A 55719-nucleotide genomic window follows, 5' to 3' on the forward strand; every position below is an offset into this window, starting at 1 on the left:
GTCCTCGTACACGGCCCGGATGACCGCGCCGATCCGGCGGTCGCCGCGCGACAGCAGGCCCTCGACGATGCCGGGCTTGCCGTCGTGGTACCGGAGGCACGCGTGTGGCGCGTGCCCGGCGACCGGCGTCCGCCTCAGCGGGCGCGGTGACCCGGGACCGTGCAGTCGAAGGCGTGCAGGTACGGGTTGACCGGGCGTACGTCGTCGATGACCAGGCCCGCGCCGGTGAGCCGGCCGACCATGCTCTCCGTGGTGTGCTTGGCACCGCCGACGTTGAGGAGGAGCAGCAGGTCCATCGCGGTGCTGAACCGCATCGAGGGCGTGTCGTCGACGAGGTTCTCGATGACCACCACCCGCGTTCCCGGACCGCCCGCCTCGATGACGTTGCGCAGCGTCCGGGCGGTGCTGTCGTCGTCCCACTCCAGGATGTTCTTGATGATGTAGACATCGGCCCGGACCGGGACGGCCACCCGGCAGTCGCCGGGCACGATGCGCACGCGGTCCGCGAGCGCGCCTCCCGCCCGCAGCCGTGGATCGGCGTTCTCCACCACGCGCGGCAGGTCGAGCAGGGTCCCCTGGAGCGAGGGGTGCTTCTCCAGCAGGCTCGCCACCACGTGGCCCTGGCCGCCCCCGATGTCGGCGACCGAGGAGCTCCCCGACAGGTCGAGGAAGTGCGCGACGTCCCGCGCGGACTGCACGCTGGAGGTGGTCATGGCCCGGTTGAAGACGTCGGCCGACTCCGGGGCGTCCTCGTTGAGGTAGGTGAAGAACTCCTTGCCGTACAGGTCCTCCACCACGTTGCGGCCGGTGCGCACCGCCTCGTCCAGCCTCGGCCACGCGTCCCACGTCCACGGCTCGGTGCACCACAGCGTGATGGCGCGCAGACTGTGCGGGTCGTCCTCGCGCAGCAGCCGGGACATCTCGGTGTGGGTGAACGTCCCGTCCGGCTGCTCGGCGAAGACGCCGTGGCAGGACAAGGCCCGCAGCAGCCGGCGCAGCGGCCGCGGTTCGGTCTTCACCGCCGCCGCCAGGTCCTCCACCGCCCGCGGACCGTCGTCGAGCGCGTCGGCGACCCCGAGCCGGGCGGCCGCGCGGAGGGCGGCGGCACACGCCGCCCCGAACACGAGCTCCCGCAGCCGCATGGACGGCGCCGGAGCGGTCTGTACGGTCGTCATGTGCCGCCTGTCCTCCCAGGTTTGCGCGGACGGCTCGGGCCGGCCGGTCAGCACAGGCCCGCGGGCTTGGAGGCCCCGCAGGAGTTGCCGTCGAAGGTGTTGCCCTTGCCGGTGTCCGCGTTGACGAGGTCGGCCGGGGAGTTGTTCTCCAGGGTGTTGCCGGTGATCCGGTTCCGCTCGCTGGTGGCGCCCACCATGCTCTTGGACAGGACGATGCCGCCCGACATGGAGAAGGCGCCGGCGTTGTCCTCGACCACGTTCTGCGTCAGGACGGAGTCCTCGACGCCGGTCATGACGATGCCCGAGCCCTGGAGGGCGTCCAGGCGGGCGGTCTTCGGGCACGACTTGTTGTTCCGCACGACGCGGTTGCCGTGCACGGTGAGGGCGCCGGCCCGCGGCTTGTTCTCGTCGCCGACGAGGAAGATCCCCGCGCAGTTGCCGGTCACGAGGTTGTCCGCGACGGTGAGGTTGCGCAGGCGCCGGACGGTGAGCCCGATCCGGTTGCCCTCCAGCCGGTTGTCCGCGACGACCGCACCCCGGCTGTCCGCGGCGCCCTGCTCGGCGCTGACCGTGTTGGCGACGAACAGGCCCGCGTCGCCGTTGTCCCGGGCCGTGTTCTTGCGGAACACGCCGCGGACCGACTGCTCCTGGGCGATGCCCCACACCCCGTTCTTCACCGCCGTCACGTTCCGCACGGTCAGCCGGTCGGTCGCGACGGCGTACACGCCGTGCTTGGTGAAACCGGTGACGGTCAGGGAGGTGACGGTGACGTCCGCGACGGGGCGGTCCTTCGTGCCCACCACACAGATGCCGTTGCCGTCCTCGGCGCAGGTGCCCGCGGCCTTGTCGGTGCCCGGCTTGATCACGGTGCTGCGGCCCGCGCCGCGCAGCGTCAGCCCGGGCGTGCTGACCTTGACGCTCTCGTGGTATGTGCCGGCGGTCACGAGGACGGTGTCCCCGGGCGCGGCCGCGTCGACGGCCTTCTGGATCGACTCGCCCGGGGTGACCACGTGCGTCCGGTGGTCGGCCTGCGGGGCGGCGCCGATCCCGACCCCGATCAGCGTGGCAGTGCACGCCAGGTACGTGATATGGCATTTGTTCATATTGCGCACGGTATGATCGGGGCATTCCGAACCCGGTGAATGGTCCATCCGGTGGCGTGTCCCGCCGGACGGCCCGTCAGGCCCGTCCCCCCGGGGCCGTCCGCCCGCGCGGCCGGTGCCGGAGGTCCTCCGGGTACGCCCGTACGGCCGTGCTCGCTGCCCGCGGCGGTACCCCGGACGAGCCGGGGTCCGGGCAGGGCGGTCAGGGCCGGGCGTCCGCCGGATGGGCCAGGTCGTACGGCCGCGGGTAGGGCGCCGGCCGATAAGCGGCATACCGGGCGCCGCCCGCCGGATCCGCCGCGCGGGCGCGGGCGTTGAGGGTGGCCGGTGCGGTGTCCCAGCGGCCGGAGTCCAGCCGGTGCTCCAGGGTGTGCAGGGCGGCGACCATCTCGCCGGTGGTGAACGTGCAGTGGCCGGGGGCGCGGACGTACGCCTGGCCGAGGAGCGGGCCGGCGCCGGCGGCGGTGGCGGCCCGCCGGTAGGCGCTCTCGGCGGCCACCGGGATCAGGGCGTCCCCGGTGGTGTGGATGGCCAGTTGGGGGTCGGTGAGCCTGCCGGACAGGACGCTGGTCTGCCGCATCCACCGTACGGCGGCGGGGTCGGCCGAGACGCGGGGTGCGCGGTTCAGCGCCGTGAGGTCCGCCCGCAGCGAGGCTCCCGCCTCCTTGTAGAGCTCGGTCACCTCCTTGTACAGCGGTGACGCGCGGAGCATGGCGGCGTAGTCGACGCCCGTGTTCCACGAGGGGTTGCCGCCCGCCCGGCTCTCCGCCTCGTGCCGCCAGCCGAAGGCGGGCAGCTGCACCAGGCCGCGCACGGCCGCGTACTGGTTGGCCTGCCGGCTCGCCCGGTCGTCGGGGGCCGGCTCGCTCTGGTCGGGACTGTTGTGGCCGGGGATGTGGTGCAGGGCGGCGGCGAGCGCGATGCGGGCACGGCCCCGCGGGCTCCGCTGAGCGGCGTCCACCTCGGCGGTCAGCGCGCCCGCGGCGGTCCGCGCCGCCGCCTGGTCGGCGAAGCCGGTGAGCGGGATGGCGGAGTCCGGGGCCAGCAGGGTCTTGAGCGCGAAGACGGGGTCGAGGGTGCTGTTCCAGTTGGCGATGCCGCCCTGCACCAGTCCGCACATGGCCAGCGAGCCGTCGAAGCGATCGGCGTGCCGCTCGGCGAGCACGGTCGTGACCAGCCCGCCGTAGGAGGTGCCCCAGGCCAGGGTCCGCCGGGCCCGGCCGAATCTGTCGGTGAACGTCTCCAGCGTCGCCAGCTGGTCGGGGACGGCCTCGGCGACGGCCCAGCCGGTCGTCGCGTAGGAGGAGCCGATCAGCGCGTACCCCTCCCGCAGCAGCTTGTCCCGGGTGTTCGGGTCCGGTGCGTTCTGGGCCGGGTTGGGCTGCCCGGCGGCGGTGTAGCCGTGGCTGTACAGCAGCACGGTCCCGTTCCACGCGGCGGGAACGTCCATCATGTAGGCCGCGCCGGAGGGGAGCCGGCCTTCGAGACGGGTGTCCTGGGCGGCGGCGTGCGCGGGAAGCGCGGTCGCGGCGCACAGGGAGACGGTCAGCAGGGCGAGGCGGCTCTTCAACGGGGGGTTCCTTCCGGGGCGGGGGCGGTGGCCCGGGACATGGGGGAGTCGAGTGTGTCGGTGTGCGTCTCGCGCATGCGCCACACGGTGAGGGCCGTGACGGCGGCACCGGCGCACAGCAGCAGGGCGACGGGTGTGCTGCCGCCGCCGTACGAGGCGAGGAGGCCGCCGGCGATCATCGGCGAGAAGCCGGCGCCGACGAGTGTGGCCGCCTGGTAGCCGAGGGAGGCGCCGGTGTAGCGGACCGCGGTGCCGAACAGTTCGGTGAGCAGGGCGCCGAGCGGGCCGTACATCGTGGACTGGGCGACGCCGTGGCCGAGGGCGAGGGCGAGGATCAGCAGGCCGGGGGAGCCGGAGTCGACCAGGGCGAGGACGGGGAAGGCCAGAGCGGCGGAGGCGACGGCGCCGGCCAGCACGACGGGGCGGCGGCCCACCCGGTCGGACAGCGCCGAGGCGGCGGGCAGCACCGCGAGCGCCACGCAGGAGGCGACGGTCACGGCGGTGAGGACCTGCGGGCGGCTGTAGCCCTCGTCGACGGCGTACGAGATCATGAAACCGGTCAGCAGCGACTGCGCGGTGAACGCGCCGATGCCGGCGCACGCGGCCAGCAGGACGGGCTTGGGCCGGCGCAGCACCTCCACCACCGGCGGCGTGCGCGCCGGCTCCTGCCGTGCCTCGGCGAACAGCGGGCTCTCGGCGACCTTGAGGCGTACGAACAGGCCGACGGCCAGCAGGACGATGCTGAGCAGGAACGGGACACGCCAGCCCCAGGCGCGGAAGTCGTCGTCGGGGAGGGCGGAGACCAGGGTGACCACACCGGCCGAGAGCACCGAGCCGAGCGGGGCGCCGAGCTGGGTGAAACTGGACCACAGGCCACGCCGGTCGCCCTGGGTGCGTTCGGCGTGTTCGACGACCATCAGGGTGGCCCCGCCCCACTCGCCGCCGATGGCCACGCCCTGGACGACGCGCAGGGCGATGAGCAGGACCGGCGCCCACACGCCGATGGCCTCATAGGTCGGCAGCAGACCGATCAGGAAGCTGCCGCAGCCCATCAGGACCATGGTCAGCAGCATCATCGACTTGCGGCCGACGCGGTCGCCGAAGTGGCCGAAGACGATGCCGCCGAGCGGGCGGGCCACATAGCCCGCGGCGAAGGTGCCGAAGGCGGCGATGGTGCCGACCGCGGGATCGGCCTCCGGGAAGAACAGGTCGCCGAAGACCAGGGCGGCGACGGTGCCGTAGACCAGGAAGTCGTAGAACTCGACGGCGGTGCCGAGCAGTCCGGACAGGGCGACGCGGCGCAGTTGCCGGGTGTCCGGGGAGGGGTGACGGGGGGACGTGCGGGATGGCTGCACGGTGAGCTCCCTGATGCCGTGGGGCGCCACCGGTGGGGGACCGCACCGGTGCCCCGGTGAAGTTAGGCACTGATCGTGCGGCCGTCAATCATGTGCGCAACATCGGTCGCTCCGGCCAATCTTCCGGTGCAACACAACTATTGACGTCAGCAATCATTGCTCTTAGCTTCGAGTTCGTGGCGCCCCTTCACCGCCGACGCTCCGGTACGGGGCGTGCCATCGCCCGAGCGCATCCGCGCACCTCCGCACCCGACGCACGCAACGCACCCCCGTGTCACCGCCCGAGAGGACTCGCACGTGTCCAGCATCGATCTCACCGGCAAGGCCGCCGTCGTCACCGGCGGCGGCCGGGGCCTCGGCCTCGCCTACGCCCACGCGCTCGCCGCCCACGGCGCGTCCGTCGTCGTCAACGACGTCGACGAGGCGGTGGCCGGGGCCGCCGTGAAGTCCCTCACCGAGGCCGGCGGCACCGCCGTCGCCGAGGTCGTCGCGGTCGGCACGAGCGAGGCCGCCGACCGGCTGGTGAACCGTGCCGTCACCGAGTTCGGCCGGCTCGACATCATGGTCACCAACGCAGGGATCCTGCGTGACAAGGTCTTGTGGAAGATGACCGACGACGACTTCGACGCGGTCGTCACCACCCATCTCAAGGGCACGTTCACCTGCGCCCGCGCCGCCGCCGTCCGCATGCGCGAGCAGGGCGAGGGCGGCACGCTGGTCCTGGTCGGCTCCCCGGCCGGGCAGCGCGGGAACTTCGGGCAGACCAACTACGCCGCCGCCAAGGCCGGCATCGCCGCCATGGCCCGTACCTGGTCCATGGAACTGGCCCGCGCCGGCGTCACCGTCAACGCGATCGTCCCCGTCGCGGCGACCGCGATGACCGAGACCATCCCCGCCTTCGCCCCGTACGTCCAGGCCATGAAGAACGGCGAGCCGCTCCCGGACCTCCTGCGCAAGGGCGAAGGCTTCGGCACCCCCGAGGACTGCGCGGCCCTCGTCCCCTTCCTCGCCTCCGACGCCGCCCGGGACGTCACCGGCCAGTGCATCGGCATCGGCGGCGACAAGGTGGCCCTGTGGTCGCACCCGCAGGAGATCCGCGCCGCCTACGCCGACGGCGGCTGGACCCCCGAGGCGCTGGCCGCCGCCTGGCCCGCCTCGGTCGGCGCCGAACTCCAGACGGTGGGCATCCCCGCCCCGAAGCTGCCGGAGGCACGGTGAACACCGGGGACCTGACCGCCATCGACGTCCACACCCACGCCGAGGTGTCGTCCAAGAACCACTCCTCCCTGGACGACGACCTGCACGACGCCTCCTCCGCCTACTTCAAGGTCGAGGGCAAGCGGAAGCCGACCCTGGAGGAGACCGCCGCCTACTACCGCGAGCGGAAGATGGCCGCCGTCATCTTCACCGTCGACGCCGAGTCCGCCACCGGCACCGCGCCCGTCCCCAACGAAGAGGTCGCCGAGGCCGCCGCCGCCAACGCCGACGTCCTCATCCCCTTCGCCTCCATCGACCCGTTCCGGGGCCGGGCGGGGGTGCGGCGGGCCCGCCGCCTGGTCGAGGAGTACGGCGTCAAGGGCTTCAAGTTCCACCCCAGCATCCAGGGCTTCTTCCCCAACGACCGCGCCGCGGCGTACGGCCTGTACGAGGTGATCGAGGAGACCGGCACCATCGCCCTGTTCCACACCGGGCAGACCGGCATCGGCGCCGGCCTGCCCGGCGGGGGCGGCATCCGCCTGAAGTACTCCAACCCCCTCCACGTCGACGACGTCGCCGCCGACTTCCCGCACCTGAAGATCATCCTGGCGCACCCGTCGTTCCCCTGGCAGGACGAGGCCCTCGCCGTCGCCACCCACAAGCCGGGCGTGCACATCGACCTGTCCGGCTGGTCCCCGAAGTACTTCCCGCCGCAGCTCGTGCAGTACGCCAACACCCTGCTGAAGGACAAGGTCCTCTTCGGCTCCGACTTCCCCGTCCTCACCCCGGACCGCTGGCTCGCCGACTTCGCGAAGCTGCCGATCAAGGACGAGGTGAGGCCGAAGATCCTCAAGGAGAACGCCGCCCGCCTGCTCGGGCTGACGACACCGTAAAGGGGCGCGACGATGCGCAACGAGGGACTGGGGTCGTGGCCCGCACGCCGGGCCCGCAAGACCCCGCACCGCACCGCCCTGATCCACCACGACACGACGGTCACCTACGCGCGGCTGCACGAACGCACCACCCGCCTCGCCCACGCCCTGCGCGCCCGGGGCGTCCGGCGGGGCGACCGCGTCGCCTACCTCGGCCCCAACCACCCCTCCTACCTGGAGACGCTGTTCGCGGCCGGCACGCTCGGCGCCGTCTTCGTCCCGCTCAACACCCGGCTGGCCGGCCCCGAGATCGCCTACCAGCTCGCCGACTCAGGAGCCCGGGCGCTGCTCTACGGCCCCGCGCACACCGGGCTGGTCGCCGGACTGCCGGGCGGCACGGACGTGCGGACCTACGTCCATCTCGGCGACGAGTACGAGGAGATGCTGGCCGGCGCCGCCGGCGAACCGATCGACGAACCCGTCGCCGCCGACGACACCTGCATCATCATGTACACCTCGGGGACGACCGGCCGCCCCAAGGGCGCGATGCTCAGCCACGCCAACCTGACCTGGAACGCGGTCAACGTCCTCGTCGACACCGACCTGATCGCCGACGAGCGGGCCCTGGTCTCCGCCCCGCTGTTCCACACCGCCGGGCTGAACATGCTCACGCTGCCGGTGCTGCTCAAGGGCGGCGCGTGCGTGCTGGTGAAGGCGTTCGATCCGGCCGGCACCCTGGAGCTGATCGAACGGCACCGGATCACCTTCATGTTCGGGGTCCCGGCCATGTTCGACCAGATGGCCCGCCATCCCCGCTTCCCCGAAGCGGACCTGTCCTCGCTGCGCATCCTCACCTGCGGCGGCTCACCGGTACCGACCCCGCTCATCGCCGTATACCAGGAGCGCGGCCTCACCTTCCTCCAGGGCTACGGCATGACCGAGGCGGCTCCCGGCACCCTCTTCCTCGACGCCGAGCACGCCGTCACCAAGGCCGGTTCGGCGGGCGTGCCGCACTTCTTCAGCGACGTACGGGTGGTGCGGCCGGACCTGACGCCCGCCGGCGCCGGCGAGACCGGCGAGGTCGTCGTGCGCGGCCCGCACGTCATGTCCGGGTACTGGGGGCTGCCCGAGGAGACGGCCGCCTCCTTCACGGACGGCTGGTTCCGCAGCGGGGACGCCGCCCGCACCGACGAGGACGGATACGTCTACATCGTCGACCGCATCAAGGACATGATCATCTCGGGTGGTGAGAACGTCTACCCCGCCGAGATCGAGGATCTCCTCCTCGCCCATCCCGACGTGGCCGAGTGCGCGGTCATCGGCGTGCCCGACGACAAGTGGGGGGAGGTGCCGCGCGCGGTCGTCGTACCCCGCCGGGGCGCCCGGCCCGACCCGGGCGGGATTCTCGCCTCGCTCGCCGGGCGCCTCGCCAAGTACAAGATCCCCAAGACACTGGTGATCGCGGACGAACTACCGCGTACCGCCTCCGGAAAGCTCCTCAAATCCCAGGTGCGCCGACGCTACGGCGACCAACCCTCACCCTAAACGAAAGGTTTACACATGAGTATCACCGTCAACGGCCTCGACGAACTGAGGAAGCTGGCCGGCAGCGATCTGGGCACCAGCGAGTGGATCGAGGTCACTCAGGAGCGCATCGACACCTTCGCCGACGCCACCGGCGACCACCAGTGGATCCACGTCGACCCCGAGCGCGCCAAGGACGGCCCCTTCGGCGCCCCCATCGCCCACGGCTACCTCACCCTCTCCCTCTTCATCCCCCTGTTCACCGAACTGCTGGACGTCCGGGGCGTCACCACGAAAGTCAACTACGGCCTGAACAAGGTGCGTTTCCCCGCACCGGTGAAGGCGGGTTCCCGGATCCGGCTGGCCGGGCGGCTCGCCGCCGTCGAGGAGGTGTCCGGAGGGGTGCAGATCACCGTGGACGGCACCCTTGAGATCGAGGGCGGCGCCAAGCCAGCGGCCGTTCTTCAGAGCCTGTCCCGGTTCTACGCCTGAGCGCCGCGGACCGTCCCGGGGCCGCGCGAGCGGCCGCCTTGCGGCCCGGCCCCCTCGTACGCGGCTGGTGTGCCGGGTGGTCCAGCGCCTCCGTCCGCCTCAGCCAGAACCCGGACGGCCCTGGCCCGCCCTGCCCAGAACCCCGGCGGCCCGGGAACGGTATGTGGGGCTCAGTGACGGGTCGGCGGCGAGGCGGGCGAAGGTCCGTACGCCTTCCCACCGGTCGATCCGGCAGAGCTCTTCGGCGGCTTCGATCCGGGGGAGCTGGTCCCAGAGGGTGGGGTCCTCGGCGATCGCGGCCAGCAGACGCACACCGTCCTCCTGGTACCGCGTCATGCGGGCCAGCGCGGTGGCGGCCCGGACACGTGCGACGACATCATCTCCTGGGGCTCCGCGGCGATGGCGGAGGCGGGCGGCGCAGCAGGGCCGACTTGCCGCCGCCCGCCTCCGCGAGGAGTATCCGCAGGCGGCTCCGGTCCACGAAGAGGGCTTCGGCGGGCACCGGGCCGGCGGCCCCGGCCGGATCGCCGGACGCGGGCTCCCGGTGCCGGGTTCCGTCGCCTCGCGGAGGCCGGACGTCGATCTGCTGGGGGATGTGGACCTCGGTCAGCGAGGGCAGGGCCGCGCCGTCGCCGAGGCCGGGGTAGGGATGGTGGCCGGCGACGCGCCGGGCTGCCCTGAGGTAGTCGTTCAGCCCCGCGCCGGGGTCGGTGGGGTGACCGTGGCCGGGAGCGGCGTAGTACGTGGTCTGGTGGGCCCGGCCGACCGCCAGCCCGCCCCACGAGGCGCTTGCGGTACGGCCCCTGGGCAGGCGGACACGCCGACGCCGCGTCGGGGCGAGCGGCCCGGCCCTCGGTGCGCGGGGCCGCCGGAGCGGGGTGCGGGGCTTGCGGGGTGCCGGGCGCGCTCAGCCCTGGTGCGGGCCCGGCCGCGGAGGGGACCCGATGGTCACATCCCCCATGCGCAAGGCGGCCGCCGAGCCATGGTCGGCCCGGACGGTCACGTCACCACCGATGGTCTGCCCGCCGTCTCCCGTCGCTCCGGTGGCGTACGTGCCAAGGAGCGCGCGCAGCCCTTCGGCGGCCGACTCCCGCTCCTCGTCGTCCAGTTCCTCGAGGACCGTCTCGAAACGTGCCTGCCACGCGGCCTGCCGGCCCACCCTCACCCGGGTGTCGCCGTCACCGTCGGCCAGGGCTCTGGCGTCGTGGTCCAGGCGCTCCAGCACGACACGCTAGCGGCCTTCGTCCCCTCGGGCGAACCACCGGGCGACGGCCCGCTGGAACCCTTGCCAGCCACTCGTTCCCGCGGCCTGCACCACCACGGTGCCTCCGGCCGCGGCCAGAGCCGTCAACGCCTCTCCGAGCATGTGCCGTCCCTTCGGTCCCCGCGTGTCCGTGCCTGAGAAGGCCAAGCCCCATCGGCCCCCTCCGCGGGGCCGTCATGGGCCACACGGTCCCGCGGTGACCCGGGGTTCCCGGAAGACGTGAGCCCCGTGGCCGCGCGCGCGTGGGGGAGCGGCCCCGGGTTCAGGGCGAGGGGGTGCCGTTCGCGGGGGTGTCCGCGGTCTCCAGCGCGGCGACGAGCCGGTCCAGCGCCGGCAGTGCCTGGGCGAGCGCCCGCCGGTCGGCGGCGGGCAGCTCGTCGACGACCCGGGTGAGGGCCGCGGTGCTGGCCCGGTCGTAGCGCCCCAGCAGCTCCAGGGCCTCCCGCGACGCGGTGAGGACCACGGTGCGCTGGTCGTGGGCCGGGCGGACGCGTTCCACCAGCCGGTCGGCGGCCATGGTCCGGACGAGGTTGCTCACGGTGGACGGCGCCATCCGCAGGCGGGCGGCGACCGTGCCGGGGGAGAGGCCCTCGGGTGACGTGGACAGCGTCCGCAGGAGCTCGATCTGCGCTTCGGGCAGGTCGGGCAGGCCCTCGGCGTTCCGCGTGGCGCGCAGCACGGCGCGCCGCAGCGGTCCGAGCAGCCCGCCCAGTCCGGCCGCGATCCCGGCCGCCCCCGCCCGGTGCGGGCGTTCGCCGCCGTCCCTGTCCGCCGCTGTGTGAGTCTCGCGCATGCCTGGCATGCCTCCATTGTGGACCGAGGCCATAGAGTTTTGTAGCAAACATATTTTGTGGCACAGTCGATGGGGGAGGCGGAAGCGACGGGCCGGCCGAACCCCAGGCCGGCGGAGTCCGCCGCCCGCAGCACAGCAAGGAGCACCATGAACACCGGAAACGAGACCGCCACCACCGTCGAGAACCCCGTCCCGCCGCAGGACCTGTCCAAGATCACCGGGCACCGGTTCATCTACACCTACGCCAACGGGTGGCAGTACGAGATGTACGTGAAGAACGCCACGACCATCGACTACCGCATCCACAGCGGCATGGTCGGCGGCCGCTGGGTCAAGGACCAGGAAGTCGACCTGGTACGGCTCTCCGACGACCTCTACAAGGTCTCCTGGACCGAGCCGACCGGCACCTGCGTCGTCGTCAACGTGCTGCCCGGCCGGCGCGTCCTGCACGGCACCATCTTCTTCCCGCAGTGGATCGAGCGGGACGGGAGCAAGACGGTGCTCTATCAGAACGAGCACCTGGACGAGATGCGCGCCTACCGGGACGCCGGCCCGACCTACCCGATCTACGTCGTCCCCGAGTTCGCGCGCATCACCCTGTTCGAGTACGTCGGCGAGGACGACGAGACCATCGTCGCGGTCGGGCCGAACGACCTGCCCGAGGGCTTCGCCGACCGCGTCAACTGAGGCGCTGGGCGGGTTCGGAAGCGGCCGGCCGGGGCCCTCCGGGCCCGGGAGGAAACCGTCGGCGAGCGCGGCGGCCCACCGGCGCCGCCGCCGATAAGCGCTGGACATCACAGAGCGCCGCGGGGAGTGTTGACCGCGTGCAGCCGGAGGAGACATGGGGCGCCGACACGGCCCGGAACTACGACACGCCCGGGTCCGGCATGTTCGCCCCCGAGGTCCTGGAACCGACCGTCGACCGCCTCGCCCGACTGGCCGGGCAGGGGGCGGCGCTCGAGTTCGCCGTCGGCACCGGCCGGGTCGCCGTCCCGCTCGCCGGGCGCGGGATACCGGTCACCGGCATCGAGCTGTCACCGGCGATGGTGGAGCAACTGCGCACGAAGGCGGACGAGGCGACGATCCCCGTGGTCATGGGGGACATGGCGACCACGGTCGCCCCCGGGAAGTACTCCCTGGTCTACCTCGTCTACAACACCATCTCCAACCTGCTCACCCAGGCCGAGCAGGTCGACTGCTTCCGCAACGCCGCCCGGCACCTCACGCCCGGCGGCCGGTTCGTGGTCGAGCTCTGGGTGCCCGAACTGCGCACGCTGCCGCCGGGCCGAACGGCCACCGTCTGGCGGAGCGACCCCGGCTACATCGGTCTGGACACCTACGACGTCCTGCGTCAGCACGTCGTTTCGCACCACTTCCACTTCGACGGGACCGGACAGGCCCGGCTGTTCCGCAGCCCGCACCGCTACATCTGGCCGGCCGAACTCGACCTCATGGCCCGGCTGGCCGGGTTCGAACGGGAGAGCAGGCACGCGGACTGGGCCGGCGCCCCCTTCACCGCCGAATCCCGGTCCCACGTCTCCGTCTACCGGCTCCCGCCGGCCCGGTAGCCACGCGGCCGGCCCCGGGCGTCCCGGCCCGAGCCCGGTCCAGGGCTCGCCCGGCCGCCCTGAGCCCTTCCGGCACGCGTCGCGTCAGCCGAGCCGCGCCTCCAGGTCGAGGAGGAGGGTGCGCAGATCGTCGGCGATCCGGCGGCGCTCGTCCGTGCCGAGCGACCTGAGGAGGTCGGACTCGAAGGCGAAGTGGTTCTCCAGGTCGCGGTCGAGGTCGGACACCGCCTCGGGGGTGAGCCGGACGATGGAGGAGCGGCCGTCCTCGGGGGAGGCGGTCCGGGTGATCCACCCCTCCTGCTCCAGACGCTTGAGCCGCCCGCTCAGGCCGGCACCGGAGACGAGCATCGCCTGCCGCAGCTGGCCCGGGGTGAGGGCATAGGGCGGGCCGACACGGCGGAGCGCGCGCAGTACGTCGAAGTCACCGAGGTTGCTCACCAGCATCCCGGGGCGCCGGCGCAGACGCCGGTTCTGGGCTTCGTCGATCAGCTGGCCCAGGCGCTGGATGCGGGCGAGTACCTCGCTGGGGGAGACGTCGAGCCGGGGGCAGGAGGCGGCCCACTGCCGTGAGGCGGTGTCGACGGCGTCCGACGCGGACATATCTTTCGCTCTTTCTCTAAGCGGTCTCTGCGGTCTCTGCGGTCTTCTGGTGGTCTCTGCGGTCTCTGGTGGTCTCTGGTGGTCTCCAAGCGTTCACCGAGTGCCCCCTGGCGGAGACTGAGTGAACGCGGGTGGCTCCGAGGGCTTTCCGAGCGGTACGCGGGCAGTCTCCGGGCGGTCCGGGCGGGGGGCGGGCGCCACCAGGCTAACCGTGGCGGCCGGACGCCGGGCGGACGGTCGGCGCCTCCGGACACAATTGATTCGTTCGCGAACTACCTATAGCGTGAGTGGCATGCATAGCGAGCACGTCTCCCCCGTCCTCACGGATCCTGAGGCCCGGGCCTCGGTGGCCCCTCGCCGGCGCTCACCCGGTCTGGTCCTGGCGAGTGCGAGCCTGGGCACCCTGCTGGTCATCCTGCTGACCTCGGGCCTGAACATCGCCTCCCCGGCCATCCGGTCGTCCTTCCACGCGGGCGGAACCGCGATCGGCTGGGTGCTGTCCGGCTACACCCTCGCCTTCGCGATGCTGTCGCTCACCGGCGGTGCGCTGACCGACCGGTTCGGCGCCCGTCGCGTCTTCCTGGGCGGACTGGGTGTCTTCACCGTGTTCAGCCTGGTCGCGGCAGCCGCCCCCTCGGTGGCCGTGGTGGTCGTGGGCACGTTCGGCCAGGGCGTCGGCGCCGCGCTGGTCCTGCCCTCGGCGCTCACCCTCATCCAGTTCGTCTACCAGGACGTTCCCGGCCGGCTCTCCTGGGCGATCGGCATGTGGGCGGGGGCGAACGCGCTCGGGGCCGCGCTGGGGCCCGTACTGTGCGGGGCGCTGGTGTCGGTGTCGTCCTGGCGGGCCATGTTCCTGGCCGTCGCCGTGCTCGCGGTCGTCTTCGCGCTGGTCGGACGCCCGGTTCTGCCGCTGCTGCGCGGTGGGGGAGCCCGGCTCGACCTGCCGGGCCTGGTCGTGATGGTGGTACTGCTGGGACTGGTGGCCTTCCTGGCCCATGACTGGCGCGCGCTCCCGGCGTGGGCTCTCGGGGCCGGTGTGGTGGCCGCCGCCGCGGCGGTGTGGCTCTTCGGCAGGGTCGAGCGGCGTGCCGCCGCGCCGATGCTCCCGCTCGGCCAGCTGCGGGACGTCCCGTTCAGCGCGAACGCGGTGGTGACCGTGGTCGGCACGGCCGCGTTCTTCGGCACCCTGTACATCGTCAGCATGGGACTCCAGGACGAACTGGGCATGTCCGCCTTCCAGGCGGGGGTGGCCCTGCTTCCCCTGGCCGGCGGCAACATCGTGGCCGCCCTGGCGGCCGGGCGGGTGATCGGCCGGCTCGGCGTACGCGGGGCGATGGTCCTCGGCTCCGCGCTCGTCGTCGCCGTCCTGATCCCCATGCCGCTGGTCTTCGAACGGTACGGCCCGCTGCTGGTGCTGCTGGTCTTCCTCGGCATGGGCTGGGGCCTGCTGGTGCCGACCACGTCGGCGGCCGGGCTGGCCCGGGCCGTGGCGGGCAAGGAGGGGGTGGCCTCCGGCGTGACGGCGGGCGGCCGAGAGCTGGGCGCGGCGCTCGCCGCGGCGACGCTGCTGCCCTTGGGGATCAGGGCGGGGATCTGGGGAGCGGCCGCTGTCGGACTCGTCTCGCTGCTGGTGGTACTGGTCTCGGTACGGGCCGTGGACGGGGCTCCCGCGTCCCGCTCCTGACGCGCTCACCCCCGCCGCCGCACCCGCCGCCCGGGTGCGGCGGCGAGGTGTTGCCGCACGAGGCCGGGGCGGACCATCGCGTTCCGCGGCCGGGGACGGGCCGCCCCGAGGGCGGTTCGGTTCCGGGAGCCGCCGCTCTCGGCGGGGGCCCCGGGCCGGTGTACTACTCGCTGCGCAGGCGTCGCGCACCGGACCGCCCCGCGCGCCGCCCTCCAGGAACGGCTGCGTACCCGCACCGCCGGCCGCTGGGCCGAGGTGCTGCCGGCCGCCGGAGGTCCGGCCGGGCCGGTCAACGCCTCGACGAGTCGTTCGCCTACGCCGAACGCCTCCTCGGGGAGGCCGCGGTGGAGGCCGGCGGCGCCCACCTGGTCCGCCTCAGCGCCACTCCGGCGCGTTACCGGCTCGCGCCGCCCGCGCTGGGCGAGCACGCGGACGCCGTCTTCCCCGCCCGCCGCGGCCACGGCGCCCGGCATACGCGCGTCCGCCCGGCTGCGCCACGGCAGCCGGGCGGACGCCTCCGGCGGCGGGGCGGACGCCTCCGGCGGCGGGGCGCCGTGGCGTACGACTGCCCCGGGGCCCGCGTCCCCGGCCCGCCGGAACAAGGGCGGGACACGACAGCGGGGCGGCCGCCGCGCCGGTGTCCGGTGCGGCGGCCGCCCCTGCGTGGGTTCACCGGCCTGCGGGCCGGGGGAACCACGCGCGCTACGTGCGGTTCCCCTTCGGCTTGCCCCGCTGGTCGGGAGTACCGTGCGGCGGCGGGCTCATGGGCTGCGGAGAGGTCGCGGGCGACACGGGCGACCCCGTGTGGCCCTGGGCCTGCTCGGGGCGCAGCGCGCCGGGGTCACCCGACGACGGCTCGGCGCCGGACTTCAACTGCTCCAGACGGGCCGCCAGCAGCTCCGTCACCGGCAGGCGGTCGGCGTGCGACCGCTCGTACGCCAGCAGCTCCTCCACCTCCTCGACACCCAGCGACCGGATGCGGCTCTCCAGCCCGCCGATCGGCAGATGGTCGTAGTCGGGCAGGGGAAGGGTGTTGCGGGCGGGGTCGGCCATGGTTCTCACTTCCTCTGTACGGCGGCCTTGCGGCGCGGCCGGGGGCACGGCGGTCGAAGCGGCGCCGGATCAGCGCCCGCCCGGACCACCGCTGCCGAACGAGCCGCTGCTGCCCTCGTCCCAGCGGGGCCGTTCCCCCGTCGCGGCGGAACGGTCGCCCATGGTGCCGTGCCCCTTCAGCTGGTGCGGCGTCAGGCGCTCCTCGCTGCGGGGCATCTCGTCGGGTTCGCGGTTCTCCCTCACCTCGCGGACCGGGCCCCCCTCGGGCATCCGGGGCTGCTCCTCCGGGCGGGGCGGGGGCGACTCCCGGCGCTTGCTGCGGATACCGATAGCGAAGGCACCGATCAGCAGGGCCACCACCACGACGGCGGCCACGCCCAGCCCGACACCGAGGGCGCCACGGCCCGCGGCCAGATCCATCCATGCGGTCGTCATGGCACGCGAGTACCCCGCGCGGCCCCGGCCAACCGGATCACCTCGACCGGGCCGCTCGCGTCTGCGAACGGTTCGCCTTGCGGATCGCGTCGAGCAGCTCCGGCTTGCTCATCCGCGACCGGCCCGCGACCCCCAGCCGCTTGGCGACGCCGTACAGGTGCTCCTTGGACGCCTGCTCGTCGACGCCCTCACCGCTGCGGCCGCCCTGCTGCCGCGGCCGGGCCGAACGCGGGTCCGAGGGCCCCTTGCGGCCGCCCTCCTTGCGCTCCCAGTGGTCGCCGACCTTCTCGTACGTGTGCTTCAGCGCGCCGTAGGCCACCCGGTGCGCCCGCTCGCCCTCGCCGTACTCCTCCACGGCCGAGTCGTGCGCCTTGATCCAGGTGCGCTGGGCGTCCTGCGGGGACCGCTCCAGGGTCGACGGCAGTTCCTCACGTCCCGGCACGGGACCCACCTCCGTCCTCTCGGGTTCGCCGAAGGAGCACGAGTGCCCGGCGGGAGGGTCCGAAAACGGCCGAGAACCCTTGGGAACACTGGGCGGAAGGCGGGTTTGACGCCCCCCGGCCGGGGCTACCCGCGCCCTGTGACATCGACGACATCGCAGCAGGAGCTCTTCCGGTTCCTGGAGGACCGCTTCGCCTGCGCCCAGGCGTGTACCGAATGCGCCCGCGCCTGCGCGGTGCGCGCGAGCCTCGTGGATCCGGACGGGGTCGAGAACCAGGAACTCGTACGACGCAAGGGCATCATGTGCGCGGAGGTGTGCGACGCGACCTGCCGTGTGCTGTCCGAGCAGAACCAGGTGGACGAGGAGGCGATCCGCGTCCAGGTCGAATGGTGCCGGCAGGTGTGCCTGGAGAGCGCGCACGTCTTCGACGAGCACCCCGGCGCCGCGGAGACCGCGAAGGTGTGCCGGGCCTGCGCCAAGGCGTGCACGGACTTCCTCACCACCCTCGGCTGACCGCGCCGCCGGGCCACCGCGGGGGCCCGGTGCCGCGCGGGCCCCGGCTCACTCACGCGGATCCGGGAGGCGCCGGTCCCTCTGGCGGCTCCCGGCGACCGCGTGCTAGCAAGAACCATGACCGCACACGGGGTACGGGGCGCCTACGACGCCGTCATCGTCGGCGCGGGCCACAACGGGCTGGTCGCCGCCGCCTACCTCGCCCGGGCCGGGCGCTCCGTCCTGGTGCTGGAGCGTCTGGGGCACACCGGCGGCGGGGCCGTCTCCGCGCGGCCGTTCACCGGCGTCGACGCGCGGCTGTCCCGGTACTCCTACCTGGTCAGCCTGCTGCCCCCGAAGATCGTGCGCGACCTCGGCCTGGACGTCCGACTCCGCCCGCGCACCGTCTCCTCGTACACGCCCGTGGAGCGCGACGGACGGCCCACCGGGCTCCTCGTCGGCGGCGGCGAGCAGCGGACCCGTGCCTCGTTCGCGCGGCTCACCGGCTCGGACCGCGCGTACGAGGCATGGCGCCGCTTCTACGGCATGACCGGACGCGTCGCCCAGCGGGTGTTCCCCACCCTCACCGAGCCGCTGCCCACCCGCGAGGAGCTGCGCCGCCGCATCGACGACGAGGACGCCTGGCGGGCCCTGTTCGAGGAGCCGGTCGGCGTGGCGATCGAGGAGCGCTTCACCGACGACACGGTGCGCGGCGTGGTCCTCACCGACGCCCTGATCGGCACCTTCGCCGACGCCCACGACGCCTCCCTGAAACAGAACCGCTGCTTCCTGTACCACGTGATCGGCGGCGGCACCGGCGCCTGGAAGGTGCCCGTCGGCGGGATGGGAGCCCTCACCGGCGCGCTGGCCCGGGCGGCCCGCGCGGCGGGCGCCGTCATCGCCACCGGGCACGAGGCCGTGGGGATCGCCACCGACGGCCGCTCGGCGGAGGTCGCCTACCGGACCGCCGAGGGCGAGGGCGTCGCCGCGGCGCGGCACGTCCTGGTGAACGCCTCCCCGCACGAACTGGCCGCGCTGACGTCGGCCCCGGCCCCGGCCCGCGCCGAAGGCTCCCAGCTCAAGGTGAACATGCTGCTCACGCGGCTCCCGGCGCTGCGGGACCGCGCGGTCGACCCACACGAGGCGTTCGCCGGGACCCTCCACGTCGCCGAGGGCTACGCGCAGCTGGCCGCGGCCCACGCCGAGGCGGCGGCCGGCCGGGTGCCCGCCGTGCCGCCCTCGGAGATCTACTGCCACACGCTCACCGACTCCACGATCCTCGGCCCCGGCCTGGCCGGGCGGGGCCTGCACACCCTCACCCTCTTCGGCCTGCACGCTCCGGCCCGGCTGTTCGCCCGGGACAACGGCGCCGTGCGCGAGGAGCTGCTGCGGGCGACGCTCGCGCAGCTCGACGCCCACCTGGCCGAGCCGCTCGCCGGCTGCCTGGCCACGGACGCGCAGGGGCGGCCGTGCATCGAGGCCAAGAGCCCGCTCGACCTGGAGCGGGAGCTGCGGCTGCCCGGCGGCCACATCTTCCACCGCGACCTGTCCTGGCCCCACGCCGGGGCGGGCACCGGCCGCTGGGGTGTGGAGACCCCGCAACCCCGGGTGCTGCTGTGCGGGGCGGGCGCGGTGCGCGGCGGCGGGGTGAGCGGAGTGCCCGGGCACAACGCGGCCATGGCGGTGCTGGAGGCATCACGGGGCTGACGGGCGCATGCGTCGCCGAGGGAGGGGTACCGCGACATAACGGAAATTCCGTGACGTACTACCAGAGGGAGGCTGTCATGGCGGACCTCAGCCCCATCGACCTGCAGAAGGCCCTCAGCGGCATGGACTACCCGACGGACAAGAAGCACCTGGTGGAGCGTGCCCGCAAGAACAAGGCGGACGAGAAGGTCGTCAGCCGCCTCGACGGCCTGAAGCAGGACCGCTTCGACGGACCCAACGAGGTGCAGAAGGCCGTCTTCAACGAGTAGCGGGCGGCCCACGGGCCGCCCGGCCCCGGCCGGCGGGGGCGCCCGTCCGGGCCGGCTCAGTCGGCCGACGCCGTCCAGCCGGCCGCCTCGATCCGCGCCGCGTCCGCCGGGCGCGCCTCGTCGAAGAGGACCCCTGCGGCCGCCTGGACGCGCAGGCCGTCGACATACGCCCCGCGGCCCACGTACAGCCGGTCGGTCGCGTACCGCCAGCGCGTCGCGAGCCGGCGGGCGGCCGGAAGATCCGCGGCGACCCGGTGCCAGACCCGTCCGGACCAGCCGGTGACCGAGCCTGGACGGCGCCGCGGCTCCCCGCCCGCGCGGGCGGTCGTGAAGGGGACCGGACGCCAGGTGGCGCCGCCGTCGTCCGTGGCCTCCAGGGTCAGGGTGTCCGGTCCCGGCTCCGTGTCCCACCACAGGGCACAGGTCAGCCGGGCCCCGCCGGAGGAGGTGTCCAGCGCGGGCAGGGCGAGCGTCGCCGTCGCGGCGTTCCGCATCCCCGAGAACCAGGCGGTGCGTCCCCGCGCGGGACGGACCGGCACGGCCCGCGCCAGGTTGTTCGCGGCGGCCACGCGCGGCGCGGAACCGGACCGCCAACTACGCGCCGGGTGGACCGAGTTGCCCAGTACGACGAGAAAGGAGTCGGTCGTCGGATCCAGGACCAGCGAGGTGCCGGTGAAGCCGGTGTGCCCGGCGGTGCGCGGCGTGGCCATCGCGCCCATGTACCAGTGCTGGTGCAGCTCGAAGCCGAGCCCGTGCTCGTCGCCGGGAAAGGCCGTGTTGAAGTCGGTGAACATCAGCTCCACCGATTCCGGGCGCAGGATGCGCGCCCGGCCGTAGGAACCGCCGTTGAGCAGCGTCCGGGCGAGGACGGCCAGATCCCAGGCGCGGGAGAAGACTCCCGCGTGCCCCGCGACGCCCCCGAGACTGTAGGCGTTCTCGTCGTGCACCTCGCCCCACACCAGCCCCCGGTCCAGGCCGGACCAGGGCCTGCGGGCGTCCTCGGTGGCGGCGATCCGGGGTCTCCAGGAGGCGGGCGGGTTGTAGCGGGTGCGGCGCAGCCCCAGCGGGCCGGTGATCTCCTCGCGCAGCAGGGTGTCCAGGGCGCGGCCGGTGATCCGCTCCAGCACCAGCTGGAGCGCGATGAGGTTCAGGTCGGAGTACAGGTAGGCGGTGCCGGGCGGAGTGAGGGGTGCCTCGTCGTGGACGAGCCGGATCCTCTCCTCGTACGTCGGCGCGTTGTACAGGGGTATCCAGGCCCGGAACCCGGAGGTGTGGGTGAGCAGGTGACGGATCGTCATGTCCTGCTTGCCGGCCCGGCCGAACTCCGGCAGATACGAGGCGACCGTCGCCTCCAGCCGCAGGGCGTCCCGCTCCATCTGCTGCACGGCCAGGAGCGAGGTGAACAGCTTCGACACCGACGCCAGGTCGAACACGGTCTCCCGGGTCATGGGGATCTGTGCGTCGGGCGGGAACTCGACGCCGGTGCCGGTCTTCTCGTCGTATGCCCGGTAGCGCACCGCCATGCCGATCGGCTCGTGCAGTGCCACGGTGCCGCCGCGCCCGGCGAGCAGCACGGCGCCCGAGTACCAGGGATGCTTGGGGGAGGGGCCGAGGAACGCCTCGGCGTCGGTGACGAGCTGCCGCAGATGGGCCGGGAGCAGACCGGCGCGCTCGGCGGTGCCGTGGCGCAGGGTCGGCCGCCGCCGCGCCCGGTCCGGGACGGCCGACGCGGGCCCGGCGGCGAAGGGCGCGATCGCCAGCGCCCCGCCCAGGGCCAGGGCGCCCAGGTGCCGCCGTGTGTAGCCGTTCGCCGCCTCCGCCATCGAAAGCCTCCCGCCGCCCAGGCTGAAAGTATCTTTCCGGGAATTCCGTGCGGGGTGAAACTTTCCTGTCAGCGGGGGAGTGTGTCAATGGGGCGGGCGAGATGTGGCCGGGTTCCGCGGACCTCCGGGCAGGGGCCGGGGAAAGCCGGTCGCGACCGGTGTGCGCTCAGGCCGCGGCCCCGCGCGGCGGTGAACCGGCCGCTTCCGTGCTGCCGGACAGGACGGCGCGCGGGTCAGGCGGGCGCGGGCAGCCAGGCGCGGGCCGCGCAGACCAGGGCGCCGACGCCGGTGGCGAGGGTCGGCTCGACGACGGGGGCGAAGTGGGGGGAGTGGTTGGAGGGCAGGCCGCGGACGACGTGCTGGACGGCTTCCAGGTCGGTGGCGTCGGCGAAGGCTTGCGGGTCCGCGCCGCCGAGGAGCCAGTAGACGCAGGGCGCGTCAGCGGCGGTGGCGAGGATGCCGACGTCCTCGCTGCCCGTGACGGGCCCGGGGTCGACGACCCGGCCGGGACCGAGGTCGGCGGTGAAGGCGCGCTCGACGAGGGAGCAGGCACCGGGGTCGTTGAACACGGAGGGGAAGGACTCGGTGAGGGTGATGTCCGGATCGCGGGGTGCCGCGGAGGCCGCGGCCTCGGCCCGGACGACACGCTCGACGGCGGCCAGCACCGTGTCCCGCACGGACGGCTCGAACGTGCGGACGCTCAGCAGGAGTTCGGCCCGGTCGGCGATGACGTTGCCGCGGGTGCCGGCGTGCAGGGCCCCGACGGTCAGGACCGCGGTGGAGGACCCGGAGACCTCGCGGGAGACGACGCCTTGCAGGCGCATCACGGTGGCCGCCGCCATCACCACGGGATCGACGGTCGTCTCCGGCCGGGAACCGTGGCCGCCCTGCCCGTGGAGGACGACGGACAGCGAGTCGGAGGCGGCGAAGGCCGGTCCGGGATGGAGCCCGAGGACCCCGGCCGGCAGGGGAGCGACGTGCTGGCCCAGGACGACGGCGGGCCGGCCGAAACGGTCGTAGAGGCCGTCGTCGACCATCGCCCGGGCACCCTGGCCGGTCTCCTCGGCCGGCTGGAAGACCAGCAGGGCGGTGCCTCGCCAGGTGTGGCGGTTCGCGGCGAGCTCGGCGGCGGCGCCCAGCAGGCAGGTGACGTGCACGTCGTGGCCGCAGGCGTGCATGACGGGGACGGTGCCGCCGCCGCTGTCGGTGCCCTGGGCGGTACTGGCGTAGGGCAGGCCGGTCCGCTCCCGGACGGGGAGGCCGTCCATGTCGGCGCGCAGCAGGACGGTGGGGCCGTCACCGTTGCGCAGTACTCCCACGACCCCCGTCCCGCCGACCTCGGTGGCGGTCTCGTACCCCAGGGACCGCAGCCGGTCGGCGACGATCCCGGCGGTGCGTGTCTCCTGGAAGGCGAGCTCGGGGTGTGCGTGGAGGTCGCGGTAGAGCGATGCCAGGTCCGTCGCCGTGCCGGCTGCCGCCATCGTGGGTCCTCCGTCTTCGCGGTCGTACCGATTGTCCTGGGCGGGCGCGGGAGCCCGCCCTATGATGCTTCACCACCGCGGCCGGGGCGTACCCGGGCCGGTGCGCCTCGTGGGCGGCGGCGGTCGCGCCGGTTTCAGTGGTCGACCGGGTCGCGGACGAGGGGGCAGGTCATGCAGTGCCCGCCCCCGCGGCCCCGTCCCAGTTCGGCGCCGACGATGGGCACGACCTCGACGCCCGCGTCGCGCAGCAGGGCGTTGGTCTGGGTGTTGCGGTCGTAGGTGAAGACGACGCCGGGCTCCACGGCGACGGCGTTGTTGCCGCTGTCCCACTGCTGGCGCTCGGAGGCGTACGCGTCGCCGCCGGTCTCCACCACGCGCAGGGCCTTCAGCCCCAGCGCCCGGGCCACCACGTCGACCAGGGGCCGGGAGCCCTCGTCGATGACGTCCAGGCCGTACATCTTGTCGGTCGGGTACAGCGAGAAGGTGTGGATCGACTCCACGATGCGCGGATACACCGTCACCAGGTCGCGGTCCGCGAAGGTGAAGACGGTGTCCAGGTGCATGGCCGACCGCAGCTTGGGCATGGCGGCGACGATGACGTGCTCGGCGGCGCCGTTGCGGAACAGGGCGGCGGCGACCTGGGTGATGGCCTGCCGGGAGGTGCGTTCGCTCATGCCGATCAGGACGGCCCCCCTGCCGATGGGCATGACGTCGCCGCCCTCGATCGTCGCCTGGCCCCAGTCCTCCTCCGGATCGCCCCACCACACGGTGGAGCCGCGGAAGTCCGGGTGGAAGGTGTAGACGGCCTTCATCAGCAGCGTCTCGTCGTGCCGGGCGGGCCAGTACAGCGGGTTGAGGGTGAGCCCGCCGTAGAGCCAGCAGGTGGTGTCGCGGGTGTACAGCGTGTTGGGCAGGGGCGGCATCAGGTACTCGCGGGCACCGGTCGACTCTCGCGCGAGGGCGAGGTAGCCGGAGCGGAACTCGTCCGGCAGATCCGTGGTGGCCAGGCCGCCGATCAGGTGCTCGGCCAGCCGGCGCGGAGGCAGACCGTCGAGGTAGGCGCGTGTGTCGTCGACCAGCCCGATGCCCACCTGATTGCTGACGATCTTGCGGTCCAGCAGCCAGGCGCGCGCCTCGGGCAGGGTGACCGTCTCGGCGAGCAGATCGTGCAGTTCCACGACCTCCACACCACGGTCGTTCAGCTGCCGGACGAAGTCGGCGTGGTCGCGCTGGGCGCTCTCCACCCACATCACGTCGTCGAAGAGGAGCTCGGCGGCGTTGGTGGGGGTCAGCCTCTTGTGCGCCCGGCCGGGCGCGCACACCAGGACCTTGCGGAGCCTGCCGACCTCGGAGTGGACACCGTGGGCGGACGCGGCCGGGGCGTGGGAGCTCATACGTTCCTTTCCCGATGGGTGCCGTGGGCACGGCGCTCACGGTCACAGCTCGATCCGGCCGAGAGCCAGCGCGAGGACGCCGAGCACCGCTCCGGCCACGGAGACGAGGAAGATGACGAGTTCGGCCGGGGTGAACACGCGCCGGTCCCGCTCGCGCCGGGCCATCGCGAACAGGATGGTCGCGGGCGCGTAGACGACGAAGGACACCAGCAGGTACTTCAGCCCGGCCGCGTAGACGAGGAAGGCGGTGTAAAGGGTCGCGAGGGCCGCGACGGGCAGGGCGCGGCCCCGCCCGGCCGCCGGGTCCCCGCCCGGCCGCCAGGCGATCTTGACCGCGAAGGCCGCGGCCAGCAGGTAGGGGATGAGCGACAGCGAGCTGGTGAGGTTGAGCGCGAAGTCGAAGGCGTCGTCGGACGCCAGTGTCACGATCAGCACGACCTGCGACAGCAGCGTCGTCAGCAGCAGCGCGGCCACGGGCGCGTCGGCCGGGGTCACCCGGCGCAGGAAACGCGGCATGTCGTCGTCGAGGGCGGCGACGAAGAGCACTTCCGCGGCCATCAGGGTCCAGGCCAGATACGCGCCCAGCACGGAGACGACCAGTCCGGCGCTGACGAAGACCGCTCCCCAGGTGCCGACCGCCTCCTCCAGCACGCCCGCCATGGAGGGCTGGCGCAGCCCGGCGATCCGGTCCATGGGGACGATGCCGTAGGAGACGAGGGTGACCGAGGCGAAGACGGCGAAGACGCTGAGGAACCCCAGCAGCGTGGCCCGGCCGACGTCCTCACGGCGCCGGGCGTGACGGGAGTAGACGCTGGCGCCCTCGATGCCCAGGAACACGAAGACGGTGGCGAGCATCGTGCCGCGCACCTGGTGGAAGAGCGATCCGGTGTGGTCGGCACCGCGGACGTTGTCGGCGAGGACGTCCGCGTCCAGGTAGAAGAGGGCCAGCACGACGAAGACGACGATCGGGATGATCTTGGCCACGGTCACGACGCGGTTGATGGCGGTGGCTTCCCGAACGCCCCGGCGCACCAGGAAGAAGAACCCCCACAGCCCGGCCGAGGACAGCACCACCGCCAGGACGGTGTCGCCTTCCCCGAGGGCGGGGATCACGGCCCCGGCCGTGGACATGATCAGCACCCAGTAGGTCACGTTGCCGACGCAGGCGCTGGCCCAGTACCCGAACGCCGAGAAGAAGCCGAGGTACTCGCCGAAGCCGGCCTTGGCGTACGCGTAGACGCCGGCGTCCAGGTCCGGGCGGCGCACCGCGAGGCTCTGGAAGACCAGGGCGAGCATGAGCATGCCCGTCCCGGCGATCGCCCAGGCGATGAGCGCGCCCGCGACGCCCGTCTCCTGGGCGAACCGCCCGGGCAGGGAGAACACGCCGGCGCCGACCATGGAGCCGACGACCATGGCGACCAGGCTGGGCAGTGCCAGCTTGGCCGGTGCGGACCCGGGACGCCCGCTCTCCGTTCCCGCGGAACTCATGGCCTGTCTCCCAAGGGTCGTCCGACGCCGGCAAGGCGATGCCCGAGACGCACCCGCCGGCGGCCCGAACGGGGGAGCCCGGGTCCCGGCACACGACCGCGGCCGGCCCGGCCCCCGGCGGACGCGGCCGCGGGCGACGGCCGGGCCACCGGACGCCCCGCGGCTCGCACGCACCGGTACCGCGGGGGCGTCGCCCAGGTCCGAGGCCCGCGGAATCCCCGGAACCCGGTGTCCGGGCGGCCCCACCGCCCTTCCCCACGCGTGCACGGTCAGCAGCACGGTAGTGCGCTCTGTGCTGTTTAGCACGTATTGGGGGCATTGGTGCCCCCTGTCGGGCGCGGCCCGCACGGAAAGGGCGGGCCGACCCGCGGAGGGCCGGGACCCGTCGTACCGCGTGGCCGAGGGCGGCGAGGTACGCACCGCCGTGCCCGGCCCAGCGGCCCGTCCACGGGGCGACGGCCCGGCGGCATCGCCGTGTCGGTGAGCGGACTGACGGACCCGAGGAGGCCGCCGCGCGGGCCGGGCGCGTCCGACCGGGCCGCGCAGGCGTCTTGACCCGGCCCCGCGGCCGGTCGAGGATCGGCTGTCATGACGCCCGGACACGGCAGCACGGTCGACGGGATGCTCCGGCGCAGCGCCCGGCGCACCCCCACGCGCCTCGCGGTGGAGTACGGCGAGCGCCGCTGGACGTACGAGGAACTGGACACCGCCGTCTCCCGCGCGGCGAGCGTCCTGCGCGGCCAGGGACTCTCCCCGGGCGACCGGGTCGCCGCCTACGGTCACAACTCGGACGCCTACGTGATCGCCTTCCTCGCCTGCGCCCGCGCGGGCCTGGTCCACGTGCCGGTCAACCACCACCTCACCGGCGACGACCTCGCCTACGTCGTCGGCCAGTCCGGCAGCACGCTGGTCCTCGCCGACCCCGGCCTGGCCGGCCGCCTCCCCGGCGGTGTACGGACCCTGCCGCTGCGGGACTCCGGCGACGCGCTGCTGGCGCGGCTGGCCACGGCCCCCGCCCACGAGGGCCCGGAACCGGACGCCGAAGACCTGGTCCAGCTGCTGTACACCTCCGGCACCACCGCCCTGCCCAAGGGCGCGATGATGACCCACCGGGCACTGGTCCACGAGTACCTCAGCGCCCTCACCGCCCTCGACCTGCGCGAGGGCGACCGGCCCGCGCACGCGCTGCCGCTGTACCACTCGGCGCAGATGCACGTCTTCCTGCTGCCCTACCTCGCCGTCGGAGCGACGAACGTCATCCTCGACGCACCCGACGGCGACACGGTCTTCGACCTGATCGAGTCCGGCCGCATCGACACTCTCTTCGCGCCGCCCACCGTCTGGATCGGCCTGGCGAACCGGCCCGACTTCGCCACCCGGGACCTCGGCGGGCTGCGCAAGGCGTACTACGGCGCGTCGATCATGCCGGTGCCCGTCCTGGAGCGGCTGCGCGCACGCCTGCCCGGACTCGCCTTCTACAACTGCTTCGGCCAGAGTGAGATCGGCCCCCTCGCCACCGTCCTCGGACCCGGCGAGCACGAGGGCCGGATGGACTCCTGCGGCCGTCCCGTGCTCTTCGTCGAAGCCCGGGTCGTCGGCGAGGACGGCAAGGAGGTCCCCCCGGGCACGCCCGGCGAGATCGTCTACCGCTCTCCGCAACTGTGCGAGGGGTACTGGGACAAGCCCGAGGAGACGGCGGAGGCGTTCCGCGACGGCTGGTTCCACTCCGGCGACCTCGCCGTGCGGGACACCGACGGCTACTACACGATCGTCGACCGCGTGAAGGACGTCATCAACTCCGGCGGCGTCCTGGTCGCCTCGCGGCAGGTCGAGGATGCCCTGTACACACACGAGGCGGTCGCCGAGGCCGCCGTGATCGGCCTGCCCGACGAGCGCTGGATCGAGGCCGTCACGGCGGTCGTCGTCCCGCGCCACGAGGTCACCGAGGCCGAGCTCATCGCCCATGCCCGGGGGCGGCTCGCCGCCTTCAAGGCGCCCAAACGCGTCCTGTTCGTGGACGAGCTGCCGCGCAACGCCAGCGGCAAGATCCTCAAGCGGGAGCTGCGGCGGCGCTTCACGGACGGCTAACGAGACCGCAGGTCCACGATCCGGCGGATCTTGCCCACCGACCGCTCCAGTGTCTCCGGATCGACGATCTCCACCTCGACCGACACCCCGATGCCCTCCTTCACGGCCGCCGCGACGGACCGCGCCGCCGCCTCCCGGACGCGCGGACCGGCATCGGGACGCGCCTCGGCCCGCACGGTGAGGGCGTCCAGCCGGCCCTCCCGGGTCAGGCGCAGCTGGAAGTGGGGCGCGACCCCCGGCGTGCGCAGCACGATCTCCTCGATCTGGGTGGGGAAGAGGTTCACCCCGCGCAGGATCACCATGTCGTCGCTGCGGCCGGTGACCTTCTCCATCCGCCGGAACACCCGCGCCGTGCCCGGCAGCAGACGCGTCAGGTCCCGCGTCCGGTACCGGATCACCGGCATCGCCTCCTTGGTGAGCGAGGTGAACACCAGCTCGCCCTCCTCGCCCTCCGGCAGCACCTCACCGGTGACCGGGTCCACGACCTCGGGGTAGAAGTGGTCCTCCCAGATGTGCGGCCCGTCCTTGGTCTCCACGCACTCCTGCGCCACGCCCGGGCCGATCACCTCGGACAGCCCGTATATGTCCACCGCGTCGATCGCGCACCGCTCCTCGATCTCCCGCCGCATCTCCTCGGTCCACGGCTCCGCCCCGAAGACGCCCACCCGCAGCGAGGTGCCGCGCGGGTCCACGCCCTGCCGCTCGAACTCGTCGAGGAGCGTGAGCATGTAGGAGGGGGTGACCATGATGATGCGCGGGCCGAGGTCCTGGATCAGCCGGATCTGACGGGCCGTCATGCCCCCGGACGCGGGGACGACCGTGCAGCCCAGCCGCTCCGCGCCGTAGTGGGCGCCCAGGCCACCGGTGAACAGCCCGTAGCCGTAGGCCACGTGCACCACGTCCCCGGGGCGCCCGCCGGCCGCCCGGATCGAGCGGGCCACCATGTCCGCCCACACCGACAGATCGCCCTCCGTGTAGCCCACGACCGTGGGCTGCCCGGTGGTGCCGCTGGAGGCGTGGATCCGGCGCACTCGCTCCCGGGGCACCGCAAACATCCCGTACGGGTACTGCTCCCGCAGGTCCGTCTTGACGGTGAACGGGAACCGCGCCAGGTCGGCGAGCGAACGGCAGTCCTCCGGGCGCACCCCGGCCGCGTCGAACGACTCCCGGTAGAACGGCACGTTGTCATAGGCGTGCCGCAGCGACGACCGCAGCCGGGCCAGCTGCAGCTCCCGCAGCGCGCCGGCCTCGAGCCGTTCCCCGGCATCCAGCAGATCCGCCGTCGCATCCGCCATCGGACGCCTCCCTCACCCACCGCTTCATCACGGACGACCGATCATTCGGTCGAGGTGCCGGAGATCAGTAATCCAGCCCGGCGGGCGCGAAGCAAGAGCCCGGAGCGCGTTTTCTCGGCGCGGCGCGGCCCGTCGCGTACCGCCGCGGGCCGCCACCCGCCACCGGGATGCGGCCGCCCGCCTTTACGGGAGGCTCCCCGCCCAGACAGCCGGGCGAGGCGGCGTACGAACCCCTCCGGGCCGTCGGGACGGGGCCGCCCGCCGGACCGAAAGCTCCCCCTCACGTGGCCTGTCGGCGCCCCGGGACGATCGCTAGGCTGGCCGCGGACGACGACTCGGGAGGAGCACCGACGTGGCCGAGAGCATCACCCACCAGCGCCCGCTCACGGGCTGGGACAAGCCGGAACTGGACCTCACCAACGCGCAGTGGCAGTCCGGCAGCCGCGGCCTGGGGGATGTCCAGATCGCCTTCGTCGAGGGCTTCATCGCCATGCGCAACAGCGCCCGCCCGGAGAGCCCCTCCCTGATCTTCACCCCCGCCGAGTGGGGCGCGTTCGTCTCCGGCGCGCGGGAGGGAGAGTTCGACCTCACCTGACGCACCCGGGCCGCGGCCGGCCGGTACGGCCGACCGCCGATCCGGGGGTGTTCTCGCCGATTTTCCGGACACGCGACCGGGAGCACCCTCCACGGGCCGGGGCCTGAGCGACGCTGGGCCGGGAGGGGGAAGGCGTACCCCCGGAGGTGAGGAACCCATGAGCACCCTGCCGGTCATCGCGGCGGTCGACGGGTCGGACGACAGCCTGCGCGCCCTCGACTGGGCTCTCGACGCCGCCCGCAGGCGCCGGGCGCCGCTGCGGGTGGTGCACGTGCGGCAGTACGCCGCCTGGGCCCAGCCCGATGTCCTGGTCGCGGGGCCGCCGGACCCCGGCGACGACCCGGTGCTGGAACGGGCCCGCACCCACCTGCGGGAACGGGCCGGCGACAGCGCCGCGGAGTACGCCGGCACCGACGGCGTGCCCGGTGCCGTACTGCCGGACCTCGGCGCCGAGGCGGAACTGCTGGTGCTCGGCTCCCGGGGCCGCGGCGGCTTCGCCAGTCTGCTGCTCGGCTCCAACAGCCTCGCCGCCGCCCGCGACGCCGAGTGCCCCGTCGTCGTGGTGCCCCGCCCCGGACGGGAGGTGCACGAGGAGGCGCCGCGGGAACCCGGCCCGCGCGTGGTGGCCGGCCTGCACGCGGACAGCCCCGACGACGCCGCCCTCGCCTTCGCCTTCACCGAGGCCGGCCTGCGCGACGCCCGGCTGGAGGTGGTCGCCGCCTACCCGTGGCCCGTGCAGCCCTGGGGAGCCCCCGCCCAGATCGTGCCGCCGGTGATCGACCAGGTCGCCGTGGAGAGCGAGACCCGCAGCCTCGCCGAGGGCTTCCTCGCCCCGCACCGCGAACGCCACCCCGGCGTCCGGACCGAGCTGCACGTGACACCGGGGGACGCCGCCGGCCGGCTCGTCGCCGCCTCCAAGGACGCCGAACTGGTCGTCGTGGGCCGCCACCGGCGGCGCCTGCTGGCACCCGCCCGCATGATGGGCTCCGTCGCCCAGGCCGTCCTGCTGCACGCGGCGAGCCCGGTCGCCGTGGTGCCGCCGGCACCGCCGGAGGACTGAGACGGCAGAGGACACCGTCACCGGTGGCCGCCGCCCGGCGCCGCGAGGGGCCGGGCGCGCGCCGCGATCGGGCGCCGCCCGCACGCCACGGGGCGGGTCCGGGCACGTACCATGGCGGCATGTCGTTCCTCCGCCGCCGCAGCGCCACACCCGCCGGGCCCGACTTCGACGTACTGGCCATGGACCCGGGCGACTGGCCCGGCAATCTGGGCGCCGGGCTGCTGCCCGCCCCCGACGGCAGCTGCCAGGGTGTCTTCCTGCGGTACGACCTGTTCGGCGGCCGCGGTCCCGCCATGATCATCGGCAATCTGCCGGAGGGCTCCCCGGCCCGCGACCTCCCCGAGGGGCAGGTCCCCTTCGAGGTGGCCCAGCTGCTGCTGGCCCTGGAGAACGACGAGGAGGTGACCGTCGTCGGCACCGAGGACGTGCCGGTGATGCAGGGCGACAACCTGCTGATCGTGCGTCGCCTGAAGCTCTCCGAGGGCCGGATCTCCTGCGTGCAGTTCGACCGCAGCGACAACGTCCTGGTGACCATCGCCGCCTGGGACCGCCCCATCACCGACGACTTGTACGCCCTGCTGAAGCCGCTCCCGGCGGAGCTTTTCCAGCAGGGCTGAGACCGGCCCCCCCTACGCGCCCGAGGGAACGACTCGTACGTCGGCGGCCCGCACGAACGCGACCCGGTGGCCGAACTGGATCTGGTAGTACAGGTCCTCGCCGATCACCGTCCGGTGGGCGTCGGGGGTGAAGGTGACCGCGTAGTAGTACTCGCCGGGCACCTCGTCCCCGACGACGTACCTCTGCCCCTCGGGCAGCCTGTACGGCAGTGGCGTCACCGCCTGGGCGGGCACGTCCGCCGGGTAGGCCGCCTTCTCCGGGTAGGCCCGCCCGTAGACCGGGACGCTCTCCAGGCCCGCCCGAGGCGTCACCGTCCGGCCCGCCGCGGGCACCGCCACCGGGTGCTTCGCCGGGTTGCGGAACCATGCCTTCTGGCCCAGGTACCAGATCGCCGTCCAGTCCCCCCACCGGTCGGCGACCGCGTACTGCTGGCCGGTCGACACCCGCGAGGACAGATCGTTCACCCCGGTCGTCGGGGCCGTGCCCAGGCCGGCGTCCCTGATGAGCGGGGCCTTGACGTCATGGTCCGCGTACAGCCGTACCGCGCTGGAGCCGTGCGACGCGCACGGCTCGCCCCGGACCGCGCAGCCGGTGTACTCGGGGCGGTTGCGGGCGTAGTCGGGGCGGATCGTCACCAGGTCCGCGTGCCTGCCCGCGCCGGGCTCGAACGGACGGCCCAGCAGCCGGAAGTAGTGCCGCCAGTCCCAGTACGGGCCCGGGTCGGTGTGCATGCCCGGTATCGTCCCGGCGGTCGGGCCGGGCACGTTGTCATGGCCCAGGATGTGCTGCCGGTCCAGCGGGATGCCGTACTTCCTGGCCAGGTACTTCACCAGCCGGGCCGAGGAGCGGTACATCGCCTCGGTGTACCAGGCGTCCGGCTCCGCCAGGAAACCCTCGTGTTCCAGGCCGATGGAGTGGGCGTTGACGTACCAGTTGCCCGCGTGCCAGGCCACGTCCTCGGCCTTCACATGCTGGGCTATGTGCCCGTCGGTGGACCGCAGCGTGTAGTGCCACGACACGTAGGTGGGGTCCCGCACCATGTTCAGCACGCCGTCCCAGGCGCCCTCGGTGTCGTGGACGACGATGTACCGGATGGACGGGGAGACGGGCCGCTCGGCCAGGTCGTGGTTGCCGTAGTCGCCATCCCCGAACTCCTCGTACGGTGCCGGTATCCACTCGCAGGACACCGTCCTCGGGCACTCGGTGCCGGCGGCGGAGGGGGCGCGCAGGCCCGCGCCCGCGAGCTGGGCGGTGTCCGGTGCCAGGTCCGGCCGGGCCGGCAGCTCGACCCGCTGACCGGCGTCCGTGGTGCGCCGCTCGCCCGCGCGGATCACCTCGTACACGTCGTCGGCGTACGCCGCCGCCGTCGCCGAGTCGTCGGCGCCCGAGAACCGGGCCACCGCCCCGTACCAGTGCGCCGGGTCCGCGCTCGGCGGCTCGCCCAGCTCCCGCTGGGCGGCGGCGAGCAGCGCGGCCCCGCCCGCCACGTTGGCGGCCGGGTCGGTCCGCAGCGCCTCGGCGCTGAGCCCGGTCAGCTCCGCCGCTTTCAGCAGGGTCCCCAGCCGGGCCGGCAGGGCGTCGGCGTCCGGCGCGGAGGGCCGCGGGTGCAGCGGGGCGCGGGCGTCGTCGCCGCGCGGATCCTCGGTGCCGTCGTTGTGATGTGACGTTTCTGCAAGCGCGGTGCGGGCGTCGGTGAGGTGCATCGGGCCGTAGCCGCCGGTCACGCTCGGGGCACCGCCGTGCGCGTCCCAGCGGGACTGGAGGTAGGAGACGCCCAGCAGCACGCTCTGCGGTACGCGGTACTCGGCGGCCGCCGCGGCGAAGGCCCGCTGGAGGCGGCCGTCCTCGGCGGGACGGGCGCCGGACGGGGCCGCGGCCAGCAACGGCGGCAGCAGCAGGGCCGCGGCGGCCACGGCGCGGGCCGCGCGGCGCGGATGTCTGAGGGCGGGGGCGGAGCCGGCGTCGGCGACGGGACCTCGCAATGCGGCCTCCTGGGACGGTCGGGCGTGGCGGGGTGTGCGGGCCGGGCTGGGTCAGTGGTACCGGCGGCCCGGCGATCCGTCAATCACGCCTGTGCTCGGGAGGTTTCCCGTGCGGGCGGGGAAAGGGGCGGGTTTCGCGGCGGGGCGCCCTCGGGCCTGCGGGGCGTCGATGGCGTACACCGGTGGTTCCGGCCCGGGCCCTGACACACGAAAGTCCGCGGTGCGCCCCTGTCCGGCCGGGCGCATCGCGGACCCTCGCGTCCCCGTCAGCGAGTGCCGACCGCCGCGCGCACGGCCCTCCGGGCCAGCTGGCAGTCGTCGTGCAGCCGCCGCAGCAGCAGCCGCTGTTCCTCGCCGGTCGGCGCAGCACCCGGGTGGGCCGTGCCCGGTGCCGCCGGGGTCGTGCCGTGCATCGAACGCTGCACGGCGGTCTCGTAGGTGCGGATCTCGCGGGTCAGGACGAGCATCAGGTTCACCAGGAAGGCATCACGCGAGGCGGGGCCCGCCGACTGCGCGATCTGGCTGATGTGCCGCCGGGCCAGCGGCGCGTCCCCGAGCACCGACCACAGCGTCGCCAGGTCGTAGCCCGGCAGGTACCACCCCGCGTGCTCCCAGTCCACCAGCACTGGACCGGCCGGTGACAGGAGGATGTTCGACAGAAGAGCGTCGCCGTGGCAGAACTGGCCCATGCCCTGGCGCCCGGCCGCGTGGGCGATGCCGTGCAGCAGCTTCTGCAAGTCGCCCAGGTCCCGGTCGGTGAGCAGCCCCAGCTCGTGATACCGGGAGATCCGCGCCGCGTAGTCCAGCGGGGCGTCGAACGTGCCCGCCGGGGGGCGCCAGCTGTTCAGCCGGCAGATGGCTCCGAGTGCCGCCTTGATGTCCGCCCGCTGCGGCGCCTGTGCCGGGTGCCGCTGGAGCGCCGCCGCCCGCCCCGGCATCCGCTCGATGACGAGGGTGCCGTGGTCCGGGTCCGCCGCGATCAGCCTCGGAACCCGGACCGGCGGGCGGTGCCGGACGAAGGAGCGGTAGGCCGCTATTTCGTGGCGGATCCGCTCCGCCCAGGCGGGGGAGTGGTCCAATAAACACTTGGCGACGGCCGTGCTGCGTCCGGTCGTACCGACCAGCAGCACATACCGTCCGCTGCGGCGCAGCACCTGCACCGGGGAGAACTCCGGGCAGATCCGGTGCACCGCGGCGATCGCCGTCCGCAGCTGAGCGCCCTGAGGGCCGGACAAGTCGATTCTCCCGCTGAGCGGTTGGGTGCCGGGCCCCGTGGCGCGCAGCCTGCCCGTCCCGAGGACCGGGGCCGCCGGGCGCGCGGGGGCGAGATAGGGTCCGCCGCCCGCCGGGCGGTGCAGCGGCCGGGGCGGGGCGGACACGGAGGACGATGCTGCGTACATGGGCGAGACAGATCCCTTCGTGTGCCTGCTGTGCCTGCCTGAACGTCGCACACCCGGCCCGGCCGCCGCAGAAGCACCCTGGGGAATGCCCCTGCGGCGGCCGGGTCGGGGTGGCGCTTTCCTACCTGACACCCGAACAGCCCTGGCACACCATCTGGCGCACCCTGGCGAACCCTGGCGAATAGTCGCCCGGCAACTTTGCCGGGGCTACTGTCAAGTCAGCCGAGAACCTGGGGGCTTGATGTGAGCGGACAACCCAACACCCGGCTCGCGGACCTGTTCGGCCTGGCCGGCTGGTCCAAGGGCGAGCTCGCGCGGCTGGTCAACCGGCAGGCGACGGCCATGGGCCACCCGCAGCTGGCGACCGACACCTCGCGGGTCCGGCGCTGGATCGACATGGGGGAGATACCCCGTGATCCGGTGCCGCGAGTGCTGGCGGCTCTGTTCACCGAGCGTCTCGGCCGTGTCGTGACCATCGAGGACCTCGGTCTGGTACGGCACGGGCGCGCGGGGAAACGGCAGGGCGGCGGGAGCGAGCATCCCGACGGAGTGCCGTGGGCGCCCGAACGGACCGCCGAGGTTCTCACCGAATTCACGGGAATGGACCTCATGCTCAACCGACGCGGCTTGGTGGGCGCGGGCGCCGCGCTCACCGCGGGTTCCGCACTCACCCCGGGATCCGCACTCGGCAGTGCCATGCACGACTGGCTGCGCACCGATCCGGCCCTGGCTGCCGACGCTCCCGACCTCTACGACCCTCTGCACGCCGCCGACCCCGCTGGGTACGACCGCTACGAGGCCGCCCCCATCGGATCACAGGAGATCGAGGAACTGGAGAGCTCGGTCGAGGTGTTCCGCGCCTGGGACGCCGCCCGCGGCGGCGGTCTCCAGCGCAAGGCGGTGGTGGGCCAGCTCAATGAGGTGGGCGGCATGCTCGCCTACCGGCATCCACCCCATCTCCAGCGGCGCCTGTGGGGTGTCGCCGCCAACCTCGCCGTCCTCGCCGGGTGGATGTCGCACGACGTCGGCCTGGAGCCCACGGCGCAGAAGTACTTCGTCATCGCCGCGCACGCCGCGCGGGAGGGCGGCGACCGGCCCCGCGCCGGTGAGGCGCTGTCCCGGGCCGCCCGGCAGATGGTGCACCTGGGCCGGCCCGACGACGCCCTGCACCTGATGAAGCTCGCCCAGTCCGGCTCCGGCGACCAGCTGCTGCCCCGCACCCGGGCGATGTTCCACACCATCGAGGCCTGGGCGCAGGCATCCATGGGCAAGGGGCAGGCGATGCGCCGCACCCTGGGACGGGCGGAGGACCTCTTCGCCTCCGACAGGAACGACACGGAGCCGCCGGACTGGATGCAGACCTTCCGGGACGAGGACCTGTACGGCATGCAGGCGCTCGCCTACCGCACGCTGGCGGAGTTCGAGCCGGGCGCGGCCGTGCACGCCCAGTACTACGCGGAGAAGGCGCTGGCCCTGCGGGTCGACGGACGGGAGCGGTCGAAGATCTTCGACCATCTGTCGATGGCTTCCGCCTGTTTCATCGCCGACGATCCCGAACAGGCGGACCGCTACGCGCGCCTCGCCCTGATGTCGATGGGTTCCAACTCCTCGCGCCGCACCTGGGACCGGCTGCGCCAGATGTACCGCCTCACCGCCGAGTACGCCGACTACCCGAGAATCCAGGAGCTGCGAGAGGAGATCAAGCTGGCGCTGCCCAAGGAGAGGGGGCGGGGCGGCCGGAGCGCACCGGCCTAGGCAATGGCGCGCCCGGCCGGCCTACGGCATGACCCTGGCGACGAGCAGGTGGGCGCCCACCGTGGGTCCAAGGCCGCCGTACCGGTCCACGACCGTCCGCAGCCCCTCCTGCGCGGTGCGGGCGGTGGCGAGGTGCGGGGCCAGGGCGAGGAGCGGGTCGGCGGCGGCGCCGCCGCCGTGCCGCGGCCCCGGTCCCGCGGTGTGGAGCAGCAGCACATCGCCCGCTTGCAGGGTTTCCCCGGCCTGCCTCGACGCGGTGGTGGGCGCGAGCAGCCTGCGCCCCGTCCCGGCACGGAACAGCAGCGGTGCGAGGTGGCCCGTGCGTGCCCACTCGAGGGTGCGGGTCTCGGGCCGGTAGCGGCAGCACACCGCGCCGGTCAGGGCGGCCGGTGGGGCGGCGGCGCCGAGCAGCCGGTCCAGCAGGGTCAGCAGTTCGGCCGGCGGGGCGCCCGCCAGGGCCATGCCGCGCAGGGCGCCGAGCAGCGTCGCCGTGCCCTCGCCGGCGCCGGACCAGGCCAGGTCGCCGGCCCCGAGCAGGGTCTCGCCGCCGGGGAGGGGGAGGGCGTCGCACCACGCACCGTCCGGCGCGCCCGCCGGCGACGGTAAGCAGCCGACGGCGACCTCCACGTCCCGGCCGCCCCGGCGCGGGAGCCGCAGGGAGCCGTGCCGGAGCGGCCCGGCCTCCTGCGGCTCGACCGCGGCCCGGTACCCGGACCGCGTCCGCCGCCCGTCGTGCCGGAGCGAGTCACGGGTCTCGCTCACCACACGCAGGCCGCGGCGCAGCTCGCTGACGTCCCGCAGCACCGCCCACATCGACGCGGTGCCGCCGTCGGCGTCGAGCACGGGCTCGCCCCTCATGTGCACGGTCCGTACGGCTCCGTCGGGGTGTACGACGCGGAACTCCCCGTCGATCGGCCGTCCGTCGACGAGGCAGTCCGTGACCATCGCGGTCAGCGTCGGCCGGTCTTCGGTGAGCACCAGCGAGGGCAGCTCGTCGAGGGTGAGCGGGGCAGTGGACGGGTCGCGTCCGAGGATCCGGTACAGCTCCCCCGACCACTCGGCCGCATCGGTCAGCAGGTTCCATTCGGCGCTGCCGACCCGGCCGAGCGGGGATCCGGGGGCAGACCGGGCCGGTGCGCGCAAGGTGTCCCGGGCGGCCGGCGGTGCGGGCAGCGGTCCGTCCCGCAACTGTGCCAAGTGCTCGTCGAGGTCGTCGAGCTGGTGCAGCGCGAGGTCGTACAGGGCGCGCTGCCAGCGTCCCCGGAGTCCCGGTTCCCTGTGCCGCGTGTCGCGCCGGACGGCGTCCACGTCGCCCTTGAGCCGCCGCGCCTGCGAGATCAGCGCCTCGACCGCGCCGCGCCCGGGCGGCTGGGCGGACGGGCGGTCCGCGAAGAGGGAGGACGGCATGACGGACTCCGTTGAGCAGACGGGACGACCGAGGCGTGACCCAGGGGGCGGAGGGACCTTTACGACTGTTGCACAGCCCGCCACCGCCTGTAAGGGATTTGGCAACACACGATACGGTGGTGCTTCTGGCATATGCCACCGTCTTCGCGGACCGATCCCCCACGGGCGGATCGCGCGCTGTGATGGTCGTTCAAGCCGTAGCCGCCGTACGAGACTCGCCCCAGTCGGCGAGTCGAGCACGGAGTCGTCCAGACGTTCGCCGGACCTCTGTTCCCGCGCTGCGGCCGGCGGCTCGCGGGGGCGGTCTTGGCCCTCGGTGAGTTCCGAGGCACTACCGGGCCCGGGGTGTGCCGTCCCATCGCCATGCGGTCAGGCGAGGGCGCCCCCGCAGCTCGCCCCGTCCGGTCGCCCACAGCAGGGTGGGCCAGGGATCCGTGGAGGACGGTGCCCGCGGAAACAGCCGGGCGAGCACTCGCGCGCACAGATCATCGGGGGGACTCCATTCGAGGCCGAGCCCTTGTGCCAGGTCATGCGTGTGCACCAGGGTCTCCACGATCCCCATCGCGGCGAAGCCCTCGGGGTCCGAGACGCCGAAGACGTGGTGAGCGCGGGTCTGCGGTGGTGCCGTGCGCACCATGGCGACCAGCAGCGCGCCGCACGCTTCCAGGACCTGCACCAGGCCGGCGGGTCCCGCCGCGCGGCTGGCGTGAACCGCGTTCGCCGGACCGCCGGGCCGCCGGCTCTCCCACACGAAGGGCACCTCGCCGTCCAGGGGAGGCGTCCTCGGGCCGAGTTGCGCGGCGTAGGCGAAGAGATCGTCGCTGAGGTGCTCGACGGTCTCCCAGCAGTCCCATTCCAGCGCGCCGGCCTTCCGTCGCCACGCGGCCTGAGGGGCCTCGCGCAGGGCGGCCACGGCGAGTCGCACGGCGAGGTCGAGGTCGTCGGCGGTGACGGGGGACTGGGAGGGGCCGATCTCGGCTGGTGCGGACATGGCAGGACCGTACCGCCATCGGAGGGAGTCGCGCCCTCGCATCGATCACCGGCCCCCGACCCGGCAGAGGTTCGCGGTCACGGCACGGATTTCCGCGCCGTGGTCCTACCGGGCGGGACCGGTCCCGGGGCGCGGGGCGAGCTCGACGGTGACCCGGGCACCGCTCTCCAGGGAGCGGACGCCGGCCTCGGCGACCACGGCGGCCGCGTACCCGTCCCAGGTGCCGGGCCCGGTGACGCGGCCCCGGCGGGAGGCGTCGACCCAGGACTGCACCTCGCGGTCGTAGGCGTCGGCGAACCGCACGAGATAGTCCCGCGCCACCTCCTCGCAGGCGCCGCCCGCCGCCGTCACCACCATCGTGTGCGCGTCCCCGATCCGGGCGCTGCCCGCCTCGCAGACCGCCTCGCACCGAACCTGGTAACCGACACCGCAGTTGACGAAGACCTCCACGTCGACCAGCGCGCCCCGCTCGGTCTCGAACAACGCGAACTGCGGGTCGGCGAGCCCCTCGGGCGCGCCCGCGGAGGGCCGGGGCCGCAGCACGGTCACCGCGGTCAGCTCCTGCCCGAGCAGCCAGCGGGCCGCGTCGATCTCGTGCGACACCGAGCTCTCGATCAGCATGGCGGAGGTGAAATCCGGCGGGGAGGAGACGTTGCGGTGGGTGCAGTGCAGCATCAGCGGGCGGCCCAGGCGCCCACTGTCGAGCAGGGACTTCAGCCGCCGGTACTCGGTGTCGTAGCGCCGCATGAAACCGATCTGCGCCAGCCGCCGGCCCAGCCGCGCCTCCGCCTCCACCACGCGCAGCGCGCCTTCGGAGCCGGGCACCATCGGTTTCTCGCACAGCACCGGCAGCCCTCGCGCGAAGGCGCCGAGCAGGGCCTCCTCGTGGGCGGGGCCGGGGGAGGCGATCAGGACGGCCTCGACACCGGGAGCGTCGAGCGCGGCCTCGGTGTCCGTGTGCACGAAGACGCCGTCGATGCCGGCCACCGCTTCCTTCGCCCGCTCGGCATCGGGATCGGCGACCGCGGCGACCCTGGCTCCGCTCACCACCCGGTCGAGCCGCCGTACGTGGTCGGCTCCCATGTGCCCCGCCCCCACAACGGCGACGCCCAGCACTTCCGCCATACTCCATGGCCCCTTTCGCCTGGCGCCTGACCGGTCGGACGGGCCCACGACGACCAGGATTCCATGGTCGTCAAGGGGCGGCCCCGCGCGCCCACGCTGCCGGCACGGGCCGTACGGCCCGCCGAGCCGGCCCGTGTGAAGAGGGCTGCACGGGATGTTGAAGGAGTTTTTGCCGATGGCCGGTCTCTGACGGTGAACGCCGTACATGTCGCGGAGTCAAGGTATCGCGACTGCAAAGTACGACCAAAAGTCGCAGGGTGGGGATGACGGGCGCGTTACGTCCATATTGACGTCACACACTCGCATGTCGCACGCTCACCGAGATAGGTGTTACATACAACCGGGTTGGCCGGTTTTCGGTCGCGGCTGCGAAAACGCGGGGCGACGACGGAACCCGCCGGGCCGGAGCCAGGGAGGTAGAGCATGTGCGGCATCACCGGCTGGGTCTCCTTCGGCCGCGACCTGCGCTCCGAGGCCGCGACCTTGGACGCGATGACCGAGACGATGGCCTGCCGGGGCCCGGACGATCGCGGCATCTGGAGCGAGGGCCCGGCGGCTCTCGGTCACCGCAGGCTCGCGATCATCGACCTGCCCGGCGGCCGTCAGCCGATGACGGCCGCCACCCCGAACGGCACCGTGGCGATCGTCTACTCCGGAGAGGCGTACAACTTCACCGAGCTGCGCCGTGAACTGACCGGCCGGGGTCACCACTTCACCACCGACTCCGACACCGAGGTCGTCCTGCGCGGCTACCTGGAATGGGGTGACACGGTCGCCGAACGCCTGAACGGCATGTACGCCTTCGCGGTCTGGGACGGCCGGGCGGACAAGCTCGTCATGATCCGCGACCGCATGGGCATCAAGCCGTTCTACTACCACCCGACCGCCGACGGCGTGCTGTTCGGTTCCGAACCGAAGGCGATCCTCGCCAACCCGCTGGCGCGGTGCCGGGTGCGGCTGGACGGGCTGCGCGAACTGTTCAGCCTGATCAAGACGCCCGGCCACGCCGTCTGGGACGGTATGCACGAGGTCGAACCGGGCACCGTCGTCACCGTCGACCGCTCCGGGATGCGCCACCGGGTCTACTGGGAGCTGGACACCCGGCCGCACACCGACGACCGCGACGCCACGATCGCCCGGGTCCGTTCGCTCCTCGACGACATCGTGCGCCGCCAGCTCGTCGCCGACGTGCCCCGCTGCACGCTGCTCTCTGGCGGCCTGGACTCCTCCGCCATGACCGCGCTCGCCGCCCGGCAGCTCGCCGAGCACGGCGAGAAGGTCCGCAGCTTCGCCGTCGACTTCGCCGGCCAGGCCGAGAACTTCGTCGCCGACGAACTGCGCGGCACCCCCGACACGCCCTTCGTCCACGACGTGGCCCGCTCCGCCGGCACCGACCACCAGGACATCGTCCTGGACGCCCAGGCCCTCGCCGACCCCGAGGTCCGGGCGAAGGTGCTGCGGGCCCGCGACCTGCCCGTCGGCTTCGGCGACTTGGACACCTCGCTGTACCTGCTCTTCCGGGCCATCCGCGAGCACTCCACCGTCGCCCTGTCCGGCGAGTCCGCCGACGAGGTCTTCGGCGGATACCTCCAGTTCTTCGACGAGGAGGCCCGCAGCGCCGACACCTTCCCCTGGCTGCCGCGGCTCGGCCGCCACCTCGGCGACGACGTCGGCGTCCTGCGCCCCGACCTGGCCAAGGCCCTGGACCTCGCGGCGTACGTCGCCGACGGCTACCGCACCGCCGTCGCGGGCATCCGGCGCCTGGACGGCGAGAGCGACTTCGAGTACCGGATGCGGCGGATCTGCCACCTGCACCTGACCCGGTTCGTACGGATCCTGCTCGACCGCAAGGACCGCGCGAGCATGGCCGTGGGCCTGGAGGTCCGGGTCCCGTTCTGCGACCACCGGCTCGTCGAGTACGTCTACAACACGCCCTGGGCTCTGAAGTCCTTCGACGGCCGGGAGAAGAGCCTGCTCAGGGAGGCGACCGCGGACCTGCTGCCCAAGTCCGTCTACGACAGGGTCAAGAGCCCCTATCCGTCCACGCAGGACCCCGAGTACGCAGCCGCGCTCAAGGACCAGGTCAGGGACTTGCTCGCCCGGCCCGGCCACCCGGTCTTCGACCTCGTCGACCCCGAGCGCCTCCGGCAGGCCGCCCACCGCGACGCGCCCCTGAACACGCAGGCGGCCCGGCGCGGCCTGGAACGCGCCCTCGACCTGGCGCAGTGGATCGACCTCTACAAGCCGGAGATCTCGCTCGGCTGACGGGCCCGGCCCCGAGCCCGGCCGGTGCGGCGCGGGTGCGCGCCGCACCGGGAAGGGAGAGGGGGATGTCGGCTCATGCCCCCTTCAGGCTTCCTACGGGGCGCCGTGCCGCCCGCCCGCCTCATTCACCGGTGCTTCCCACGCCGTCGTCCTCGGAGCCGCACGAGCTGCCGGTGGGCGGCAGGGAGCCGAACAGCAGGAAGGCGTCGACCTTGCGGTGCACGCACTTGGAGGACGCGTACCCGGTGTGGCCCTCGCCGCGGTTGTCGAGCACCACGGCCGCGTCGCCGAGCCGTTCGGCCGTCTCCACCGTCCACCGGTACGGCGTCGCCGGGTCGCCGCGCGTGCCGACGAGCAGCATCTTCGGCGTGTCGACGTCCTTGACCTTCTCGCGGATGAAATCGGTGCCCTTGGGGCGGCCGTAGCACATCAGCACCTGGGTGAGCCGGTACCGGCCGAAGACCGGTGAGGCCTTCTGGTACGCGGCCCGCAGCCGCCCGAGCGAGCGGGTGACCTGCGCGGCGGTCGGCCGGTCCGGGTCGTCCGCGCAGTTGATCGCCGTCAGCGCGGCGGGCAGGTTGTCGAGGGGCACGTCCTCCTCGTCGACGAGACCGCCGTCGGTGTCGCGGGTGCGGCCCTCCTGCCGGACGGGGAACGCGACACCGCCGGAGAGGAAGCCCTCCAGGGCGCGTGTGTCGCCGTCCTCGACCAGCTGCGCGAGAGCTCGTTGCAGCAGGGGCCACATCTCCCTGCTGTACAGGGCCTGCCCGATCGCGCCCACCAGGTCCTGCCCGGTGAACCTGTCGCCGAAGGCCGTGGGCACGGGGTCGTCGTCGAGCGAGGCGACCAGCTGCGCGACCTGCTCCCGCGCGTCCCGCGCGTCCTGGCCGAACGGGCAGGCGATGTCCTCCGTGCACCAGTCGATGAAGTTCTCCAGCGCCCTCTGCTGCCCCTGCGCGCCGGCCAGGGCCTGCACCGGCAGCGGCTCCGTCAGTGTGTCCACGCCGTCCAGCACCATTCGCCCGACCCTGCCGGGGAACTGGGCCGCGTAGACCGCGCCGAGCCGGGTTCCGTAGGAGAAGCCCAGGTAGTTGAGCTTGTCGTCACCGAGTGCCTGGCGTATCACGTCCATGTCCCGTGAGGCGTTGACGGTGCCTATGTGGGGCAGGACGGGGCCCGAGTGCCGCGCGCACTTGGCCACGGCGTTCCGCAGTCGCCGCAGCACCTCCCGCGTGTCACCGTCCTCCCCGTCCCCGTCCGTCGCCTCCAGGATCTCGACGGAGCCCTCACCGCAGGAGACCGGCGAGGACCTGCCGACGCCCCGGGGATCGAAGGCCACCACGTCATAGCCGTTGGTCAGGTGCAGAAAGTCCTTGCCGCCGGAGGCGAGTTCGCTGACGCCGGAACCACCCGGGCCGCCGAAGTTCAGCAGGACCGACCCCCTCGAATCACCGGTGGCCTCGTAGCGGGCCAGGGCCAGGTCGAGGGTCCCCGCCTCGGGGCGGGCGTAGTCGAGGGGGACGGTGACCTTCCCGCACCGCAGGTCCTTCGGCGCGTCCGTGCCCTCGCACGCCGACCACCGGACCTTCTGGTCGTAGAACCGGGACAGGCCCGGCTCGGTGCCGTCCCGGGCCACGGCGGGCAGGCCCGCGCCCAGCAGGGCCAGCCCGAGCGTGCCGGTGACCGCGCAGCGCCGGACCGAGGAGCGGGTCGACAGCTTGGCCAGCATCGATGCCTCCAGGGGCGCCCCGTCGCGGACCGGAGAGCGGCGCCTTGGGCTCACCATAGACGGCCCCCGGAAACCACGCCTCCGGACGAACGGGACGGTGCCGAGTGCCTTACCCTGTCCCGCCGCGCCGCGTCCGGCGTGGTGACCGTGACGCTCCCGGCGTGCGCCGGGTGACGCACGCCGCCCCGCCGCGGCCCGGGGTGTCCCTGGCCGAGACGGGCGCGGTCCGCGTCCCGCCCGTCCTGCCCGGCGGGGCCGCGCTCGTCCCGGGCGGAGCCGCGCCGGGCCGGCGGTTCCGCCCGGGCGGACGGGTGACACGGACCGGCCGCAGACGTCACGGCGCCGGTGCGGGCCGGGGCGGACGGGACCAGCCGGCGTCAGCCCCGGCCGGCGTGGTAGCGGCGGTGCAAGGCGTGGACCTCCTCGGCCAGTTCGGGTACCGGGCCCTCCACGGCGACGCCCGGCGCGATCTCCCGGACCGGCAGCGTCCGCACCGGCGGAGCGGGCACCCCCAGCTCCGCGAGCCACGCGGAAAGCTGCTCCGAGGAAGCGACGTACACGATGCGCCCGAGACCCACCCAGGCGTGCGCGGCCGCGCACATCGGGCAGTGCTCGCCCGAGGTGTACATGGTCGCGGCCGCCCGCTCCGCGGGCTTCAGGTGGGCGGCGGCCCAGCGGGCCAGCTCGAGCTCGGGGTGCCGTGTGTGGTCACCGGACGACACCCGGTTGCGGTCCTCGGCGAGCACCGTGCCGTCCGCGCCGGCCAGGACCGAACCGAACGGCTCGTCCCCCGCCTCCAGTGCCTGGGCCGCCAGTTCGACGCAGCGGCGCAGCAGCGGCAGTTCGGTGTCCTTCACGACCATGGCGTTCGGTCCTTTCCAGCGAGGTGGTTCTCCGCGGCGGAAGACTACGCCTGGGGCCGCACGGGATGTCCCGTCGGCAGGTGCCCCGCGCTCCGCGCGCACGCGAGAGGGCCCTCCCGGCGGGCGGAACGGGGGCGTGGGCGGACCGTTCGGGGCGCGGCCGGGGGTGATCACTAGGGTGTGACGCCGTGCGGGTCCCACACGCCGCGGCACGGCCGCGGCCACGGAGTGCGGAGTCGCGATGCCCCCGCGGATGAGGCTGTCGGCGATCACCCTGGACTGCGCCGATCCGCTGGCGCCGGCCGAGTTCTACCGGCGGGCCACCGGGCCGCGGCCGCACCCCGCCTCGGACGTCGACTTCGCCGGCCTGACGGGCGAGGAGGGGCTCTTCCCCGGATTCCAGCGCGGTCGGCGGCCACCGGCCCCGACCTGGCCCGGCGGGATGGTGCCGCAGCAGATCCACCTGGACTTCGAGGCCACGACCTCGACGAGGCCGAGGCCCGGCTCGTGGAACCGGGAGCCACGAAGCCGGGGCACCAGCCCGGCGAGGGCGGATGGCGGGTGCTCATCGACCCGGTCGGGCACCCGTTCCGCCTGACCGGAGGCTGACGCCCGGGACGACGGCGGGCGGCCCGCCCGCCGTCGTCCCGGCGGGTGGGCCACCCGTGGCGATCCTCTGGCCCCGGGGGGGGGCTCCTCACCCCGTTCGGGTGGGCTCAGCGGCGCGCGCGTGCCCGGTCCAGCGCGGCCACGCCGAGCGCGGCGAGGCCGATCTGGACGAGCCACTCGATCCAGTCCACGCCGCGGGTGTCGGCGACGTCGAACGCGGCGGCGATCGCGGACCCGATCAGCGCCGCCACGATGCCGACGGCGATGGTCCACAGAACGCCGATGCGCTGGCGGCCCGGGACCACGAGTCGGCCCAGGATGCCGATGACTATGCCGATCACGATGGCGCTGACGATTCCGTCGATCTCCATCTCCGCCCCTTCTCGTCGCGAACCCCCGCAGCACTCCGTGTGCCCCCCGGCGGCGCGGACACTCCGGAAGACGCCGCCCCGTCCCGCCGGGGGCGGCGGGACGGGGCGGCGGAGCGGAGTCACGGACGTGACGTTGACGTGTGATCAGGCAGGTGGTGTCCCGGCTGTGACGGGCACGCGGCGCGGAACACACGCGCAGGCCGGTCCGGTCGGACCGGGCCGGCCTGCGCGTGTTCCTTTCCTGACGGGGCCCGCCGGTGTGACCGCGTCCCGCGGCCTGCCGGGGCCGTCCCCCTATGGCTTGCGGACGCTCTTCGCCGCTGTAGCGGCGCACACGGCTCCGAGGATGATCGCGAGGGCACCGATCACGATGTTGTTCCACACGACGCCGGCGTCCGGATCGTTGCCGACGATCCACGGCGAGATGATCATCCAGACGCCCATCGCGCACATGGCCCAGCTCAGGCCGTACATGCGCTCCGGGGCCCTGGTGAACCCGAGGGCCAGCAGGCTTATCGCGATGCCCATGATCAGGTTGTGCGCCACGAGCGCCGGCTGGCTCGTCGTGAAGTGGAGTATCCACGGGGACACGGCACAGTACAGACCGAGCAGGAACACCGGTCCGTCCACGAGCGCCACATCGCGACCGCCGAGCACGCGGTCGTAGCGTGCCCGCATCTCCGAGGCGTCGGGGTGGCTGGTGATGTCACCTCTGGTGTGCGAGACGTTGGCCATGAGTCGTCTCCTTCTGGCTGTCAGGGCCGACCGCGTCCGGTGCGGTATGCGGTTCGCGCCGCCTAGTCCATACTGCTCTTATTTTTCCTTTATGTGTAGTGCTGGGGTGATTCGGTGCCGGGCTGGGGGCCGACCGCCCGCCGTGGGCCCGCGGAGAGGGTGTCGGCGATCTCCCGCCGGGTGACGCCGCGATCCGGCCGGTGAGGGCGCCGGGCTCCGGACGGAAGCCGTCGCGCGTGCCGCACCCTCAGGGTCCACCGGAGAGGGCGGCGCCGGTGGTGGTGCCCGGCGGTGCCGGGCGCGGGCGTCGAGGTGTGCGTCCTTCCGTGACGTTTCCGCTCTCCGCGTGACGAGGGCCGGGGGCGGCCGCCCGGGCAGGTGGCCGTCCGGGAGGACGGGGTGTCAGTCGCGGGGCGGTGCCGGGCAGGCGGGGCCGTCCGTCTGATGTGGCGTCAGCCATTCAGGCTCCCGCCTTGCGGGCACGGCGGTCTGCCGGTGACGGTGTGTCAGTCACGTGCGCGTCCTCTTGGGAGCGGGCCGGTGCCTCGACCAGGTCGACGATGGCGACATCGCCGTCGACCAGCTCCACGACGACGCCATCCCGCCGGATGACGAGCCGGCCGCCTCCCGCTCACACGCCGGACGGTCTCGGCCGCCGTCCGTCGGCGGCCAGGACGCCTCTTCGGAACTCCCGGCATCCTGCCGCCGGAACCCCCGCCGGGCCCGACATGTCCGGCTCAATCCCGGGCAGGCGGTTCGTACGCAAGACGTCGTGGGAGTCGATGGCCGATCCAGGAGGTGTCTGCCGCTATGGGCGCGAAGGTGTTGGAGCGGTTTCCTGCGGGAGCTCCGCGCGGATCGTGGCCGGCGGAGGAGTACGCGGCGGCGCGGCGCGCGGAGGGTGAGCCCGCGACCGTCGTCATGGACCTGAAGTCGGACGCGTTTCTCGTGGTCGTCCCCAGCCGCGACGACGACTGACGCGTGCCGCCGGGGACGGTGGCCGGAGTGTTCCCGCCGGTGACGTGACACCGGCGGGAAGGCGGCAGCCCGCCGTCACGGCGGAGGGGCGGCGGCCGGCGAGACCAGGCGGGCCCGCCGGACCGGCGCCGTCTGCCCCCGCACCAGCGGGACCATGCCTTCCCGGGCGAGCCGCCGGGCCGGACCGCCGAGACTCACCGCACGGCCGCCCCCGGCCACGATCGCCTGGTCGTCGCCACGCGCGTCAGGTCGTCGCCGACGCGTCAGGAGCACCGCGTCGTCCAGCCCCAGCCCGGTGTACCGCGGCGGCGGGACGCAGTGCCGGAGACATCGCGGAAATTATTTGGGTACCTGAAATGTTGGCCCATACATCTGACTGTTTCCGGCAAGATCCGCGGGCCGTCCCGCCCGCGCGCACCACCCCAGCGAGGCACCGTGAACCACCCCGCCCCCGAGCAGCCCGCCGCCGTCGTGGCCCGGCTGCGCGCCGCCTTCCGCGCCGGCCGCACCCAGCCCGTCGAGTGGCGCACGGCCCAGTTGCGCCGCCTGCGCGAGATGCTCACCGACAACGGCCCGGAGCTGGCCGCCGCCCTCCACGCCGACCTGGGCAAGAGCGCCGCCGAGGCCCACCGGACGGAGATCGGCTTCACCGTCCGCGAGATCGACCACACCCTCGGCCACCTCACCGAGTGGCTGCGCCCCGAGCCGGCCCCGGTGCCGGAGCACCTCGGCGCCGACGCGCGCGCCTGGACGCAGTACGACCCGCTCGGCGTCGTTCTCGTCATCGCGCCCTGGAACTACCCGGCCCAGCTTCTGCTCGCTCCGATGGTCGGCGCGCTGGCCGCGGGCAACGCGGTGGTCGCCAAGCCGAGCGAGCTGGCCCCCGCCACCTCCGCCGCCCTCGCCCGGCTGCTGCCCGCCTACCTGGACACCGACGCCGTCGCCGTCGTCGAAGGCGGCGTCCCGGAGACCACGGCACTGCTCGCCGAGCGCTTCGACCACGTCTTCTACACCGGCAACGGCACCGTCGGCCGCATCGTCATGCGCGCCGCCGCGGAGCACCTCACCCCGGTCACCCTCGAACTGGGCGGCAAGTCCCCGGCGTTCGTCGACCGCGGCACCGACCTCGGCGTGGTCGCCGACCGGCTGGTGCGCGGCAAGTTCCTCAACGCCGGCCAGACCTGCGTCGCTCCCGACTACGTCCTGACCGATCCGGAGACCGCCGCCGCACTGGAACCCGCGCTCGCCCGTGCCGTCGAGGCGGTCTACGGCCCCGACCCGGCGGCTTCGCCCGCCTACAGCCGTATCGTCAACGAGCGTCACTTCGACCGGCTCGTCGGGCTGCTGGGCTCCGGCCGGGTGGTCGTGGGCGGCGGCAGCGACCGTACGGCGAAGTACATCGCCCCCACGGTGCTCGCCGACGTCGACCCCGAGGCGCCGGTGATGCGAGAGGAGATCTTCGGTCCTCTCCTGCCGATCGTCACGGTCGCCGGACCGGACGAGGCGATCGCCTTCGTCAACGACCGGGACAAGCCCCTGGCCCTGTACGTCTTCAGCGAGTCCGGCGAGACGCGGGCGCGGTTCGCCGCCGAGACCTCCTCCGGCGGCCTCGGGTACGGCCTGCCGCTCGCCCATCTCACCGTCTCCGACCTGCCCTTCGGCGGCGTTGGCGAGAGCGGCATGGGCAGCTACCACGGCCGCTACTCGATCGAGACGTTCAGCCACCGCAAGGCGGTGCTGGACAAGCCGCTGAGCTGACGCCCGGCCGCCGCCGCTGAGATCGCGGCCGGTGGGGTTGGCGAGCCGGGTGGACAGCCACAGGCACTCCCCGTGCCACACGAACCACAGCGCGACCAGGCGGGGCAGTCCGTCCGCGTCCGCCGTGGCCACCCAGATGTCCGTCTCCCGTTCCAGCCGGGCCAGTACGTCCTGCTTGCGCCGCTCGGGGCCGCGCGGCGGAGCCGTGATCCTCATGCGCGGGGACGCTAGCGGACGCCCGGCCGCCGCGCCTCCGCCCACGGCCGCAGGACCACCGGCCTACGCCGTGCCGCGGCGGGCCAGACGGTTTGGCAGCGCCGACGTTTTACGTATAACCTCTCCCGTCAATCGCCCTCCGGCCGGCCGGCGTCACCGCCCCACGTCCAGAACGACTGCTGAGGAACCACACTCCACATGAGCGCGCCCCGCATCGACACCGACACCCTCCGCCGGCTGCCCAAGGCCGTGCTCCACGACCACCTCGACGGCGGCCTGCGCCCCGCCACCGTCGTGGAGCTCGCGGAGGCGGCCGGCCACACGCTTCCCGCCACGGACCCGGACGCGCTCGCCGCCTGGTACTACGACGCCGCCAACTCCGGCGACCTGGTGCGCTACATCGCCACCTTCGAGCACACCCTCGCCGTGATGCAGACCCGTGAGGGCCTGCTGCGCACCGCCGAGGAGTACGTCCTCGACCTCGCCGCCGACGGCGTCGTCTACGCCGAGGTCCGCTACGCCCCCGAGCTGATGGTCGACGGCGGACTGTCCCTGAACGAGGTCGTGGAGACCGTGCAGGAGGGCCTGGCGGCCGGGATGGCCAAGGCGGCCGCCGCGGGCACCCCGGTCCGCGTCGGCACCCTGCTGTGCGGCATGCGGATGTTCGACCGGACGCGGGAGATCGCCGATCTGGTGGTCGCCTACCGGGACGCGGGCGTGGTCGGCTTCGACATCGCCGGAGCCGAGGACGGCTTCCCGCCCGCCGATCACCTCGCCGCCTTCGCGCACCTGCGCCACGAGAGCGTGCCCTTCACCATCCACGCCGGCGAGGCGCACGGACTGCCCAGCATCCACCAGGCCCTTCAGGTGTGCGGCGCCCAGCGCATCGGGCACGGCGTGCGCATCACCGACGACATCCCCGACCTCGCGGCCGGCAAGCTCGGCCGCCTCGCGTCCTGGGTCCGCGACCGCCGCATCGCCCTGGAGATGTGCCCGACGTCCAACCTCCAGACCGGTGCCGCGGTCTCCATCGCCGAGCACCCGATCACCGCCCTGAAGGACCTCGGCTTCCGGGTCACCCTCAACACCGACAACCGTCTCGTCTCGGGCACGACGATGACCCGCGAGATGTCCCTGCTGGTGCGGGAAGCGGGCTGGACGGTGGAGGACCTGCGTACGGTCACGGTGAACGCCGTCAAAAGCGCGTTCATCCCGTTCGACGAGCGCACGGCCCTCATCGAGGACGTCGTCCTGCCGGGCTACGCGGCCGTGCTCTGAAGCAGCCCCCGCACATAGGCGGCCTGTCCGACGTGCTGGAGATCGTCGGACAGGACACTGACCAGCCGCACGCCCAGGGTGACCGGCGGATCCCAGTTCTCGTCCACGACGCGTTCCAGGTCCTTGGCGGTCAGCGAGCGCAGGGCGCCCAGGGTCTGCTCGTGGACGGCGTCGCAGTAGCCGGTCAGCAGGTCCGCGGAGTCGACCCGCACCTTGGCGACCTCCGCCGGACTGTGCCCGTACCCGGTGTCGCCCCGCGGCAGGCCCAGCCCGAACCGCTTCTCCCAGCCCCGCGCCGTCCACACCTGGTCCAGTCCGAACGCGTCCGCGACGTGGTCGTCCTGGACCCGGGTGAGGTGCCAGACCAGCCAGGCGATGGAGTTGGTCCCGGCGGCGGGGCGGGCGTTCAGGTCGTCGGGGCCGAGGCCCTCGACGGCGGCATGGACTTCTTCCCGGATACGGCCGTAGCCGTCGATGAGGATGTCCTTGGCTTGCATACGTCCACCATGGCGCACGGACCGCTCACGCGCTCTCCGTCTCCGGCAGCGTCTCGAGCACGGCCATCAGCGCACGGGCCGCCGGGCTGGCCGCCTGCGGCGGCGGCAGCAGCGCCACGGTCTCGTACGCCGCCTCGCCGGTGTCCTTCAGCGGCAGCGCGGTCAGGGACGTCCGCTTGTGCCGGAAGTGGCGCGGCACGACCGCGATGCCGAGGTTCTCGTCCACCAGGTCGAGCAGGCCGTGCACGTCGTTCACCTCCAGGGCCACGGTCCGCCGCACGCCCGCCGCGGCGAAGGCGGTGTCGGTGGTGCGGCGCGGCCCCCAGTCGGGGTGGAAGTCGACGAAGACCTCGTCGGCGAGGTCGTGCGGCGTCACGACCGCGCCGGCCGCGGCGAGGCGGTGGTCCGGGTGGCACAGCACGGTCATCGGCTCCCGGTTCAGGGAAGCGGAGCGCAACTGGTCGGTGTCGGCCTCCGCCCGGTAGGCGAAGGCCAGGTCCAGCCGCCCCGCCGCGACCTCCTCCGCCAGCGCCCCCGAGCCCGCCTGCCGCAGCCGGATCTCCACATCCGGGTGGCGCCGCCGGAACGCCGCCAGCAGCCGGGCCACAGGCACCCCGGCGACGCACTGCTCGGTGCCCAGCGACAGGGTCCCGCGCAGTACACCCTGCACCGCGGCGACGGCCTCGTGCGCCGAGCGCACCTGCGCCAGGACGCGCCGCGCCTCGCCCAGCAGCGCCCGCCCGGCCTCCGTCAGCGTCACCCGGCGGGTGGTCCGCACGAACAGCGCGGTCTGCAACTCCCGCTCCAGCGCCCGGATGGACGCCGACAGGCCGGACTGGGACACCATGAGGCGTTCGGCCGCCCGGGTGAAATGCTGGTCCTCGGCGACCGCCACGAAGTGCCGGAGCTGACGCAGTTCCATGATTGAGCAGCGTAACCGCTGAATTCGATCGGATTCTTCTGTTGGACCACTGCCCGCAGGTCAAGACAGAGTAGGAGCGGGGCAGGACCGGGGCAGGCCCGGTCCCGCTCCGCCGGTACGACACCCGGTAACCCGTGTGCCAACCCCTCTGGAGTCGCGTTGTACACCGCACATCCCCACCGCTACGCGGACATGCCCTATCGGCGCACCGGACGCAGCGGGCTGAAGCTCCCCGCGCTCTCGCTCGGCCTGTGGCACAACTTCGGCCCGGACCGCCCGGCCGAGACCCAGCGCGCCATCCTGCGCCGCGCCTTCGACCTCGGCGTCACCCACTTCGACCTGGCCAACAACTACGGCCCGCCGCCCGGCGCCGCCGAATCCGCCCTCGGCGAGGCGCTCAAGGCGGACTTCGCGCGCTACCGCGACGAGCTGGTGATCTCCACCAAGGCCGGGTACCTGATGTGGGCCGGCCCGTACGGCGAGTGGGGTTCGCGCAAGTACCTGCTCTCCTCGCTCGACCAGAGCCTGAGGCGGATGGGACTGGACTATGTCGACATCTTCTACTCCCATCGGCCGGACCCGGAGACTCCGCTGGAGGAGACGATGGGTGCCCTGCACTCGGCGGTGCAGCAGGGCAAGGCGCTGTACGTCGGTGTCTCCAACTACTCCGCCGAGCAGACCCGCGAGGCCGCGCGCATCCTCGCAGATCTCGGCACCCCGCTCCTGATCCACCAGCCGCGCTACTCGATGCTCGACCGCCGCCCGGAGACCGAGGGTCTGCTGGATACCCTGGACGAGCTGCGGACCGGCTCCATCGCGTACTCGCCGCTGGAGCAGGGTCTGCTCACCGCCCGCTACCTCGACGGCATCCCGGAGGACTCCCGCGCGGCGAGCGACAGCCCGTTCCTGAACTCCGACGCGCTCACCGAAGAGCTGGTGGGCAAGTTGCGCGCCCTGGACGACATCGCCAAGACTCGTGGCCAGTCCCTGGCGCAGATGGCGCTGGCGTGGGTGCTGCGCGGGGGACGCGTCACCTCCGCTCTAGTGGGTGCGAGCAGCCCGCGGCAGCTGGAGGACAGCGTGGCGGCGGTCCGCAACCTCGACTTCGACGCGGACGAGCTGTCCCGGATCGACCGCGTGATCGCTTCCTAGGGCCTGTCGTCGCCGGGGCCTGCCCGGCCGTGGAGAGCCCTGTACGGCCCCGGAGAATCGTGTACGGCGACGGGACCCGTCTGGAGGCGCGGGCTCCGCATGGCTCGGGCATCGGGCGCGTACGGCCGGGCCGGTGGCAGTCGGCGCCCCGGCCGGCCGCCACCGGCCCCGGACGGGACCGCGCTGGTCGGTGCTGCGGCGGCGTACCCCGGGCGGTGAGCGCCGTGGACCCCTGGCCGGCCGGGCCCTCCGAGGAGCGCCGCGGATGCCTGCCGGGCCCTCGCCGGGTTCCGTTTCGGCCGCCTGAACCTTGCCGCCCGCCCGGTGGTCCGAGCCTCACCCGCGTCGCCACCCGGCCGCCCGGCTGCCACCCGCACACCACCCCGGCCCACGCCCTCAAAGCGCCGCCCGGCCCGCGCGGAGGGCACGGGCCGAGCCGCTCCCGCAGGAGCGGTCCCAAGCCCCTTGCTCGCTGCCGATCGCCCTGCCCCTGGCCTCTCCCGGCAGCCTGACCCTCCCGCCGGACCCCAACGGGGGGGGGGGCGGCCGCCCAGGCCGTCTCGGCGGCCGCGCCCGTCCGGGGCGTCGGACCCACCGGGTCGTCGAGCCGCGCCTGGCACTCTCGGGCCTGTCCTCGGCCGGCGCGGGGTTTCCGGTGCGGTATTTCGGCCAACGGCAGCAGCGCATATGCCAGCAGACTGGCCGGAAAGGGGTGGTGACAATGGTTCAGCGGTGAACATACTCGACCCCTAGGGCATCTCACGTCACGCGACGGTGTCCTCACCCACAGCACACGAGCCGCACGGAGCAAGGCCCGACCGACGGACGAGCGAGCGATGAGCTATGCGACGGGGGAGGGGAGACGTGCACGACGAGTTCCTGTGCCATGTCACCGCGTACGGAATCTGCGGCGGCAGGCGCATCGGCGTACCTCTGGGGACCTACCGGGCGCCCACCCTCGCGCTCGCCCTGTGGTGGTTACGCGACCGGGCCTGCTGGATCGCGGAGCGGCTCGATCCGCAGCCCGGCGCCGCCCCCGTGCCGCCGCGCGCCCTCGTCCCGGTCGCCGATACCGTGCCCGACGTGCCGTCCGTGCTGCGGGCCTGGTGCGGTGACATCGGCCAACAGGAACGGGTGGCCGACGAATTGGCCGCCGGTCGGCTGGTGCGCATCGCCACCAGCGACGACACCACCGAGTACGAGTTGCTCGCCGAGTCCGTCGACGCCCTGCGGATGCAGCGGACCCTCCCGTCGCTCGTGGTACCCGTCGCCTGACGCCGCCCGCGCACCCGTCACGACCGCGCCGTCAGCCCGCTCCCCAGGCAACCCGCCGATGCCCCGCCCGGCCTCCCCTGGTGCCGACGGGCCCCGGTCCGCGGCTCATCGCTCCCGTTGCCCCGCCCGACCGCGCCGTCGGCCCGTCCACCGGATGAGCAGCGCGCCGAGGAACCCGGCGACCAGTCCCCACAGCAACGCCAGGCCCAGCGCGGTCCACAGCCGCGGTCTGAGGAACAGCTCCCCGGACAGGGCTCCGCCCAGATCGCCGATGCCGAGGACGGAGAGCCCGTAGTGCGCCGAGACCCGGCCGACGAGGCAGACCGCGAGCACCGTGAGCGCCAGCGCGACGGCCAGGCGCACGGCGTGCCGCCAGGCCGGTGTCCGGGCCGGCGAGCGCGCCGCCGTCACGGCGGCGGCGGTCACGAGCAGCACCGCGTCCACGGCCACCAGCCACCACACCCGGCCGTCGTGCTCGGCGAGGGTGCGCACGTCGAGCGCCGAGACGTCCGGCGTACGCAGCACCTCGTCCAGCAGGCGCGGCATCGGCAGCGCGAACGGCCCCTCCACCCGGCCGTCCCAGGTGGCGCCGAGCCCGATCGTGAACGCGAGCCACACCACGTTGGGCAGGCCGAGCAGGAGCACGGCGAACGTCCGGGCGGAGTGCCCGCGCGTCGCCGCGACGACCAGTCCGATCACCACTCCCACGGCGACGCAGGCGAGCAGCAGGAGGACCATCGCGTACGCCGCCGGCCGCACCGTCGCCCGGAAGCGCAGCAGCCGGCCGGGCAGCGGAGCGCCCGGCGACACCAGCAGGGCCAGCGCCACCACACCCGCCAGCCAGAGCAGACCGAAGACCAGCGTCAGGGGGACGTCGGCGGTGAAGCCGACCCTGGGGGAGAGGCCGAAGAGCTCGCTGAGTTCGTCCAGCACTCCCTCGCCGAGGGAGACCTCGAAGGACTGCCGGGCGGCGA

50 protein-coding genes and 3 pseudogenes (1 of these 53 only partly in view) are annotated in these 55719 nt (G+C 73.6%); 22 read left to right on the top strand and 31 right to left on the bottom strand.

Going from position 1 to position 55719, the window contains the following annotated elements; translation table 11 throughout:
* Positions 1-134: 134 nt before the first annotated feature.
* The 4 genes from AB0L74_RS24300 to AB0L74_RS24315 all read right to left on the bottom strand — a co-directional run bounded on the left by AB0L74_RS24300 (position 135) and on the right by AB0L74_RS24315 (position 5203).
* Positions 135-1175, bottom strand: a complete 1041-nt coding sequence (locus AB0L74_RS24300) for a methyltransferase (RefSeq protein WP_365656086.1) — start codon at positions 1173-1175, stop codon at positions 135-137.
* Positions 1176-1222: 47 nt separating this feature from the next.
* A complete protein-coding gene (locus tag AB0L74_RS24305; protein WP_365656089.1) occupies positions 1223-2278 on the bottom strand; it encodes a right-handed parallel beta-helix repeat-containing protein in 1056 nt (351 codons plus the stop codon).
* 202 nt (positions 2279-2480) lie between these two features.
* On the bottom strand, positions 2481-3848 hold the full coding sequence (locus AB0L74_RS24310) for a DUF6351 family protein (RefSeq protein WP_365656092.1): 1368 nt from the start codon (positions 3846-3848) through the stop codon (positions 2481-2483).
* Positions 3845-5203, bottom strand: a complete 1359-nt coding sequence (locus tag AB0L74_RS24315) for an MFS transporter (protein WP_365656096.1) — start codon at positions 5201-5203, stop codon at positions 3845-3847. The genes AB0L74_RS24310 and AB0L74_RS24315 overlap by 4 nt, the downstream gene beginning before the upstream one ends.
* Positions 5204-5500: 297 nt before the next feature.
* Between AB0L74_RS24315 and AB0L74_RS24320 the strand changes: the two genes are divergently transcribed.
* Genes AB0L74_RS24320 through AB0L74_RS24335 form a run of 4 tightly spaced genes read left to right on the top strand, consistent with a single transcriptional unit; the run spans position 5501 to position 9288 of the window.
* Positions 5501-6421, top strand: a complete 921-nt coding sequence (locus AB0L74_RS24320; protein ID WP_365656099.1) for an SDR family oxidoreductase — start codon at positions 5501-5503, stop codon at positions 6419-6421.
* Complete coding sequence (locus tag AB0L74_RS24325) at positions 6418-7293, top strand: amidohydrolase family protein (RefSeq protein ID WP_365656102.1); 876 nt, start codon at positions 6418-6420, stop codon at positions 7291-7293. Before AB0L74_RS24320 ends, AB0L74_RS24325 begins: the two co-directional genes overlap by 4 nt.
* Before the next feature lie 12 nt (positions 7294-7305).
* Positions 7306-8817 (top strand): long-chain fatty acid--CoA ligase, encoded by a 1512-nt coding sequence (locus AB0L74_RS24330; RefSeq protein ID WP_365656105.1) that lies wholly within the window; start codon positions 7306-7308, stop codon positions 8815-8817.
* 15 nt (positions 8818-8832) lie between these two features.
* Positions 8833-9288: a MaoC family dehydratase gene (locus tag AB0L74_RS24335; RefSeq protein WP_365656108.1), complete on the top strand. Its 456-nt coding sequence runs from the start codon at positions 8833-8835 to the stop codon at positions 9286-9288.
* Positions 9289-9387: 99 nt separating this feature from the next.
* On the opposite strand, the gene AB0L74_RS24340 is transcribed toward AB0L74_RS24335, so the two are convergent.
* From AB0L74_RS24340 to AB0L74_RS24350, 3 genes are all read right to left on the bottom strand, one after another.
* Positions 9388-9624, bottom strand: coding sequence for a hypothetical protein (locus tag AB0L74_RS24340; protein WP_365656111.1), 237 nt, complete (start codon positions 9622-9624; stop codon positions 9388-9390).
* Positions 9625-10195: 571 nt separating this feature from the next.
* Complete coding sequence (locus AB0L74_RS24345) at positions 10196-10513, bottom strand: hypothetical protein (RefSeq protein ID WP_365656114.1); 318 nt, start codon at positions 10511-10513, stop codon at positions 10196-10198.
* Between the two features lie 301 nt (positions 10514-10814).
* Entirely contained in the window at positions 10815-11345 is a 531-nt protein-coding gene (locus AB0L74_RS24350) for a MarR family transcriptional regulator (protein ID WP_365656117.1), read from the bottom strand.
* Between the two features lie 147 nt (positions 11346-11492).
* Between AB0L74_RS24350 and AB0L74_RS24355 the strand changes: the two genes are divergently transcribed.
* A complete protein-coding gene (locus tag AB0L74_RS24355; RefSeq protein WP_365656120.1) occupies positions 11493-12032 on the top strand; it encodes a phenolic acid decarboxylase in 540 nt (179 codons plus the stop codon).
* Between the two features lie 137 nt (positions 12033-12169).
* Entirely contained in the window at positions 12170-12913 is a 744-nt protein-coding gene (locus AB0L74_RS24360) for a class I SAM-dependent methyltransferase (RefSeq protein WP_365656122.1), read from the top strand.
* A gap of 84 nt (positions 12914-12997) precedes the next feature.
* Here the strand turns inward: AB0L74_RS24360 and AB0L74_RS24365 are convergent, their stop codons facing one another.
* Positions 12998-13513 (bottom strand): MarR family transcriptional regulator, encoded by a 516-nt coding sequence (locus AB0L74_RS24365; protein WP_365656126.1) that lies wholly within the window; start codon positions 13511-13513, stop codon positions 12998-13000.
* A 292-nt stretch (positions 13514-13805) separates the two neighbouring features.
* Between AB0L74_RS24365 and AB0L74_RS24370 the strand changes: the two genes are divergently transcribed.
* Positions 13806-15197, top strand: coding sequence for an MFS transporter (locus tag AB0L74_RS24370; protein WP_365656128.1), 1392 nt, complete (start codon positions 13806-13808; stop codon positions 15195-15197).
* A 702-nt stretch (positions 15198-15899) separates the two neighbouring features.
* Here the strand turns inward: AB0L74_RS24370 and AB0L74_RS24375 are convergent.
* The 3 genes from AB0L74_RS24375 to AB0L74_RS24385 all read right to left on the bottom strand — a co-directional run bounded on the left by AB0L74_RS24375 (position 15900) and on the right by AB0L74_RS24385 (position 17127).
* A complete protein-coding gene (locus AB0L74_RS24375) occupies positions 15900-16250 on the bottom strand; it encodes a hypothetical protein (RefSeq protein WP_365656130.1) in 351 nt (116 codons plus the stop codon).
* A gap of 69 nt (positions 16251-16319) precedes the next feature.
* Positions 16320-16685, bottom strand: coding sequence for a DUF6479 family protein (locus AB0L74_RS24380; protein ID WP_365656132.1), 366 nt, complete (start codon positions 16683-16685; stop codon positions 16320-16322).
* A 37-nt stretch (positions 16686-16722) separates the two neighbouring features.
* A complete protein-coding gene (locus tag AB0L74_RS24385) occupies positions 16723-17127 on the bottom strand; it encodes a ChaB family protein (protein ID WP_365656134.1) in 405 nt (134 codons plus the stop codon).
* 138 nt (positions 17128-17265) lie between these two features.
* Between AB0L74_RS24385 and AB0L74_RS24390 the strand changes: the two genes are divergently transcribed.
* The 3 genes from AB0L74_RS24390 (at position 17266) to AB0L74_RS24400 (ending at position 19595) form a co-directional block, all read left to right on the top strand.
* Positions 17266-17640: a ferredoxin gene (locus tag AB0L74_RS24390; RefSeq protein ID WP_365656136.1), complete on the top strand. Its 375-nt coding sequence runs from the start codon at positions 17266-17268 to the stop codon at positions 17638-17640.
* Positions 17641-17757: 117 nt separating this feature from the next.
* Positions 17758-19326, top strand: coding sequence for an NAD(P)/FAD-dependent oxidoreductase (locus AB0L74_RS24395; RefSeq protein ID WP_365656138.1), 1569 nt, complete (start codon positions 17758-17760; stop codon positions 19324-19326).
* A gap of 77 nt (positions 19327-19403) precedes the next feature.
* Positions 19404-19595 (top strand): DUF2795 domain-containing protein, encoded by a 192-nt coding sequence (locus AB0L74_RS24400; RefSeq protein ID WP_029387135.1) that lies wholly within the window; start codon positions 19404-19406, stop codon positions 19593-19595.
* A gap of 56 nt (positions 19596-19651) precedes the next feature.
* On the opposite strand, the gene AB0L74_RS24405 is transcribed toward AB0L74_RS24400, so the two are convergent.
* From AB0L74_RS24405 to AB0L74_RS24420, 4 genes are all read right to left on the bottom strand, one after another.
* Positions 19652-21418, bottom strand: a complete 1767-nt coding sequence (locus tag AB0L74_RS24405) for a serine hydrolase (protein ID WP_365656141.1) — start codon at positions 21416-21418, stop codon at positions 19652-19654.
* A 233-nt stretch (positions 21419-21651) separates the two neighbouring features.
* On the bottom strand, positions 21652-22899 hold the full coding sequence (locus tag AB0L74_RS24410; RefSeq protein ID WP_365656144.1) for an amidohydrolase: 1248 nt from the start codon (positions 22897-22899) through the stop codon (positions 21652-21654).
* A 134-nt stretch (positions 22900-23033) separates the two neighbouring features.
* A complete protein-coding gene (locus AB0L74_RS24415; protein WP_365656147.1) occupies positions 23034-24293 on the bottom strand; it encodes an arginine deiminase in 1260 nt (419 codons plus the stop codon).
* A gap of 42 nt (positions 24294-24335) precedes the next feature.
* Positions 24336-25781, bottom strand: coding sequence for a basic amino acid/polyamine antiporter (locus AB0L74_RS24420; RefSeq protein ID WP_365656150.1), 1446 nt, complete (start codon positions 25779-25781; stop codon positions 24336-24338).
* A gap of 588 nt (positions 25782-26369) precedes the next feature.
* Here AB0L74_RS24420 and AB0L74_RS24425 point away from each other — a divergent pair.
* Positions 26370-27869, top strand: a complete 1500-nt coding sequence (locus tag AB0L74_RS24425) for an acyl-CoA synthetase (protein ID WP_365656153.1) — start codon at positions 26370-26372, stop codon at positions 27867-27869.
* Here AB0L74_RS24425 and paaK read toward each other — a convergent pair.
* The gene (gene paaK / locus AB0L74_RS24430) at positions 27866-29164 is read right to left on the bottom strand and encodes a phenylacetate--CoA ligase PaaK (RefSeq protein ID WP_365656155.1); all 1299 of its coding nucleotides are present in this window, start codon (positions 29162-29164) and stop codon (positions 27866-27868) included. The genes AB0L74_RS24425 and paaK overlap by 4 nt on opposite strands.
* A 352-nt stretch (positions 29165-29516) precedes the next feature.
* Between paaK and AB0L74_RS24435 the strand changes: the two genes are divergently transcribed.
* The 3 genes from AB0L74_RS24435 (at position 29517) to AB0L74_RS24445 (ending at position 31436) form a co-directional block, all read left to right on the top strand.
* On the top strand, positions 29517-29759 hold the full coding sequence (locus AB0L74_RS24435; protein ID WP_365656157.1) for a DUF397 domain-containing protein: 243 nt from the start codon (positions 29517-29519) through the stop codon (positions 29757-29759).
* A 157-nt stretch (positions 29760-29916) separates the two neighbouring features.
* On the top strand, positions 29917-30819 hold the full coding sequence (locus AB0L74_RS24440) for a universal stress protein (protein WP_365656160.1): 903 nt from the start codon (positions 29917-29919) through the stop codon (positions 30817-30819).
* Positions 30820-30938: 119 nt separating this feature from the next.
* Positions 30939-31436, top strand: coding sequence for a hypothetical protein (locus tag AB0L74_RS24445; protein ID WP_029387129.1), 498 nt, complete (start codon positions 30939-30941; stop codon positions 31434-31436).
* A gap of 12 nt (positions 31437-31448) precedes the next feature.
* Here AB0L74_RS24445 and AB0L74_RS24450 read toward each other — a convergent pair whose 3' ends face one another.
* Together AB0L74_RS24450 and AB0L74_RS24455 are read right to left on the bottom strand one after the other, a co-directional pair.
* Positions 31449-33350, bottom strand: a complete 1902-nt coding sequence (locus tag AB0L74_RS24450) for an N-acetylmuramoyl-L-alanine amidase (protein WP_365656360.1) — start codon at positions 33348-33350, stop codon at positions 31449-31451.
* Positions 33351-33685: 335 nt separating this feature from the next.
* On the bottom strand, positions 33686-34819 hold the full coding sequence (locus AB0L74_RS24455) for an aminoglycoside phosphotransferase family protein (RefSeq protein WP_365656164.1): 1134 nt from the start codon (positions 34817-34819) through the stop codon (positions 33686-33688).
* A gap of 243 nt (positions 34820-35062) precedes the next feature.
* On the opposite strand from AB0L74_RS24455, the gene AB0L74_RS24460 reads away from it, so the two are divergent.
* A complete protein-coding gene (locus AB0L74_RS24460) occupies positions 35063-36574 on the top strand; it encodes a hypothetical protein (RefSeq protein ID WP_365656167.1) in 1512 nt (503 codons plus the stop codon).
* 21 nt (positions 36575-36595) lie between these two features.
* Here AB0L74_RS24460 and AB0L74_RS24465 read toward each other — a convergent pair whose 3' ends face one another.
* The 3 genes from AB0L74_RS24465 to AB0L74_RS24475 form a co-directional block, all read right to left on the bottom strand.
* Positions 36596-37981: a SpoIIE family protein phosphatase gene (locus AB0L74_RS24465; RefSeq protein WP_365656170.1), complete on the bottom strand. Its 1386-nt coding sequence runs from the start codon at positions 37979-37981 to the stop codon at positions 36596-36598.
* 331 nt (positions 37982-38312) lie between these two features.
* Positions 38313-38972 carry a maleylpyruvate isomerase N-terminal domain-containing protein gene (locus AB0L74_RS24470; RefSeq protein WP_365656173.1) on the bottom strand — a complete coding sequence of 220 codons (660 nt, stop codon included), beginning with the start codon at positions 38970-38972 and terminating at the stop codon, positions 38313-38315.
* A 105-nt stretch (positions 38973-39077) separates the two neighbouring features.
* Positions 39078-40097, bottom strand: a complete 1020-nt coding sequence (locus AB0L74_RS24475) for a Gfo/Idh/MocA family oxidoreductase (RefSeq protein WP_365656176.1) — start codon at positions 40095-40097, stop codon at positions 39078-39080.
* Between the two features lie 423 nt (positions 40098-40520).
* Between AB0L74_RS24475 and asnB the strand changes: the two genes are divergently transcribed.
* Positions 40521-42362, top strand: coding sequence for an asparagine synthase (glutamine-hydrolyzing) (asnB, locus tag AB0L74_RS24480; protein ID WP_365656179.1), 1842 nt, complete (start codon positions 40521-40523; stop codon positions 42360-42362).
* Positions 42363-42483: 121 nt separating this feature from the next.
* Here the strand turns inward: asnB and AB0L74_RS24485 are convergent, their stop codons facing one another.
* Both AB0L74_RS24485 and AB0L74_RS24490 read right to left on the bottom strand, forming a co-directional pair.
* Complete coding sequence (locus tag AB0L74_RS24485; RefSeq protein WP_365656184.1) at positions 42484-44091, bottom strand: alpha/beta hydrolase; 1608 nt, start codon at positions 44089-44091, stop codon at positions 42484-42486.
* A 377-nt stretch (positions 44092-44468) separates the two neighbouring features.
* Positions 44469-44954: a nucleoside deaminase gene (locus AB0L74_RS24490; protein ID WP_365656187.1), complete on the bottom strand. Its 486-nt coding sequence runs from the start codon at positions 44952-44954 to the stop codon at positions 44469-44471.
* 241 nt (positions 44955-45195) lie between these two features.
* Between AB0L74_RS24490 and AB0L74_RS24495 the strand changes: the two are divergent.
* Positions 45196-45563, top strand: a pseudogene (locus AB0L74_RS24495) (VOC family protein).
* Between the two features lie 107 nt (positions 45564-45670).
* Here the strand turns inward: AB0L74_RS24495 and AB0L74_RS24500 are convergent.
* From AB0L74_RS24500 to AB0L74_RS24510, 3 genes are all read right to left on the bottom strand, one after another.
* Entirely contained in the window at positions 45671-45934 is a 264-nt protein-coding gene (locus AB0L74_RS24500; RefSeq protein WP_365656189.1) for a GlsB/YeaQ/YmgE family stress response membrane protein, read from the bottom strand.
* Between the two features lie 294 nt (positions 45935-46228).
* Entirely contained in the window at positions 46229-46669 is a 441-nt protein-coding gene (locus AB0L74_RS24505) for an SPW repeat protein (protein ID WP_365656192.1), read from the bottom strand.
* Between the two features lie 460 nt (positions 46670-47129).
* Entirely contained in the window at positions 47130-47258 is a 129-nt protein-coding gene (locus tag AB0L74_RS24510) for a hypothetical protein (RefSeq protein ID WP_365656195.1), read from the bottom strand.
* A gap of 221 nt (positions 47259-47479) precedes the next feature.
* On the opposite strand from AB0L74_RS24510, the gene AB0L74_RS24515 reads away from it, so the two are divergent.
* Positions 47480-47647, top strand: a complete 168-nt coding sequence (locus AB0L74_RS24515) for a hypothetical protein (RefSeq protein WP_205616081.1) — start codon at positions 47480-47482, stop codon at positions 47645-47647.
* 75 nt (positions 47648-47722) lie between these two features.
* Here the strand turns inward: AB0L74_RS24515 and AB0L74_RS24520 are convergent.
* Positions 47723-47872: pseudogene (locus AB0L74_RS24520) on the bottom strand (acyl-CoA dehydrogenase); the annotation flags it as partial.
* Between the two features lie 210 nt (positions 47873-48082).
* Here AB0L74_RS24520 and AB0L74_RS24525 point away from each other — a divergent pair.
* Positions 48083-49405 carry an aldehyde dehydrogenase family protein gene (locus AB0L74_RS24525; protein WP_365656198.1) on the top strand — a complete coding sequence of 441 codons (1323 nt, stop codon included), beginning with the start codon at positions 48083-48085 and terminating at the stop codon, positions 49403-49405.
* 3 nt (positions 49406-49408) lie between these two features.
* On the opposite strand, the pseudogene AB0L74_RS24530 reads toward AB0L74_RS24525, so the two are convergent.
* A pseudogene (locus tag AB0L74_RS24530) lies at positions 49409-49621 on the bottom strand (pyridoxamine 5'-phosphate oxidase family protein); the annotation flags it as partial.
* 198 nt (positions 49622-49819) lie between these two features.
* Between AB0L74_RS24530 and AB0L74_RS24535 the strand changes: the two are divergent.
* A complete protein-coding gene (locus tag AB0L74_RS24535) occupies positions 49820-50899 on the top strand; it encodes an adenosine deaminase (RefSeq protein WP_365656201.1) in 1080 nt (359 codons plus the stop codon).
* On the opposite strand, the gene AB0L74_RS24540 is transcribed toward AB0L74_RS24535, so the two are convergent.
* A complete protein-coding gene (locus AB0L74_RS24540) occupies positions 50881-51396 on the bottom strand; it encodes a DinB family protein (RefSeq protein ID WP_365656204.1) in 516 nt (171 codons plus the stop codon). The two genes, AB0L74_RS24535 and AB0L74_RS24540, sit on opposite strands and share 19 nt — an antisense overlap.
* 25 nt (positions 51397-51421) lie before the next feature.
* Positions 51422-52318, bottom strand: coding sequence for a LysR substrate-binding domain-containing protein (locus AB0L74_RS24545; protein WP_365656207.1), 897 nt, complete (start codon positions 52316-52318; stop codon positions 51422-51424).
* A gap of 159 nt (positions 52319-52477) precedes the next feature.
* Here AB0L74_RS24545 and mgrA point away from each other — a divergent pair, with 159 nt between their 5' ends.
* Both mgrA and AB0L74_RS24555 read left to right on the top strand, forming a co-directional pair.
* Positions 52478-53470, top strand: a complete 993-nt coding sequence (gene mgrA, locus AB0L74_RS24550) for an L-glyceraldehyde 3-phosphate reductase (RefSeq protein ID WP_365656210.1) — start codon at positions 52478-52480, stop codon at positions 53468-53470.
* Positions 53471-54334: 864 nt separating this feature from the next.
* Positions 54335-54745 carry a hypothetical protein gene (locus AB0L74_RS24555; RefSeq protein WP_365656213.1) on the top strand — a complete coding sequence of 137 codons (411 nt, stop codon included), beginning with the start codon at positions 54335-54337 and terminating at the stop codon, positions 54743-54745.
* Between the two features lie 105 nt (positions 54746-54850).
* Here the strand turns inward: AB0L74_RS24555 and AB0L74_RS24560 are convergent, their stop codons facing one another.
* Positions 54851-55719: the 3' portion of a streptophobe family protein gene (locus AB0L74_RS24560; protein ID WP_365656216.1), read on the bottom strand. The gene runs 409 nt beyond the window's last position; 869 of the gene's 1278 nt are visible here — the last part of the coding sequence; the start codon falls outside the window, past its right edge; the stop codon is at positions 54851-54853.

Origin of the sequence: Streptomyces sp. NPDC052020 (assembly GCF_040680575.1) — a bacterium.
Taxonomy (GTDB): Bacteria; Actinomycetota; Actinomycetes; order Streptomycetales; family Streptomycetaceae; genus Streptomyces.

Excerpts from the sequence above, each read along its gene's own strand:
- AB0L74_RS24420 (WP_365656150.1), bottom strand. The coding sequence starts at position 25,781 with ATGAGTTCCGCGGGAACGGAGAGCGGGCGTCCCGGGTCCGCACCGGCC.
- AB0L74_RS24375 (WP_365656130.1), bottom strand. The coding sequence starts at position 16,250 with ATGGCCGACCCCGCCCGCAACACCCTTCCCCTGCCCGACTACGACCAT.
- AB0L74_RS24465 (WP_365656170.1), bottom strand. The coding sequence starts at position 37,981 with ATGCCGTCCTCCCTCTTCGCGGACCGCCCGTCCGCCCAGCCGCCCGGG.
- AB0L74_RS24350 (WP_365656117.1), bottom strand. The coding sequence starts at position 11,345 with ATGCGCGAGACTCACACAGCGGCGGACAGGGACGGCGGCGAACGCCCG.
- AB0L74_RS24380 (WP_365656132.1), bottom strand. The coding sequence starts at position 16,685 with ATGACGACCGCATGGATGGATCTGGCCGCGGGCCGTGGCGCCCTCGGT.
- AB0L74_RS24515 (WP_205616081.1), top strand. The coding sequence starts at position 47,480 with ATGGGCGCGAAGGTGTTGGAGCGGTTTCCTGCGGGAGCTCCGCGCGGA.
- AB0L74_RS24485 (WP_365656184.1), bottom strand. The coding sequence starts at position 44,091 with ATGCTGGCCAAGCTGTCGACCCGCTCCTCGGTCCGGCGCTGCGCGGTC.
- AB0L74_RS24415 (WP_365656147.1), bottom strand. The coding sequence starts at position 24,293 with ATGAGCTCCCACGCCCCGGCCGCGTCCGCCCACGGTGTCCACTCCGAG.
- AB0L74_RS24410 (WP_365656144.1), bottom strand. The coding sequence starts at position 22,899 with ATGGCGGCAGCCGGCACGGCGACGGACCTGGCATCGCTCTACCGCGAC.
- asnB (WP_365656179.1), top strand. The coding sequence starts at position 40,521 with ATGTGCGGCATCACCGGCTGGGTCTCCTTCGGCCGCGACCTGCGCTCC.
- AB0L74_RS24545 (WP_365656207.1), bottom strand. The coding sequence starts at position 52,318 with ATGGAACTGCGTCAGCTCCGGCACTTCGTGGCGGTCGCCGAGGACCAG.
- AB0L74_RS24445 (WP_029387129.1), top strand. The coding sequence starts at position 30,939 with ATGTCGTTCCTCCGCCGCCGCAGCGCCACACCCGCCGGGCCCGACTTC.
- AB0L74_RS24400 (WP_029387135.1), top strand. The coding sequence starts at position 19,404 with ATGGCGGACCTCAGCCCCATCGACCTGCAGAAGGCCCTCAGCGGCATG.
- AB0L74_RS24355 (WP_365656120.1), top strand. The coding sequence starts at position 11,493 with ATGAACACCGGAAACGAGACCGCCACCACCGTCGAGAACCCCGTCCCG.
- AB0L74_RS24490 (WP_365656187.1), bottom strand. The coding sequence starts at position 44,954 with ATGGTCGTGAAGGACACCGAACTGCCGCTGCTGCGCCGCTGCGTCGAA.
- AB0L74_RS24470 (WP_365656173.1), bottom strand. The coding sequence starts at position 38,972 with ATGTCCGCACCAGCCGAGATCGGCCCCTCCCAGTCCCCCGTCACCGCC.
- AB0L74_RS24365 (WP_365656126.1), bottom strand. The coding sequence starts at position 13,513 with ATGTCCGCGTCGGACGCCGTCGACACCGCCTCACGGCAGTGGGCCGCC.
- AB0L74_RS24340 (WP_365656111.1), bottom strand. The coding sequence starts at position 9,624 with ATGACGCGGTACCAGGAGGACGGTGTGCGTCTGCTGGCCGCGATCGCC.
- AB0L74_RS24300 (WP_365656086.1), bottom strand. The coding sequence starts at position 1,175 with ATGACGACCGTACAGACCGCTCCGGCGCCGTCCATGCGGCTGCGGGAG.
- AB0L74_RS24425 (WP_365656153.1), top strand. The coding sequence starts at position 26,370 with ATGACGCCCGGACACGGCAGCACGGTCGACGGGATGCTCCGGCGCAGC.
- AB0L74_RS24505 (WP_365656192.1), bottom strand. The coding sequence starts at position 46,669 with ATGGCCAACGTCTCGCACACCAGAGGTGACATCACCAGCCACCCCGAC.
- AB0L74_RS24440 (WP_365656160.1), top strand. The coding sequence starts at position 29,917 with ATGAGCACCCTGCCGGTCATCGCGGCGGTCGACGGGTCGGACGACAGC.
- AB0L74_RS24330 (WP_365656105.1), top strand. The coding sequence starts at position 7,306 with ATGCGCAACGAGGGACTGGGGTCGTGGCCCGCACGCCGGGCCCGCAAG.
- AB0L74_RS24535 (WP_365656201.1), top strand. The coding sequence starts at position 49,820 with ATGAGCGCGCCCCGCATCGACACCGACACCCTCCGCCGGCTGCCCAAG.
- paaK (WP_365656155.1), bottom strand. The coding sequence starts at position 29,164 with ATGGCGGATGCGACGGCGGATCTGCTGGATGCCGGGGAACGGCTCGAG.
- AB0L74_RS24305 (WP_365656089.1), bottom strand. The coding sequence starts at position 2,278 with ATGAACAAATGCCATATCACGTACCTGGCGTGCACTGCCACGCTGATC.
- AB0L74_RS24335 (WP_365656108.1), top strand. The coding sequence starts at position 8,833 with ATGAGTATCACCGTCAACGGCCTCGACGAACTGAGGAAGCTGGCCGGC.
- AB0L74_RS24475 (WP_365656176.1), bottom strand. The coding sequence starts at position 40,097 with ATGGCGGAAGTGCTGGGCGTCGCCGTTGTGGGGGCGGGGCACATGGGA.
- AB0L74_RS24540 (WP_365656204.1), bottom strand. The coding sequence starts at position 51,396 with ATGCAAGCCAAGGACATCCTCATCGACGGCTACGGCCGTATCCGGGAA.
- AB0L74_RS24405 (WP_365656141.1), bottom strand. The coding sequence starts at position 21,418 with ATGGCGGAGGCGGCGAACGGCTACACACGGCGGCACCTGGGCGCCCTG.
- AB0L74_RS24395 (WP_365656138.1), top strand. The coding sequence starts at position 17,758 with ATGACCGCACACGGGGTACGGGGCGCCTACGACGCCGTCATCGTCGGC.
- AB0L74_RS24370 (WP_365656128.1), top strand. The coding sequence starts at position 13,806 with ATGCATAGCGAGCACGTCTCCCCCGTCCTCACGGATCCTGAGGCCCGG.
- AB0L74_RS24500 (WP_365656189.1), bottom strand. The coding sequence starts at position 45,934 with ATGGAGATCGACGGAATCGTCAGCGCCATCGTGATCGGCATAGTCATC.
- AB0L74_RS24455 (WP_365656164.1), bottom strand. The coding sequence starts at position 34,819 with ATGTACGCAGCATCGTCCTCCGTGTCCGCCCCGCCCCGGCCGCTGCAC.